The 40,725-nt window shown below is 50.1% G+C and carries 37 protein-coding genes; 15 read left to right on the forward strand and 22 right to left on the reverse strand.

The window, feature by feature from the left end:
* Positions 1–271: 271 nt before the first annotated feature.
* From Q0E49_RS02680 to Q0E49_RS02690, 3 genes are all read right to left on the reverse strand, one after another.
* Positions 272–847, reverse strand: coding sequence for a TMEM175 family protein (locus tag Q0E49_RS02680; protein WP_295746415.1), 576 nt, complete (start codon positions 845–847; stop codon positions 272–274).
* An 85-nt stretch (positions 848–932) separates the two neighbouring features.
* Positions 933–1,412, reverse strand: a complete 480-nt coding sequence (locus Q0E49_RS02685; RefSeq protein WP_295746416.1) for a flavodoxin — start codon at positions 1,410–1,412, stop codon at positions 933–935.
* Between the two features lie 136 nt (positions 1,413–1,548).
* Positions 1,549–2,289: an SDR family oxidoreductase gene (locus Q0E49_RS02690; protein WP_295746417.1), complete on the reverse strand. Its 741-nt coding sequence runs from the start codon at positions 2,287–2,289 to the stop codon at positions 1,549–1,551.
* A 162-nt stretch (positions 2,290–2,451) separates the two neighbouring features.
* Between Q0E49_RS02690 and Q0E49_RS02695 the strand changes: the two genes are divergently transcribed.
* Entirely contained in the window at positions 2,452–3,327 is an 876-nt protein-coding gene (locus Q0E49_RS02695; protein WP_295746418.1) for a LysR family transcriptional regulator, read from the forward strand.
* Positions 3,328–3,583: 256 nt separating this feature from the next.
* On the opposite strand, the gene sdaAA is transcribed toward Q0E49_RS02695, so the two are convergent.
* On the reverse strand, positions 3,584–4,462 hold the full coding sequence (gene sdaAA, locus Q0E49_RS02700; RefSeq protein ID WP_295746419.1) for an L-serine ammonia-lyase, iron-sulfur-dependent, subunit alpha: 879 nt from the start codon (positions 4,460–4,462) through the stop codon (positions 3,584–3,586).
* A gap of 3 nt (positions 4,463–4,465) precedes the next feature.
* Entirely contained in the window at positions 4,466–5,146 is a 681-nt protein-coding gene (locus tag Q0E49_RS02705; RefSeq protein ID WP_295746420.1) for a serine dehydratase beta chain, read from the reverse strand.
* Positions 5,147–5,309: 163 nt separating this feature from the next.
* On the opposite strand from Q0E49_RS02705, the gene Q0E49_RS02710 reads away from it, so the two are divergent.
* Positions 5,310–5,726 (forward strand): cupin domain-containing protein, encoded by a 417-nt coding sequence (locus Q0E49_RS02710; RefSeq protein ID WP_295746421.1) that lies wholly within the window; start codon positions 5,310–5,312, stop codon positions 5,724–5,726.
* Positions 5,727–5,744: 18 nt separating this feature from the next.
* Positions 5,745–6,065: a carboxymuconolactone decarboxylase family protein gene (locus tag Q0E49_RS02715; RefSeq protein WP_295746422.1), complete on the forward strand. Its 321-nt coding sequence runs from the start codon at positions 5,745–5,747 to the stop codon at positions 6,063–6,065.
* Positions 6,066–6,126: 61 nt separating this feature from the next.
* Here the strand turns inward: Q0E49_RS02715 and Q0E49_RS02720 are convergent, their stop codons facing one another.
* Complete coding sequence (locus tag Q0E49_RS02720; protein ID WP_295746423.1) at positions 6,127–7,008, reverse strand: aldo/keto reductase; 882 nt, start codon at positions 7,006–7,008, stop codon at positions 6,127–6,129.
* 332 nt (positions 7,009–7,340) lie between these two features.
* Here Q0E49_RS02720 and Q0E49_RS02725 point away from each other — a divergent pair, with 332 nt between their 5' ends.
* A complete protein-coding gene (locus Q0E49_RS02725; protein ID WP_295746449.1) occupies positions 7,341–8,735 on the forward strand; it encodes an SLC45 family MFS transporter in 1,395 nt (464 codons plus the stop codon).
* Positions 8,736–8,801: 66 nt separating this feature from the next.
* On the opposite strand, the gene Q0E49_RS02730 is transcribed toward Q0E49_RS02725, so the two are convergent.
* Entirely contained in the window at positions 8,802–9,659 is an 858-nt protein-coding gene (locus Q0E49_RS02730; RefSeq protein WP_295746424.1) for an NAD(P)H-binding protein, read from the reverse strand.
* Entirely contained in the window at positions 9,659–10,096 is a 438-nt protein-coding gene (locus Q0E49_RS02735) for an Rrf2 family transcriptional regulator (protein ID WP_295746425.1), read from the reverse strand. Before Q0E49_RS02735 ends, Q0E49_RS02730 begins: the two co-directional genes overlap by 1 nt.
* 151 nt (positions 10,097–10,247) lie before the next feature.
* Here Q0E49_RS02735 and Q0E49_RS02740 point away from each other — a divergent pair, with 151 nt between their 5' ends.
* Positions 10,248–11,195, forward strand: coding sequence for an ABC transporter ATP-binding protein (locus Q0E49_RS02740; protein WP_295746426.1), 948 nt, complete (start codon positions 10,248–10,250; stop codon positions 11,193–11,195).
* A 4-nt stretch (positions 11,196–11,199) separates the two neighbouring features.
* Complete coding sequence (locus tag Q0E49_RS02745) at positions 11,200–12,720, forward strand: ABC transporter permease/substrate-binding protein (protein WP_295746450.1); 1,521 nt, start codon at positions 11,200–11,202, stop codon at positions 12,718–12,720.
* Between the two features lie 55 nt (positions 12,721–12,775).
* Here the strand turns inward: Q0E49_RS02745 and Q0E49_RS02750 are convergent, their stop codons facing one another.
* Together Q0E49_RS02750 and Q0E49_RS02755 are read right to left on the reverse strand one after the other, a co-directional pair.
* Entirely contained in the window at positions 12,776–13,303 is a 528-nt protein-coding gene (locus Q0E49_RS02750) for a L,D-transpeptidase (RefSeq protein ID WP_295746427.1), read from the reverse strand.
* Positions 13,304–13,375: 72 nt separating this feature from the next.
* Positions 13,376–14,356 carry a LacI family DNA-binding transcriptional regulator gene (locus tag Q0E49_RS02755; RefSeq protein WP_295746428.1) on the reverse strand — a complete coding sequence of 327 codons (981 nt, stop codon included), beginning with the start codon at positions 14,354–14,356 and terminating at the stop codon, positions 13,376–13,378.
* 181 nt (positions 14,357–14,537) lie between these two features.
* Between Q0E49_RS02755 and Q0E49_RS02760 the strand changes: the two genes are divergently transcribed.
* Positions 14,538–16,865 (forward strand): glycoside hydrolase family 31 protein, encoded by a 2,328-nt coding sequence (locus tag Q0E49_RS02760; RefSeq protein WP_295746429.1) that lies wholly within the window; start codon positions 14,538–14,540, stop codon positions 16,863–16,865.
* Positions 16,866–16,965: 100 nt separating this feature from the next.
* On the opposite strand, the gene rbsK is transcribed toward Q0E49_RS02760, so the two are convergent.
* The 4 genes from rbsK to Q0E49_RS02780 all read right to left on the reverse strand — a co-directional run bounded on the left by rbsK (position 16,966) and on the right by Q0E49_RS02780 (position 20,060).
* Positions 16,966–17,889 (reverse strand): ribokinase, encoded by a 924-nt coding sequence (gene rbsK / locus Q0E49_RS02765; protein ID WP_295746430.1) that lies wholly within the window; start codon positions 17,887–17,889, stop codon positions 16,966–16,968.
* 143 nt (positions 17,890–18,032) lie between these two features.
* Complete coding sequence (gene trxA, locus Q0E49_RS02770) at positions 18,033–18,350, reverse strand: thioredoxin (protein ID WP_295746431.1); 318 nt, start codon at positions 18,348–18,350, stop codon at positions 18,033–18,035.
* Positions 18,331–19,116 carry a TerC family protein gene (locus tag Q0E49_RS02775; RefSeq protein WP_295746432.1) on the reverse strand — a complete coding sequence of 262 codons (786 nt, stop codon included), beginning with the start codon at positions 19,114–19,116 and terminating at the stop codon, positions 18,331–18,333. The genes trxA and Q0E49_RS02775 overlap by 20 nt, the downstream gene beginning before the upstream one ends.
* Positions 19,117–19,145: 29 nt before the next feature.
* On the reverse strand, positions 19,146–20,060 hold the full coding sequence (locus Q0E49_RS02780; RefSeq protein ID WP_295746451.1) for an RluA family pseudouridine synthase: 915 nt from the start codon (positions 20,058–20,060) through the stop codon (positions 19,146–19,148).
* 127 nt (positions 20,061–20,187) lie between these two features.
* Between Q0E49_RS02780 and Q0E49_RS02785 the strand changes: the two genes are divergently transcribed.
* The 3 genes from Q0E49_RS02785 to Q0E49_RS02795 all read left to right on the forward strand — a co-directional run bounded on the left by Q0E49_RS02785 (position 20,188) and on the right by Q0E49_RS02795 (position 24,125).
* Positions 20,188–21,102 carry a magnesium transporter CorA family protein gene (locus Q0E49_RS02785; RefSeq protein WP_295746433.1) on the forward strand — a complete coding sequence of 305 codons (915 nt, stop codon included), beginning with the start codon at positions 20,188–20,190 and terminating at the stop codon, positions 21,100–21,102.
* 116 nt (positions 21,103–21,218) lie between these two features.
* Positions 21,219–22,649, forward strand: a complete 1,431-nt coding sequence (locus Q0E49_RS02790) for a C69 family dipeptidase (RefSeq protein WP_295746434.1) — start codon at positions 21,219–21,221, stop codon at positions 22,647–22,649.
* Between the two features lie 141 nt (positions 22,650–22,790).
* Positions 22,791–24,125: an NAD(P)/FAD-dependent oxidoreductase gene (locus Q0E49_RS02795; RefSeq protein ID WP_295746435.1), complete on the forward strand. Its 1,335-nt coding sequence runs from the start codon at positions 22,791–22,793 to the stop codon at positions 24,123–24,125.
* A gap of 132 nt (positions 24,126–24,257) precedes the next feature.
* Here the strand turns inward: Q0E49_RS02795 and Q0E49_RS02800 are convergent, their stop codons facing one another.
* The 6 genes from Q0E49_RS02800 to Q0E49_RS02825 form a co-directional block, all read right to left on the reverse strand.
* Complete coding sequence (locus tag Q0E49_RS02800; RefSeq protein WP_295746436.1) at positions 24,258–25,568, reverse strand: MFS transporter; 1,311 nt, start codon at positions 25,566–25,568, stop codon at positions 24,258–24,260.
* A 190-nt stretch (positions 25,569–25,758) separates the two neighbouring features.
* On the reverse strand, positions 25,759–27,723 hold the full coding sequence (locus Q0E49_RS02805; protein ID WP_295746437.1) for an LPXTG cell wall anchor domain-containing protein: 1,965 nt from the start codon (positions 27,721–27,723) through the stop codon (positions 25,759–25,761).
* Positions 27,692–28,591: a GbpC/Spa domain-containing protein gene (locus tag Q0E49_RS02810; RefSeq protein ID WP_295746438.1), complete on the reverse strand. Its 900-nt coding sequence runs from the start codon at positions 28,589–28,591 to the stop codon at positions 27,692–27,694. Before Q0E49_RS02810 ends, Q0E49_RS02805 begins: the two co-directional genes overlap by 32 nt.
* A gap of 451 nt (positions 28,592–29,042) precedes the next feature.
* Positions 29,043–31,580 carry a M1 family metallopeptidase gene (locus tag Q0E49_RS02815; RefSeq protein WP_295746439.1) on the reverse strand — a complete coding sequence of 846 codons (2,538 nt, stop codon included), beginning with the start codon at positions 31,578–31,580 and terminating at the stop codon, positions 29,043–29,045.
* 161 nt (positions 31,581–31,741) lie between these two features.
* Positions 31,742–33,280, reverse strand: a complete 1,539-nt coding sequence (locus Q0E49_RS02820) for a gluconokinase (RefSeq protein ID WP_295746440.1) — start codon at positions 33,278–33,280, stop codon at positions 31,742–31,744.
* A 58-nt stretch (positions 33,281–33,338) separates the two neighbouring features.
* Entirely contained in the window at positions 33,339–34,010 is a 672-nt protein-coding gene (locus tag Q0E49_RS02825) for a phosphoglycerate mutase family protein (RefSeq protein WP_295746441.1), read from the reverse strand.
* A gap of 114 nt (positions 34,011–34,124) precedes the next feature.
* On the opposite strand from Q0E49_RS02825, the gene Q0E49_RS02830 reads away from it, so the two are divergent.
* The 3 genes from Q0E49_RS02830 (at position 34,125) to Q0E49_RS02840 (ending at position 37,286) form a co-directional block, all read left to right on the forward strand.
* On the forward strand, positions 34,125–34,376 hold the full coding sequence (locus tag Q0E49_RS02830; RefSeq protein ID WP_295746442.1) for a hypothetical protein: 252 nt from the start codon (positions 34,125–34,127) through the stop codon (positions 34,374–34,376).
* Positions 34,377–34,605: 229 nt separating this feature from the next.
* The gene (locus tag Q0E49_RS02835) at positions 34,606–36,738 is read left to right on the forward strand and encodes an LTA synthase family protein (RefSeq protein WP_295746443.1); all 2,133 of its coding nucleotides are present in this window, start codon (positions 34,606–34,608) and stop codon (positions 36,736–36,738) included.
* Positions 36,739–36,818: 80 nt separating this feature from the next.
* A complete protein-coding gene (locus Q0E49_RS02840; protein ID WP_295746444.1) occupies positions 36,819–37,286 on the forward strand; it encodes a GNAT family N-acetyltransferase in 468 nt (155 codons plus the stop codon).
* A gap of 52 nt (positions 37,287–37,338) precedes the next feature.
* Here the strand turns inward: Q0E49_RS02840 and Q0E49_RS02845 are convergent, their stop codons facing one another.
* Positions 37,339–37,965, reverse strand: a complete 627-nt coding sequence (locus tag Q0E49_RS02845; RefSeq protein WP_295746445.1) for an NUDIX hydrolase — start codon at positions 37,963–37,965, stop codon at positions 37,339–37,341.
* A 12-nt stretch (positions 37,966–37,977) separates the two neighbouring features.
* Positions 37,978–38,973, reverse strand: coding sequence for an NAD(P)/FAD-dependent oxidoreductase (locus tag Q0E49_RS02850; protein ID WP_295746446.1), 996 nt, complete (start codon positions 38,971–38,973; stop codon positions 37,978–37,980).
* 198 nt (positions 38,974–39,171) lie between these two features.
* On the opposite strand from Q0E49_RS02850, the gene Q0E49_RS02855 reads away from it, so the two are divergent.
* Together Q0E49_RS02855 and Q0E49_RS02860 are read left to right on the forward strand one after the other, a co-directional pair.
* The gene (locus Q0E49_RS02855) at positions 39,172–40,131 is read left to right on the forward strand and encodes a nucleoside hydrolase (protein ID WP_295746447.1); all 960 of its coding nucleotides are present in this window, start codon (positions 39,172–39,174) and stop codon (positions 40,129–40,131) included.
* Between the two features lie 122 nt (positions 40,132–40,253).
* On the forward strand, positions 40,254–40,725 hold a 472-nt coding region (locus Q0E49_RS02860), incomplete at its 3' end, for a cation:proton antiporter (protein WP_295746448.1).

Raw genomic sequence — 40,725 nt, forward strand, 5'->3', positions numbered from 1 at the left:
CTAAAAAAGAAGAACCGTTCGGAATTTTGAGCATTCCGAACGGTTCACTCATTATAAAGGGCTTATGTCACAGCCCCGTATTTGTTGTTTAGTCATGAAAATATTTCTTTTTTTGGTGGGGATTCGAAACGTGCTTGTTTAGGTACCATCAAAACTATTAATCGAAGTGCAAAAAGGTCAGTTGGTTATTTACTCCGAGCAGGCGCAGATATCTGTGAGGGTACTCCTTGTTTATACGATCTGAAAAGAACTCCGCCATCCTGAAAGCACCTTACCCCTTAAAACGATCCGAACCCTTTGGTGTGCGAATCGACCAGATAATGCCATCAAACAGCGTTAATAACAAGCCGGCTAGCGGCAAAAAGTTGACCGCGACAAAAGCAATCACAATAATCAATAGTTCTACCACCCCAAAAGATCCCTTTAACATTTTTTTGATTTTCTGGGCATTATGAGGATTATCCTTCACCAAACTCATAGTTAAAAAGTAAAAAGTCATTCCCCAGCAAGCATAGACAAGAATATAAAAATATTCTGGTGCCGTGGCAGTGGGAAAATTTCCGACCCAGTTTGTTGCCACTGGGAAAAATGACATCATAAATAGCCACAAACAGTTTAGCCAAAAAGACCGCTTTGAGATCCAACTAGCGTTATTAATTAAATAGTGATGGTTGTACCAGGTGGTGCAAATCAAAAAGAATGTTACCGCATAGGCAAAAACTGTGTGCCATTCCGTCAATAAGCTGCTAAAGCTGCCGCCGTCCGGTGCTTTAATTTCTAAGACCATAATTGTGATAATAATGGCAATGATGGCATCTGTAAATGCTTCTAAACGTGACTTTTTCACTTACGTTCACCTTCTTTACCTCTTCTTTTTATTTTATCATCCAGAAAAAGTGCCAAGGAGAATCTCCCCAGCACTTCTCTTGCCATCACTGAATCTGTGTTAACCAATCATCGAGTGTTTTGTTAAGGGTCTGATCATTGCCCAAAATCCCCATAGTGAGTTCAAGTAAGTCGTGAACTTGCCCATTATGGAGCTGTTCTTTAAGGTCTGCTAAGTACTTTTCATCATGGTCATAAAAGGTCACCCAGGGATAGACCGGCTTCCCAGCAAAATCGGCATTCTTTAAGAAAGTCTGCAGCGGGTTAGCAAGGGTATACCCCCAAGCAGGGCCACCGAAAATAATCCGTTGGTATTGACTCATCTCTGGGTATCCCGTTTTAAGCTCAGGCAGACTATCTTCGTCACGCTCCTTCTTGGCGACATCCCATGCCGCCCACATATCTTTACTGTAAGGTTTGACAGGCTCTACTTGAAATACATCAGCGTCTATCTTATCGGCAACTAATTGAGCAACTTTTTTATTATAACCAGTACTGGAATAATAAATGATTAATGTATCAGCCATTCGTTTACCCTCCTCGTCAATTACAAACTATTCTGAAAGAGTTCCTTTACTACTAATTTTCCGTATTCAGTATAAGACGGGCCTTTGATGAAACCACTTGCTATTTAGTCATTGTGCAACACTTTCCTATTAAGAATTACATTGTTTGCAATGTTGGTCGAACGATCATTTCCGAAACGGACATGTTATCCTTCGCTGCAATGACAAATTCAACGGCTTGGGCAATTTGGTCGGCGCTTAACCCGTCTACTTGGTCCCAGTAATCAGTGTTGGCCTTGCGTGTTGTCGGGTCACTAATGTGACTAGTTAACTCACTTTGTGTTGCACCGGGAGTGATAATCGTGGTCTTAATATGGTTTGGCGCTTCTTCCATCCGTAAACCATCCATAATAATCCGCGTTGCATACTTTGTGCCGGAGTAAACCGCCATTCCAGGGGCCACGACGTGACCAGCAACAGAATCAGTAGTGATAATGTGACCCTGCCCTTGTTTTTTCATAATCGGCAAGGCAGCAGCAATCCCGTTCAATGGACCCATGATATTAATGTTAACCATGTTCTGCCATTCATCACGGTGCCCTTCACTTAAATTCGATAATGGCATGATCCCGGCATTATTGTAGAGTACGTCAATCCGGCCAAACTTATTGACCGCAGTTGCCATCGCTGCCTTCACCTCTTTGAAGTTAGTAACATCAGCTTGCACTGGGATCACTTGACCGTCAGCAAACTCACTCGCAATTTCCTTTAAGCGGTCACCCCGTCGAGCAGCAATTACTAACTTTGCACCGTCCTTAGCTAAACGGCGAGCAGTCGCAGCCCCAATCCCAGATGAAGCCCCCATAATGACAACAACCTTGTTTGATAAATCAGCCATAATTAATCACCTTTCGTCCTTCAAAACTTTTTTACTTCTTTCAACAGTTTTAATTGTAACGAGGGCACCATTGGATGTAAAATAGTTATATAAGATGTCTTATCATGACTAAAAGTAATGGTTAGAATAGTTGCCACTTTGTAACGTCTGGAAGTGAATCTGATGGAATTACGTGTATTAAATTACTTTGTTGAAATTGTTAACCAGCACGGGATTACCAGGGCGGCTAACCACTTGCACATCTCACAATCAACATTGTCGCGGCAAATCAAAGATCTCGAAGAAGAGTTGGGGACGCAGTTGTTTATTCGTGGGCCACGACGGATCTTTTTGACCGAAGATGGTTATTTCTTATATCACCGCGCACAAGAAATTCTCGAGCTGTCTAATAATACAGAAAAGTATTTGGTCCAAGGAAAAACACTCGCTGGTGAACTAAATATTGGTGCCGGTGAGAACCAAGCAAATCAATTCTTGCTACCTAGTTTCAGAAAATTAATTGATACTGGTAACGGTGTTCAAATTAATTACCGCAGTCTCGACGGTGACCAGATTATTGAGGGTATTGATCGTGGTAGCCTTGACTTCGGTGTCATTTCAACTAATGACAGTTCTAGTGAATATAATAAAATTACGTTACCAATCGAAGATCACTGGGGTGTCGCCTTCCCTGCCGGTCATCCACTAGACGACCATACTGAAGTCAACGCCGCTGACCTTCGTGGTCAAAACCTGATCATCCCCCGGCAACTAGATTCCAGCTCACAGCTAGTGTCCTATCTTGACGAATACGTTGATGACTATCATCTTGTTGGCACCTACGACATGCACTACAATATGCGAGCAATGGTCAATGCAGGAATCGGCTTAGCCTTGACCTTCGATAAGCCAGACTACCGGGAAGGGAGCATTCATTTTCGCCGGCTCCAGTACCTCCAACCCATTCGCTCGATCTTAGTCTGGCGAAAAGACCGCCAAACAACAAGACTAGAAAATGCCTTTATTGATGAAATTCAAAAAGTTGTTGGAAAGAACTAAATGACGAACACCTATCTTCAAGTGAAATAACCTGCAATGGTTAGAAAGATTTTTCTAATCATTGCGGGTCTTTTTGGTACCCAGCAACATCCTCAGCTACTATGAATACCAACGTAAGACAGAATAAATTATCCCTAAATAAAAAAGCATGACACCGGTAGAATACCGACATCATGTCATGACAAGCATCACATTTCGTCTCACTTTTTCCTTGAGAAATAATGTTGTTGCCATCTTTTTTATAATTCACTGTGACTTATTCTTCATGAAATAACTTTCGCCGCAGACGCTGCCCCGTTGGGGTTCCAGCAATGCCACCCAGGCCGGTCTCCCGCAGTGACGCCGGCATCGAGCGACCAACCCGGTTCATCGCCGCTACTACTTCATCGACCGGGATCTTGCTGGTACACCCCGCCAGTGCCATGTCAGCGGAGATCAGCGCATTACCGGCACCGATCGCGTTGCGTTTGACACACGGTACTTCAACAAGTCCGGCAACCGGGTCGCACACTAGTCCCAGTAAGTTGGCGAGGGCAATTGCCAGGGCGTGCCCGGATTGAACGGGGGTCCCGCCAGCAATTTCGACGGCAGCCGCAGCAGCCATCCCCGAAGCACTCCCTACTTCAGCCTGGCAACCACCACTAGCGCCGGCAATACAGGCGTTGTTGGCAATAATCAATCCGTAAGCACCCCCGGCAAAAAGAAACCGCACCTTTTGCTCGTGGGTCAACTTTAAGCGGTGGTCGAGCATCATCAGGACCCCCGGCATCGTCCCTGAGGAACCAGCAGTTGGTGTGGCACAGATAATCCCCATCGCAGCGTTGACTTCATTAGTCGCAATTGCGTCTGCCACCGCGCCCATCATCGCCTTGCCACTTAATGGCTGATGGTTTTCCGCGTAGCGCTGGATCTTAACGGCCTCACCGCCCGTTAATCCCGTCGGTGAATGCACCCCTTCACCACTCTTTCCACGGGCAACAGCGTCTTCCATTACCCGGAGATTACGCTCCATCTTCTGCCAAATGACGTCCCGGCTGGCCCCGGAAGTAGCAATTTCTTGCTCAATCATCAACTCCGACACTGGTTTGTTAGTGGCAGTGGCTGTGTCAATTAATTCCTTGATTGACTGGTACATTTCTTAGTCCTCCGGTTGCATAAAAATCAGGTCAGGAACCACTAGTTTCAAGCGCTCCATCACTTTCGGTGTTAGCCGGTTTTTCAACGTAAAGGCATAGACAGTCGCCCGCTGCCCCCGGGCAGTCTGCTGGCTAGTAAATGGCGCTAGCTTATCAATTAGCCGCATGAGACTGGTATGGAGGCGGCTATTCCGCCGGGTATCCCGAAAAATAATCACCGGCAGTTGCCCCGGCAGGTCAAATTCAACATCGTTGAAGCGCAGGTGGCGAATTTCAATTGTCCCCCCGCCGATCGAACACCCGGTCACCTCAACGTTCAGGCTGTGGTCCTGGTTGGACAAGAGAAGACGGGCCGTGTTCGGGTGCCCAACGGGGCTGGGAATATTTTCTTCAATAAAGGAGACCTTCATCCCGCTGGTTCGCGCCATCCGGGTTGCCATTGGTACCCGTCGGTCATCAGTGGCCATACCCATCACGCCCGCCACGATTGCGTAGTCGGTCCCGTGCCCCGCATGGGTATGGGCAAATGATTCGTAATAATGAACCGTCAGTTCTGCCGGCGTTCCCCCAAAAACTGCCCGGGCCATCCGACCAATTTGGACGGTTCCGGCAGTATGGGAACTAGACGGGCCAATCATGATCGGTCCGATAATGTCAAAGACACTTTTATAGCGTTCGTTCATAGCAATCTCCTCCGCTTAGTTAATTATATGGTTTTCCTTCCGGAGGGCAAGGGAGAGCACCTATTCATTTTTTGCATAGCAGTGACCTAAAAGAAGGTATTTTACATTTATCCCCGGGTAATCGACAATAATGATAACAAAAGAATTCAGGGAGGAACGAACAATGGCAAAAAACGAAACAGCAGTTAAGAACGACATCTTCGGCTTTGGTGAGCAAAATATCGCCTACGCCAAGTACTTCCTTGGTACCAGCTACCTTAATGGACTGGTCAGTCCCGACGACAATATCGACGTCAACATTTCTAACGTTAGCTTTGAGCCTGGGTGCCGCAACAACTGGCACATCCACCACGATGGCTTCCAGATCCTGTTAGTGACCGCCGGCGAAGGTTGGTACCAGGAAGAAGGCAAGCCAGCACAAAAGCTCCACCCCGGTGATGTGGTGGTCATTCACGAAGGAGTCAAACACTGGCATGGTGCCAGCAAGGACTCCTGGTTCTCCCACATCGCCATTACCAAGGGGACTAGCGAGTGGTGTGAAGAGGTCAGCGACGCAGAGTATGAACAACTGCCGGAATAAGGATAAGGAGGAAGCACGATGGTAAAGAAACAAACTGCCGGTCGCGATCAATTGGGTGATTTTGCACCCAAGTTCGCGGAGTTAAACGATGATGTCCTTTTCGGTCAAGTATGGTCACGGGAAAAAGAACTCAGTCCGCGGGACCGCAGTTTTCTGACCGTTACTGCCCTGATTACCAAGGGCGCCTTCGAGCAGCTGCCGTACCACATGGCAACCGCCAAGAAGAACGGCATTACCAAGGACGAAATCGCCGAAATAATTACCCAGCTCGCCTTCTATGTTGGCTGGCCCAACGCCTGGTCAGCGTTCAACGTTGCCAAAAAGGTTTGGGCTGATTAGCAAGGACGCAAAAAACAGCTCCGCAACAATGCGGGGCTGTTTTCTTGTTTCAAATGAGTGATTAGTAGTTACCCGGGGTGGCGATGTAGTCATCGACACCATCTTGGTTACCAGACCACTTAAACTTGTCGTACCAAATCGCGTGCTTTTCTTCATCCAGCTCCGCGATGGCTTCCATTTCATCGGCATCCAGTTCGAAGTCAAAGACATCCATATTTTCCTTCATCCGGGCAACGTGAGTGGTCTTCGGGATGACCACCAACCCCTGCTGAAGTTCCCAGCGGAGCTCTACCTGGGCAACCGTCTTGTTGTGCTTCTCGGCAATTTGTTTAATGACGGGGTTGTCCAGTAACTTCCCGTTACCCAGCGGCGACCAGGCTTCTAGCTGAATCTGGTGGTTCTGGCAAAAGGCCACTGTCTCCGGCTGGTGGATCTTCGGGTTAAATTCTAGCTGGTTGACCATCGGAGTGGTGATCGCGTGGTCCATCAAGTTGGTCATGTGTTCCACGTTGAAGTTGCAGACACCAATTGCCCGTGCCTGTCCTTCCTCGTAAATTGCCTGCAGGGCCCGCCAGCTTTCGTTGTACTTGTTGTAGACTGGCCAGTGCAGTAAAAGGAGGTCAACATAGTCCGTTTGCAACCGTTCCAGTTGTTCGTTAAAGGCCATCCGGACGCGGTTGTAGTCACCCTGGTCGCCATTAAAAATTTTAGTAGTTAAAAAGACATCCTGACGCTTGAGACCGTTCTTCTTCAGCCCCCGGGTAAGTCCCTCACCGACGCCGGCTTCGTTACCATACTGCTTGGCCGTATCAATCAAGCGATAGCCATTACTCAGGGCATCTTCAACCATTTGCCGAGCTTCGTCGTTAGTTGACTTCCAAACACCCAACCCAACTTTCGGCATTTTCACGCCGTTACTCAATGTTACTGTTTGTTTATCCATTCCAAACACCTCTTATGTTATTAAGTATACCATTTCACCGCTTTCTTCCGTTGTTCAAGGACTTGCGGATTGTTTCACAAGAGTTCTCCACCTGCAAATAGTGAAGATAGTCCGTAACTAAAACAATTATTGTGAAATAATGAACGACGGTTTAGCATCGTAAACGTTTACAAAAAATACTTGAAAAATTAACAAAAGGTGCTAATATTTGAAGTGTATTAAATGTAAACGTTTACTGTAAGTGACGTTCTTTGTGATCTTTTTTGGTCAGCAAGCTCTCTTCGCTGGTCAACGAGAAAGCTGCAATTATTTGAGGGAGTGTAAATATGGATATGTCACATCAGGGACAGCAAAAGCCTCATGTTGAGTCTCACCAGACAAAACGTGTTGACCTGGACGCCGGGTTGCCGGATCTGTCCAAGCGGGTGATCTTTGCCATTACCTTTGGTTTCTTGGGAATTAACATGGGGTTCTCGCTACAGAGTTCCCAAATGAGTCGAATCTTTCAGTCCATCGGTGCTAACCCCAACACCCTCGGCTTCTTCTTCATCTTCCCCCCGTTAATGGGGATGATTGTTCAGCCACTAATTGGGAAGTACTCCGACCGCACCTGGAACCGCTTTGGTCGGCGAATGCCATACCTGCTGTTCGGGGCGCCGATTGCGGCCCTCGTTCTGTTAATGCTGCCGTTCTCCGGTTCGCTGGGCTTCGGTTACGGTTCCATGGCCGCAATGGTCTTTGCTGCCTTTGCCGTTTGCTTCATGGACCTGTTCAACAACATCTGTATGCAGCCCTTCCGGATGATCGTCGGTGACATGGTCAACAACAAGCAGAAGAACTTTGCCTGGTCATGGCAACAAATCTTCTTCAACACTGGTGGTATTTTAGCCTCACTGATGCCGTTTATCTTCACGGCCTTTGGGATGCACAACACCGCCAAGAAGGGTGTTGTTCCTAATACCGTTATCTGGGCCTACATCGTTGCCGCTGCTGTTTTGTTCTTAACTAGTATGTGGACCGTCTTCAACGTTAAGGAATACGATCCCGCAACGTACGCTAAGTACCACGGCATTGACCCGGCCGCCAACAAGAAGTCAGTCTCACTGTGGCACCTGTTGAAGACCGCGCCAAAGGCCTTCTACGAAATTTGTCTCGTTCAGTTCTTCAGCTGGGTCGGTGTCATGTACGTCTGGACCTACTCCACTGGGACGCTGGCCAAGAATGTTTGGCACACTACTAACCCCACGAGCGCTGGTTTCCAGGCCGCTGGTAACTGGTACGGGGTCTTAACTGCCATCCTTAGTGTGGCCGGTATTTGTTGGGGATTCCTTTACTCCAAGTCCAAGTCCAACGCGCGGAAACAGTGGTATGCACTGGGCTTAACCCTTGGTGGTGTCGGCCTGATCTTGGTTTCACTGGCTCACAACCAGATGCTCACCATCCTCGCCTTTATCCTCTTCGGGATTTCTTACTTCACTATCCACACTATCCCGTTCACCCTGCTGACGTCTTCACTGAATGGTGAAAACGAAGGGGCCTACATGGGACTGTTCAACATCGGGATTTGCCTGCCGCAAATTGTCGCTTCACTGCTCAGTTTCGTCATCTTCCCGATGACTGGCAAGAACCAACCAACAATGATGCTGATCGCCGGCATTTCCATGTTGATCGGTGCAGTTGCAGTTCACCAGATCCACGAAGGGGTCGCTGCGCACGAGGTTAAATAATCATTTCTAAGAACTCACAAAGGGCTGGAACCGCTAATGGTTCCAGCCCTTTTTCTCTACGTTTGTTTAAGCGTGATAATGAGCACGGAGATATTCTTCTATTCCCACCGGTTCTTCCCCCGTCAATCGGTGGTAGTCATCACTCGTTTCAGCTAAAAGACCCATGCCGCCGGCAGCGTACATGGAAGCCAGTTCGGCCCCACCATCATCATGGTAAAGCTTCCCAAATTCTTCGACTGTCACTGGTTGATAGCCGATATGCCTACCGGTAACTTTCGACATTAGTTTTCCTAGCTCCACCATGTTGTAATTTCTTACCATTGAAAGCAGGTAACTTTGACCATGATCGCGCATCGTCGGCTGAGTCGCTAAACTAGCAATCGCCCTGGCACTGTCATCCCGACTGATAAAGCTCATTGTCTGGTCACCAACTGGGTAAATTAAGTGCCCGCGCTCGATTAATTCCGGCAGGTACGGAATCAACGGGTCGGCATACAGTGAATTACGGACATAAGCATAGTTCAAACCACTACCGGCTAATCGTCGCGGTACGTAGGCGTAAAACGGGGACATTTGGAAGGGATTATTAACCTGGTCAGCAAAGAAACTGACAAAAATGAAGCTGTCGACGTGGTTGCGTTTTGCACCCGCCAAGACATTTTCAAATTCTTGAATTCGCCGAACCAGGTTATACGTGATACTAGGAATGTAAATAAGGACGTCAACGTCAGCAAAGCTGTGATCAATTGACTCCTGGTCAAAGTAGTCAAGGTGCGCCACCTCAACCTGATTGCTATCAAATAATCCTGCCTTTTTCATGTTGTGGACGCCAACCCGTAGTTGACCGCCACTGACTAAGAATGCCAATTGCTGAACCACCCGTTGTCCTAGGTGGCCACTAGCACCAGTCAACAAGTATCTCATTACTCTGCCTCCTTCTTTTTCTGTGCAACTAAAATGTCGTCAATTACATCACCCAACGTAATCCGTGCTAAGCGCCCCAAGGCGGCATTTTGAACCTCTTGATAATAATTGCCAAGGACTTTTTGAATGTTGCCACCGACAATACACTGAGGGTTTGTCTTTTCATCGACGGCAAATAATTGCCTATCACCCTCGACGGCATAGTAAACATCTAATAAGTTAATTTCATCTGGATCCTTAGCTAAACCCGGCTTAGGAGAACCCTGCACTGTTGTGATAATCCCTGCTTTCTGGAGGGCAGCCATAATTCGACGAACGACCACTGGCGATGTCATCACACTAGCCGCAATATTTTCACTAGAGAGTTTCGTCTGGTGATAGATGTTCAAGTAGGCGAGAATATGGATCGCATCACTATATCGCGTGGAAATTTTCAATCAGTCAACCTCCCTTGACTTTATCTTGCTAACTAACAATATACTCCGCTGATTGTAACTTATCAAGTTTCAACTATGCTTTTATATTGACTTGGATTAGGCTATGATGTACTCTTATCGTAACTTTCGAAGTTACACCAAGGAGGTAACAATGATTCGATACGATCACGTGGCGAAGACATACACCGATCAATCCGTTATCAAAGATGTCTCATTCACGGTTAATCAGGGAGGACTCTTTGTGCTCGTTGGCCCCAGCGGCAGCGGGAAGACCACCCTCCTCAAAATGTTTAATCGCCTCACCGTCCCGACTGACGGCAACGTTTATTATCAAGGAAAAAAGATTAAGGACTATGATCTGCAGAAATTGCGGCTGGCGACCGGATACGTTCTCCAGGACAGCAGTCTCTTTCCCAACTTGAATATCCAAGACAACATTGCTATTCAACTAGAACAGCAGGGAATTAATAAGGAAAAGCGTCATCAGCGAGCCCGTGAACTACTGAGAGCCGTTGATCTTGATCCCATAACTTATGCTACTAGGATGCCTGATGAGTTGTCCGGCGGTGAGCAACAACGGATTGGGATTATCCGGGCACTAGCCGCGAAACCATCAGTAATCCTGATGGACGAACCATTTAGTGCCCTCGATCCGGTTGTCCGCAAACAACTTCAGGACCTTGTTTTGAAGTTACAGCAGCAGACGAAAACGACCATCATGTTTGTTACTCACGACATGCACGAAGCATTACGCTTAGGTAGTAAAATTGCGGTGTTAAAAGATGGTGTCCTCCAACAAGTGGGCACCCCGCAAGCAATCATCAACCATCCGGCCACCAATTTTGTCCGGCAGTTTTTCCATGGTCACGGGTTTCACTTTAGCTTGTCTGACCTCCTGGCAGATGGTCTAGGACAAGCAATGACGGGGGAACCACCCGTCCAAAAAGTCGTCACATGCCAAAAAGTCGAGGACCTCCTCGCTTTTTGCCGCGACAATGATGACCGTCAGTTCGTTGTCCGCTGTAACCACCAAGCCTACTTGGTTGACCGCCAAGCTGTCTGGGACTACTTGATCCGAAGGGAGGAAGAACGTGCTTAATTCCATTCTGAACACCCTCCACAGCCAATCGGGAGCGATTCTCAAGGCGACTCAGCAGCACATTACAATTTCGCTGATTTCGCTGTTCATTGCGATGGTCATTGCTATCCCCCTGGCAATTATCTTGAAGGACCACCGCAAAACCGCTGAGGCCGTCCTCCAGGCTGCCGGGATCATCCAAACGATCCCCAGCTTAGCCATCCTCGGCTTGTTGATCCCGCTAGTGGGGATCGGGACGGTGCCGGCAATTATTGCCCTAGTCCTCTACGCCATCATGCCAATCTTTCAAAACACCTATGCCGGATTGACCGACATCGCACCAAACCTTGAAGAAGCGGCCACCGCCTTTGGGCTCACCAAGTGGAAGAAGCTGCAACGGTTAGAACTGCCGTTGGCAATGCCGATGATCCTCTCTGGCATCCGGATCTCGCTGGTGATGATTATCGGCACCGCCACGCTGGCGGCCCTCATCGGCGGCGGTGGTTTGGGGACCTTTATCCTGACCGGGATCCAGTCCAATAACAACACCTACGTCGTCATTGGTGCGCTGCTCTCAGCCCTTTTGGCCTTCTTTTTCAGCTGGTTGCTAAAGTTCATCAGTAAGAATAGCAAACGGTTGAAAGCTGGACTAGTGGTGATCTTGGTCCTGCTAGCGGGATTTGGTGGCACCAAAATCGTCCAGACATTCCGCCCTACACCAACCAAAATTGTTATTGCTGGTAAGATGGGTAGCGAACCCGACATCCTCATCCATATGTACAAGGACCTGATTGAACAGGAAGACCCACGGGCGACGGTCATTCTCAAGCCTAACTTTGGCGGAACCAACTTCCTTTTTAAGGCCCTGCAGAGTAACCAAGTTGATATCTACCCTGAATTCACCGGAACCGTCAACCAGCAAATTATCAAAACAAAAAATAAGACCGGCAACAACCCGCAGCAAACTTACCAGCTAGCCAAGCGCCAGTTGGCCCGTCGCTACCAAATGCGCTACCTCAAACCGATGGCCTACCAAAACGGTTACGCACTGGCGGTTAGTCCGCAATTTGCCCGGGAACACCAATTAACAACAATGAGTCAGCTAGCCGCCTATAATAACCAGGTCAAAGCCGGTTTTGACCGTGACTTCTACCAGCTCCACGACGGCTACCCGGGGTTAAAGGGGCCTTACCACTACGACTTTGGCAGCATTAAAACCCTGGAACCAGCAATGCGTTACAAGGCGATTGCCAGTGGCAAGGTCAACGTGGTCGACGGTTACACCACTGATCCGCAGATTCCCCAGTACAACCTAGTGATGCTCAAAGATGATCAGCACTTCTTCCCGCCTTACCAGGGCGCACCGCTGATGAAGGAGTCCTTTGCCAAGAAGAACCCAGCGGTGGTCCGAGCGTTAAACAAGTTAGTGGGGAAGATTACCACCCGGGAAATGCAGGAGATGAACTACCAGGTTGTCGTTAAGAAAAAGAGCGCCGCGAAGGTTGCCCGCCACTACCTTCAAACTCACAACCTCCTCAGAAAATAAGAAAGCTCCCAGGAAAGAGGCCGCAACCTTTTCCTGGGAGTTTAGTCTGAAGAGCTTATTTCGTAATCACAACCGTAGTGCCAGTGGGGATATTTTGGTAAAACCACTTAGCATCCGGGACCGTTAAGCGCACACACCCATGTGAGGCTGGCTTCCTGCCAAGGTAGCTGGCCTCTTTTTTAATGTAGTGGTTATGGGCATCAACTGGCGTAGAATGAAACAGGTAATCATTCCCCTTCCAGGCAACATAGTAATTACCACCACACTTTTCCGCGGAAGAATAGAAGTGTTCACCGCGGATATCTTCAATGTGATAAGTTCCCGTCGGCGTGGCGTTGTGCTTCCCGGTGGAACAATACATGGTATACAGCTTCTTGTTCTGGTGGCTCATGAGGTAAACTCGTTGCCGCTTAATATCAACATGAACCCACATTTGCGGGTACTGTTGAACATTCGGGTAGGGCTTATTTTCCGATGGTTTAAGGTAGTCGACGTGAACTGGCTTGGCATTAACTGCCGTTGTGAAACAACAGGTCGTAACTACGGCAATCGCGAAAGCCAGCAGTCTCTTAATGAAACGCATTTGATGACAGCTCCTTTATCTTTGTCAACATTCGTTCATAGGTTACCACAATACGTCACTAATTGCTGCGAATTACCGCGAAACGACACTTTCTCGTTCAACAATCTTCACTGGAACGAAGGAGCTGGCGGCATTGTTCAGTAAGTCCGCCACACTTTGTTGACCCATTAGCCGGAAATTCTGGGAAACGCTGGTTAGCTGGGGAGCAGTAATGTCGCAGACAAAAGTCCCGTCAATGCTGATCACCGACAGGTCCGTTGGCAAGTTCATTCCCGCCTGGCGAGCGGCCTTAATAATCCCCGCTGCCGTCATATCACTGGCGGTAATCACCGCCGTTAATTGGAGGCGGCGAATTGCCGGAAAGAGTTGCTGCCCATTCAGAAAACTATAGTCGCCGTATTGGACCCAGTCGGGTTCGACTACCAGGTTGGCAGCCGACATCACCTTCTGGTAGCCCAGCAGACGCTGCTGGCCGGTGGTTGACTTGTCGATACCCACCAAGCCAATCCGCTGGTGACCATGGTCGACGAGGTAACGGGTTGCCAGTTGGCCAATTTCAATGTTGTTAGAACTGGTAAACCGCCCCGGCTGATTTTCTTCCCCGTAAATTGAAACAAAGCGGTACGGCAACCCGCACTGATCAAGCAGTGTCAGCTGCTCATCATTGACCTTGGCTGCCACCAGCAGGATGCCAGCCACCTGACGGGCCAAGGCGGCGTTGATTGCTGCCGTCAGCTTAGCTGGATCGTTATTACCCGCGTACAGAATTATTGAATCACGCTGGTAATCATCCATGGCGTCTTGAATGCCGTCTAGTACTTCCTGCCAAAAATTAGTTTTGGTGTCATTGATAATCACGGCAATGGTGGTGGTCTCCTGGGCTGCCAGCTGGGCGGCCGAAATGTTCCGCCGGTAGCCTAATCGCTCTGCTGCCTGTCGGACCGCCCTGGCCGTTTTTTCGCGGTAAGTTCCCTTCTTGTTAGCGAGAACGCGGGAAACGGTCGCCGTCGAAACGTTTGCCGCCTTCGCTACGTCCTTAATTGTTGCCTTCATTCTTCACACTCCTTCCCCCATCAAACTGGTTACGTACCCCTTTATTATACGTTTTTTCGCCCTTTAGGCAAGCGTTTACAGCCTATGTGAGTCGCTATTGTAAACGTTTACGGAAAGTGGTACAGTAAATGGTGTAACAAGATTACGTAACTTCATGTTTACCGAAAGGAAGTTTCTCACCATGAGTAATCAGCTAACCGGCTACCAGGATAATGACCAGCAAGTCACCTTGAACTTCGCAGAGGGCAAGGACCTGGTATTAAAGATTTTGACTAGCGAAATCGTCGAAGTATTTCAGGACCACGGCTGTCCAACCAACTCCTATGCGGTTGAGGGCGACAAGAAACGGACAACTAAGTACACCGTCAGTGACAAGGGCGATCACATTGAAATCACGACGAGTGCGCTGCTTATTAAGGCCTACGATGACGCCAAGATTGACGTCTACGATGGCGATGGCAACCCGCTGGTCATGGACTACCGCGGTCAGCGCAAGCCACTGCCAACCGACATGGACGACGAACACCGCAAGACGGTGATGTCAGAAGGTCACGCCGTGCACGCTAAGGCCAACCCGGACAACGTTAACTTTGAAATCATTAAGTCACTCAGCCCCGACGAAGTTTTCTATGGTCTGGGTGGTAAGACTGGTTTCCTGAACAAGCGCGGCTACGAGTACGATAACTGGAACAGTGACGTCCCCGTCCTCCACAACGAAACCGAAACCCACCTCTACAAGTCCATTCCGGTGATGTACGGTCTGAAGAACGGCCACCCTTACGGCCTCTTTTTCGACGACACTTACAAGAGTCACTTTGACCTGGGCAAGGAAAGTGACAACTACTACTTCTACTCCGCGGTTGGCGGCAATGTTGACTACTACATCATCGGCGGTCACACCCTCAAGGACGTGGTTGCTAACTACACCTACCTGACCGGGGCCACGCCACTACCGCAAAAGTGGATGCTGGGTTACCAACAGTCACGGTGGGGCTACAGTACAAGCGACAAGCGGGTCGAGAGCATTGCTGACGGCTTTGCCGAACACAACCTGCCAATCGACGTCATCCACCTGGACATTGACTACATGTACGGCTACCGCGACTTCACCTGGGACACCACTAAGTACAAGGACCCGAAAGCCTTCGTTGCCAAGATGAAGAAACGCGGTATCCGCTTGATGCCAATCCTCGATGCCGGGGTCAAGGTTGACGACCAATACGACATCTACAAGGAAGGGATGGAAAAGGGCTACTTTGTTACCAACCCTGACGGCAGTGTCTACGTCGGTTCCGTTTGGCCAGGCGACTCCGTCTTCCCTGACTTCGGGAACGAGGACGTCCGCAAGTGGTGGGCTAAGCACGTCAAGTTCTTTGCCGACATGGGAACCTGCGGTGTCTGGAACGACATGGACGAACCAGCCAACTTCCGTGCTAAAGGTCAATTGCCGGACGACATCGTCTTCCATGACGGGACGAACATCAGCACCCACGCCAAGATGCACAATGTCTTCGGCCACCTGCAGGCCCAGGCAGCCTATGAAGGAATGAAGAACGCCACTGGCAAGCGGCCATACATCATTACCCGGGCCGCATACGCCGGCACGCAGAAGTACTCGACCGTTTGGACTGGTGACAACACCGCCGTTTGGTCACACCTGCAATTGGCCATTCCGCAACTGAATGGTCTGGGAATGAGCGGTTTTGCCTTTGCCGGCACCGACATTGGTGGGTTCCAGGAAGACACCACGCCAGAATTGCTGACCCGGTGGATTGAAGCTTCCCTCTTTGTGCCACTCTTCCGGAACCACTCCATTTTAGGGTCACGTTACCAAGAGCCATGGGCCTTTGACAAGCAGACGCTGGACCTCTACCGGAAGTATCTGAACCTGCGTTACCGCTTCATCCCGTACCTTTACGACCAGTTCCGCCACGAAACGCAGTCTGGCCTGCCGGTAATGCGGCCGCTGGTTCTGAACTACCCGGACGATGAGCAGACCCGCAACCTCAACGATGAATACATGGTTGGCACTAACATTCTCGTTGCCCCAATTGTCAACCAGGGTGCTACTAAGCGGCTCGTTTACCTGCCGGCTGGTGACTGGGTTGACTTTTGGAACAACGCTGAGTACGCTGGCCAGCAGTACATCATGGTCGACGCGCCACTGAGCAAGTTACCGCTCTTCGTCAAGAAGAACACAATCCTGCCGTGGGGCAACAAGGTCATGCACGTTAGCGACGAACCAGAAAAGGTAATGACCTTCCGGCTCTTCGGCGAATGCGGTTCAACAACCCACTACCAGGACAACGGCTTAGACTTTAACTACCAGCAGGGTGAATACAACGACTACTACGTTGAAGTTGCCGAAAATGGTCCAGTGACGGTTGAATTGACCAAGCACGGCTTCAAGCCGGTTTACCACAAGATTTACGTGGAAACCGACCAGCGCCGGTGCGAATTCCACTTCAACGCCGCCACTGACGAATACGAACTGGTTGCTGAAGACTAATCCATTTTAATCAAAGAAGGGCGCGTGACGATTATCGCCACACGCCCTTTTGCTGTTGAAAAATCCTGACCACCAACAACGGCAGTCAGGACCTTTGTAATTAATTTTCGTTCAATGCTTCTTCAACCTGGTCGCCAAAGGGGATGGATGGCATTGCCCCCATCTTCTGAACGGTTAAGCTAGAAGCCCGTTGACCGTAAACCAGGGCTTCTTCAATGTTGTCGAGGTTAGTGTGGAGCTGAGAAGCCATGGCACCGACAAAGGTATCACCGGCAGCAGTGGTGTCAACTGCCTTAACCTTGAAGGCCGGAACTAGGCCATGCCCATTCGGTGTGGAGTAGAAGACCCCGCGTGAGCCAAGGGTAATCAACAGGTTGTCCACGCCCTTGTCAGCAAAGTATTCCGCCGTCTTCAGCATCGAATCTTCACCATCCAGCTTAATCCCGGTCAGGATGGCACTTTCGGTTTCGTTGGGGGCGATGATGTCCGTGTACTTGAGTACTTCCGGATCAATCTCGTGGGCCGGTGCCGGGTTCAAGAAAGTAATCACCCCGTGTTTCTTCGCTTCTTTGAAAGCTGCTGCCGTCACGTCTTGTGGCGTTTCAAACTGGCTAATTAAGAAGTCAACGGAGTCCAGGACATCCCCAGTTTCCTTCAGATCTTCCTTGAGCAGGGCTTGGTTGGCACCACCGTAAACCATGATGTGGTTTTGACCATTGACATCAAGGGTGACCAGCGCCGTCCCCGTCCCGTGAACCTTGTCGACCACGATGCAGTCGGTGTCGACGTGTTCCTCCTTTAATGCTTCCAGCATGAACTTCCCTTCGTTGTCGTCCCCAACTTTCCCGATAAAATAGGTCTTAGCTCCGGAACGAGCTGCGGCAACCGCCTGGTTAGCGCCCTTACCACCAGGTGCAGAACTCTTGCTGATCGCAGAGATCGTTTCGCCCGGTTGTGGGAAACGTCCAACGTGGTAAGTTGTGTCAACGTTAATACTGCCGAGAACCGCAATCTTGTTACTCATTAAAAATTCCTCCTTTAAGTCCACTGCAAAGCTTTGTAAATCGTTTTACGTACTAATTCTAGTTTAACATAACATGTTTTGAAATCGATTGCAAGCCACAGCTAATAAAAAACGCGCGCTGCATTCTGCCGCACGCGAACTAATTACCGGGCCAGCTGCCGTTGCAGGTAGTGGTCGAGTTTTTCAAACGGGTAAACACCCGTCACTTTTTCTTTACCGACACCGTCCCGGAAAACGACCAGTGAAGGAATGCTAAACACCTTATACCGCTGGGGAATTTCCGTCTGGTGGTCAATATTGTACTTGACGAACTTAATCTGGTCGCCATATTTTTCCTCTAACTTGGCCATCGTCGGCGCCATCATCTTGCACGGCCCACACCACGGCGCCCAAAAGTCAACCACCGTCAGTGGCCCCGCAACAGCTTGCTGAAAGTTATCATTATTGGCGATCGTTGCCACTATTAGTCTCCTCCTTGGTTGTCGGCTTAACCTTCTTCCGAACAACGTGAATGATAAAGGTAACGGCAAAGACTGCCAGGATAAAAATCCCAAACCAGTTCGCCGGAATTTCAATATCGATGGCCGGAATCGTCAAAAACAGCTTGACGGCAATGACTGCAATCAGCACATAGGCCATTGGCTCCAACTCGGGGACCTTCCGCATCAGTTTCATAATGATCTCGGCAATTCCCCGCATACACAAGATCCCGATCATCCCCCCGATCAGGACGATCACCGGGTTACTTGAGATGGCTAGCGAGGCTAAGACCGAGTCAACGGAAAAGATGATATCCATAAACTCGATTTGTATGACGACAAACCAGAATAGTCGGCGTCCCGTCAGCTTAGTCTTTTTTTGATGAGACTTGCGCAGCGGCTGCTTGCCCACAAACTTAAAGCGAAAGAAACGGTAAACCAGGTACAGCAAGTAGGCTGCACCGATGACCTTAATTTCCCAGAAATGGATTAAAAACGTTCCGACCCCGATAATCAGGAAACGGAAAATATAGGCACCCCACAAGCCGTAAAACAGTGATTCTTCCTGTTCCTTTAAGGACGGGAGAACCCGCGTCTGGGCGGCTAAGACAATCGCATTGTCGACTGACAAGAGACATTCGATCATGACCAGCGAGAAAATAATTAACCAGTCCTGCCCCGACGTAATAACATTTTGCCAGTTTTCTAAACTGAAAAACGGCCCGTAAAGCTTAACTAAAAGTGACAATCAATGCCCTTCCTTCATTTTTGGTTTTCCTAAACTTTTCCTATGTGGTATTTTAGCAAACTTTGTTGAAAATAGTTAGCGATTGGCGCTTGAACAATTTCTTCTTCCTGCGAAAAAGGTATCACTAGTCGCAGCCAGGCACCATGAAGGAGCAACGGCGGTTGACCATAGCGCGGGTTGTACAGCGGATCACCGATAATCGGGTGCCTGTCATAGGCCAGGTGGACCCGCAGCTGGTGGGTGCGACCAGTATGCAGGCTTAATTTGAGTAACGTCGCCTGCTCATTTGCTGCTAACGTCTGGTAATCAGTCCAGGCCGACTGGGCCCCCACGCCACCAACCTGGCGTTTCCGTTTATCATCCCGGTCCCGGCCAATCGACCACCGCCAGCTGCCGTTTGCCGGTGAAACCCGTCCCTCCGCCAGTGCCAAATAGGTCCGGTGAATCCGATTAGCACTAATCAACCGGTCAAGGATGGGGACGACCACCGGGTTCTTGGCGATAATCAAGGCCCCGCTCGTCTGCTGGTCAATCCGGTGGACCATAAAGGCCTCACTACCTGATCCCGCTAAATAACCAGCCGCATCGTTCATCACTGTCCCGGTCTCTCCGTGATAATTAGGATGGCACTTCTGCCCCGCTGGTTTATTGACCACCAGCAAGTCCCGGGTTTCGAAGAGGACCGTCAGCTGAGGATGAGTCGCGGGAATGTAGGACGACTGGCCAGTCCGAAATTCATCACCAATAAAACGGAGCGTCACCTGGTCACCCGGGCCCACCACGGTATTAACCGGTCGGTACTGACCATTGACCAGCACGTTACGCCTGGTGCGGAGGTAGTGCACAAACCGCCGTGGCAGCAACCACTGTTTTGCTAACAACTCGTGCAGCGGTCGTGGCTGCTGACTAGCTGCCAGCTGGTTAACGATTTCCCAGCGCTTCATCTCCATCCCCTTCTTTCTGGCAGTCATTATACCTTATTCCAATCGGTTAGCGACCATGAAGTCACTTTACTTTTCGGCAATTAAATAGTTCAATAGTGAGTGAGAATAAAGAAAGGATGGGGCCGCCATGCTCAGTGCCGAAAAAATCAACCACCGCAGCCAGTGGATCAGCGTCTTCGAGCCGCTGCCCAACGAACGTGAAGACCTGGTTAACAAATACGAGGTCACGACAGAACTGCTGGGTTACGCCATTGACCCCTACGAAAAGGCACGGGTGGAAGTCGACCCCAATGCCGGGATTATTTTGCTGATCTTTGACGTCTACGTACCAACACATACCGTTTCATCAGCCCAAACCGCCCCGGTCGGGTTCATGCTAACCGCCAACAATATCATCACCTTTACTAACGCGCAAACCAACTTTGTCAACGGGATGATGGTCGAGCAGCTCAACACCCTCAAAGAACGGGGGCCCATCAACGACCGAATCGACCTGGTATTACCGGTGCTCTACCGCCTGTCGACGGCCTACTTTGGTCCAATTCGCCGGGCCGACCAGCAACGCCAGCAAATCCAGGAAAACCTGGAAAGTCACACCGAGCGGAAAGCTATTACCGAGTTCATGGAAATCGAAACCGGACTGGTCTACATCCTGACCTCGCTGAAGGGTAACGTTTCGTTACTCCAAGAAATGAAACGCCGCCTGAAGAACCTGTCGCAAAAACAGCAAAATGACCTCGACGACGTGATTATCGAAGCCCAGCAGGGGCTAGAGATGGCCCAGATGACGTCCGACGTTTCCGAGCGGGTGTCTAACGCCTACAGCAAGGTCCTCGATAGCAACCTGAACCAAACAATGAAACTACTGACGATTATTTCCGTCGTCCTGACCATTCCGACAATTGTCTCTGGATTTTACGGTGAAAACGTCAAGCTGCCGTTAGCCAACTTTGCCTACTCCTGGCAGATTACCCTGTTGATCATGCTAATCCTCAGTCTGATCACGCTAGTCCTCATCACTAACCATCATTTTTGGAAATAACAAAATTGTGATTTTAGCGGGAGCCCGTTGCCAAACGTTGCCCCCGTTTTCTAATTGGTATAAGATGATTAACAACAGTAATTAGCAAAAGATTGATTGAAAGAAGCGATTATTTAATGGCCAACAAAAAACTTTCCTCATGTACTGCTATTCTCGTCGGGAAAGGCGCAACGATGGACGGTTCCACCATCATTGCCCGTGACGAAGACGGTTATGATGGTGTCAACCCGAAGACCTTCACTGTCGTCCCAGCCAAGCACTACGACGAACACTTTGTTTCCAAGTACAACGGCTTTGAAATGGACTTGCAGGGCGACGGCTGCCGCTACACTGCAACCCCTAACGGTGACCCGAGCGAAGGGATCTGGGGCGAACAGGGAATTAACGAATACAACGTGGCAATGAGTTCCACCGAAACCGAAGGAACCAACGCCCGCTGCCTTGGCCACGACCCGCTGGTCAAGAACGGGCTGAACGAAGATGCCATGCTGTCCGTTGTCCTGCCCTTTATCAAGAGTGCCAGTGAAGGCGTTGCCCGTCTCGGTAAGTTAATTGAAAAGTACGGGACCGGCGAATGCAACGGGATCGCCTTTTCTGACCACGACGAAATCTGGTACCTGGAAACGGGTGCTGGTCACCACTGGGCAGCCCAACGGATTCCGGACAACTCTTATGCCATCTGCCCGAACATCATGTGCATTGAAGAGATTGATTTCAACGACCCGGACAATTTTATGTTTGATCCAAACCTCCAAAGCTTCGTTGAAAAGTACCACCTGAACCCAACGCCAGAAAGCTTTAACTACCGCAACATTTTTGGAACCCAGAGCGAAGCGGATGCTTACTATAACACCCCACGGACTTGGTATGGTCAAAAGCTGTTCAACCCAAGCATTGAACAGGACCCAACCAGCCAGGATATGCCATGGCTTCGTCAACCAGAAAAGAAGATTGCAGTCGAAGACGTCGAAAAGTTCCTGTCGTCGCACTACAACGGCACCGAATACGACCCATTTGACACCTTTGCTTCTGGCGATAAAAAGCAGCAAAAGAAGTTCCGTTCAATTGCCCTCGACCGGAACCAATCATCCTGCATTCTCCAGTTGCGTAACGACGTTCCAGCCGAATTCTCCGCTATTCAGTGGGTCAACTTCGGCTTCTACGCTTACAGCCCGTATGTGCCATTCTACACGAACATCACTGACACACCGGCTAACTACAAGGTTGCTAGCCAGGAAGTGACTGCCGACTCCGCTTACTGGATGCACAAGTTGCTTGAGGTCGTTGTTGAGCCACGCTACCACCAGTTCATCAACGAAGTGAACGCCTTCCGCGACGGCTGCCAAAGCTATGGCCTGTCCCGGATTGATGAGATTGATGCCAAGGCCAAGGGTCTCGCTGGCGACGAACTAACTGCCTACCTGACGAAGGAAAGCATCGCCACGGGGAACGAAATTAGTCACCGCACCCACCTGCTGCTCAGCTCACTGATCCGTCAGACCCTGCTGAGTTCCAAGTACCAGTACGAGATGGGCGACAACCTATAAAAAGGATGCCTAACGTCAATAACTCCTGCTACTGTGAAGTGGCGGGAGTTTTTATGTTCCCAACAGGCATTTTATTTTTCTTCGTCACCGCTTTCAATTATGATGAGAGCAGCAAACGTGCACGCAAACGGAGGTCGTCACATGAAAAAATATGATTACATTATCCTTGGTACCGGTCCCGCTGGTTACAAACTGGCCCGCCTATTAGCTAAAACCGGCAAGTCCCTGCTGGCGGTAGAAGGCGGACTCTTTGGTGGTACCTGTCCCAACGTCGGCTGTGAACCAAAAATCTTCCTGTCGGGTGCCATCCACGTGGCTCAAGCTAGTCGGCAGTTAGTTGGCCGCGGCATCAGTCAGCCCGCAGTTGTCGACTGGGACCAATTAATGGCCACCAAGAAGGCCCGTTTTGATTCCTGGCCCAATGAAACCAAGGCGATTTATGAAAAAATGTGTGACGTGGCGGAAGGCTACGGCCGCTTCACCGGTCCGCACACGATTGAGGTTGCTGGCCGGCAGTACGAAGGTAACCACATTATTATTGCCACCGGTCACCGGCCACACCGCTTGACCATCCCCGGTGCTGACTTGATGCACGACAGTAGCGACGTTCTCTCCCTTGAACACCGTCCCAACCGCGCCGTCTTTATTGGTGGCGGCTATGTCGCCATTGAACTAGCCTCCTTCCTCGCCGCTGCCGGGACGAAGGTAGAGATGTTAATCCGCTCCGACCGGATCCTCCGCGGTTTTTACAGCAAGTACGCCGCCGCAATGGTGACGGCGTTGGCCAAGCAGGGGGTAGCATTCCACTTCCACACAAATGCGACCCGGGTTGACCAGGATGGTCAGTCCTTCCGCGTGACTACCAACCGGGGAAGAACGATCGACACTGACTACGTTGTTGACGCTAGTGGCCGGGTCCCCAACATTGAAAAGCTCAACTTGCCAGCCGCCGGGATTGCCGCCTCTGCTAAGGGGATCGACGTCAATGACCACCTTCAAACCACTGTCCCCGGTGTCTACGCAATCGGTGACATTACTAGCCAGAACGTTCCCAAACTAACAACAGTGGCTGAACTAGAGGCCGACTACCTCTACCAGCTGCTGGAAGGCAAGCAGACCGCTGCTCTCCACTACCCAACTATCGGCACAGCCGCCTTTGCCTTTCCGGAAATTGCCCAGGTGGGAGTCAGTCCGGATGACGCGGCTGACAACTCTTCCTACCAGGTCGAAGAACGCTCGCTGGGTGGTGGCAGTTTTTATGCCGGACTCAACGAACAGGATGCCCAATTAACCCTCGTTTACGACCAGGACAATCAGCTCGTTGGTGCGAGTGAAATTGGTGCCACCGCCGCTGACGATATCAATAACCTGGTGCCCGTGATTGGCTTGCAAATTACGCGGCAAGAATGGCAACGACACGTGTTACCACTCTACCCCGCCCTGGCGGATAAGGTTAGCGGACTACTGAAAAAGTAATAGCAGTAACTATTCCAGTATTGATAGCAACTAAAACTGAACTCCACCCCACTGAAAAACCCTGTTGTCCGAGCAAACGAACAACAGGGTTGCTTTATTTTACTGCTAAAAACAGGGACTACAATTAACGAGTTACTTCTGCCGAAACCGGGGTGAAGTTTCTGGTGCCCAGACAAGACAAACCAAGCCACCGACTAGCAGTACGATAATACAGACAATCATGGCTAACCGTGAACCACCAAGGTTAGTTAAGACCGGCAGTAAAAAGGTCCCACTGGCGGCACCAAACCGGCTGATGGTAATACAAGCACCAACCCCACTGGCCCGCACTTTAATGTCAAACAGTTCCGTCGGGTAGGGGTAATCCAGAACCAGTCCGGCTGACAGTAAAATGGCAAAGCAGGCAAAAAGACCAATCTGGACGAGTGGTGACCATGCTTGCCCAATAATCAGCAAGATCATGGCGAGAGCTGACAAGAAGAAGGTTCCCATCAAAAACGCCCGGCGGCTAATCCGGCGAAAGAGCCAGCTGCCGAGCATGACGCCGGCAAAAACACAGATATTGTAGATAATCCCGGACAGTAAATCATTGCCCAGGTGCATATTTGCCAGCAAAATCGGCAGGAAAATAGACACACCAAAGAAGGCAAAGGCCTGGCAAGCGTAAAAGGTGCCACCAACAATTGTCCGCCGCCGGTAGGCCGGGCTAAAGAGCGTCTTTAACCCGATATCGTCAGGCGTTTGGTTGCGCAACTGCTTGAGTGACAGTCCCCAGCGTTTGCCCAGGTGCTTTTGAATAACTTTTTGCGCCTTATGGTTTTTCCCCTGGCTTGCCAGCCAACTGGGTGATGATGGCAGCCGAAACATTGAACGGTAAGCAGCGGTTATTAACCCCGGAACAGCGCCAGTCGCCAGAATAACCTGCCAGGTATGACTACCAAATCCCCCGACAAAAGTTCCTACGAGGTAAGACGCAATAAACCCCAGCGTCCAGTAGACAATTAACTGGCTCTGGAGCTTACCACTCTGTTTGGCGGGCAGCCATTCCACCAGCCAGGCATTACCAACCGTATAATCAATAGCGATCATCAAACCAATCAAAACCCGGAGCACAAAGAGAATCGCCATATTTTGCGTCAATAATTGCCCCAACGAAAAAATACTAAAAAGGTACATATCAATCATCAGCATCTGCCGGCGACCAACCTGGTCAGCAATCTTGCCAACCAGGGCACTCCCAGCTAATCCCAACAGGCTGCCGGCTCCAACCAGACCGACCCAGAAATCACTGATTGTCATGGTCTGCTGAGCACGCGCAATCCCGGTCCCAATGATGCCGAGCGCGTATCCACAGGCAATTTGTCCTAGAATCAGTGTCAGGTAAATTTTTAGGTGAATTGTTGATAAAGGTGCTTTTTTATAGTCTTTTTTCGTATAATTCATTGTGTTTTGGCACTAATCAGCCAAAAATTGATACCTCCTCAAAAAAGTACAGTATGAAGAGGTTAACATAATTCATTACCAAAAAACAAATCAGGACCGTTTTACTCTCTTGCTAAAATAAAAAGTCTTAGAGAAAAAACACTAGTTTAATCCCTAAAACTTTTAAAAATGGGGCTGTGACATAAGCCCCCTACTTACTGCGTTTGCGGAAAAGAAACCCCAGGGCAGAGAACACCTCTAGCAACCCCACCACTAGCTGACTATGATTGCTTTCATTACCCGTTTGCGGCAATTGGGTATGACTTGAGTGACGTTCCTGAATCGGCCAAACAGCTTTATTTGTCAGCTTGGCCGGTTCACTAGGCTTATTTGGTGTCGTTATACCTGGTTGGTGATTGTCCCTCACTGGAACATCAGTGGTTGGTGCGTTCTTGGTGTAAACAACCGTCTTTTCAACGTTCTTCCCGTTATGGTCAACGGTAATCTTACCAATTTGTACTTGATCCGGCGCGTAACCGTGAATCTCCGGACTCTTCACACTGCTGAAATCCTGTGCTGGTGTCCAGTTACCCCAAGTAATTTGGCCAGTAACGGCATCCTGCTCGCCCGTCCGCGTAAAGGTCTTTGGTACGGCGACGTAGTCATCGTGTGCCTGGCGTCCATCTTCAAACTGGTAGTGGATGATTTCCTTCACAGTTTTACTTTGACTAACTGCTGTTGGTGCCTTCTTGGTGTAAACAACTGTCTTCTCAATGTTTTGACTGTTGTAGTTCACGGACACCCCACCAATGACTTCCTTGGCTGGCGTGTAACCGTGAATTTCGGGGCTTTTAACCTGAGCAAATTGTTGGGTTGGTGTCCAGCTACCCCAGGTAATCTGGCCAGTAACCGCATCTTTTTCACCGGTCCGCGTGAAGGTATTTGGTGTTGCAATATAGTCATCATGTGCCTGACTGCCGTTTTCAAACCGGTAGTGAACAATTTCCGTAACAGTTTTGCTTTGCTTTACTACTGTCGGGGCGTTTTTGGTGTAGACAACTGTCTTCTCAATATTCTGACTATTGTGGTCCACAGACACCCCACCAATGACTTCCCTGTCTGGCGTGTAACCATGAATTTCAGGACTTTTGACACTAGCGAATTCTTGGGCTGGCGACCAAGCACCCCAGGTAATCTGGCCAGTGACCGGATCCTGTGTTCCATCAACGGTAAAACTAAGCGTCTTTTCATAATCTGGTGCCGCCTGACGACCATCAGCATAGACGTAATGAATCCGTTCCGTAACTGTGGCTGGATCATGTACCACAATCGCCGGTTTTTTCGTGTAGGTTACCGTCTTCTCAACGTTCTGACTATTGTGGTCAACGGTAATCTTGTCAATTTGTGCATGGTCCGGGGTATAGCCGTGAATCTCCGGACTCTTGGCCTGAGCAAATTGTTGGGCTGGTGTCCAAGCACCCCAGGTAACCTTGCCGGTAATGACATCCTGCTCACCCGTCCGCGTAAAGGTCTTCGGTACTGCAACATAGTCATCGTGTGCCTGACGACCATCTTTGTACTGGTAGTGGATAACTTCCGTCACCGTCTTGCTTTGACGGACCGGCTTAGTCGGATTCTTGGTATAGATAACTGTCTTCTCAATGTTTTGACTGTTGTGGTCAACCGTTACCTCACCAATGTTTTCCTGATCCGGAGTGTAGCCAGCAACCGTCGGACTGGAAACCTTATCAAAGGACTTAGTCTCCCAATGATCCCACGTTACTTCGCCAGTTACTGGGTCTTTAATGACTTGATGGCCTAACGTTACGTGTTTTACAACATCTGGCTTAGCCATTTGACCGTCTTGGTACTTGTAATGAATTGTCTCAGTCACCGTCTTCCCCTTAACCTCCACCGGTTTCGGGGTATAGGGAATCGCAGTTGTTGCCCGGAACCAAACACCCGTGTAGTCAATATCACCACCAGCCGGATCCAGTCCCACCTCAAAAGTCGGTGTTGACTGAGTCAACTCAAGGAGTGCTGAACCCACATAAGTTCCACTGGCATGGGTGTCCCAATCATAATAAGGGGTTCCGGTTTGACGTTCGTCCCTGTGAACCGTTTTGGTAGCCGGATCGTACCAGTCAATATAGGTAATATCGTCGTTTGCTCGCAAATAACCATCTTTTTTGAAGGTTGACCTTACTACCAACGATGGTCAGTGGCTTCCCTTCATCGACCTTCACCTGTTCAATATGCTGGCCGTTCCCATCTTTGTAGTTGTTAAGTGAACTAAAGACAAGGTAGCCTTTGGACTGGTCATTAAATTTCACTGGCTGTTGCTGTTGGTCATCATAAAAAAGCTGAATGGCCACTTTCACATTTTTGACGTAGAAAATATCAAAGCCGGCATTCACATTATTGAAAACTGCCAGCGACATTGGGCGATCACTGCCAGGCCACGCTTCAAAATTACTAAAGGTGTAAACCACACTCTTGATCGGACGGTTGTCATAGGAGCTATGTTTCAAGCCGGTATAAGTGACTTTAATCACGCTACCCGGCTGAACATTGGTCCAACACTCCGATTTGGTGGGAACACCATAATGATTACCGTCATCGACTGGCGCCTGGCCAACCCGACTCCCTGATATTTTGACCGTTGCATCTGGTTCATCGTGGATCACGAGTGTTTGGTGAATGTCATGTGAGGTGACCCGCGTGCCTTCACCAACCTTACTACCATCCTGTGACGTCGTTGAACTGTCATTATTTGCCGCTACCGGATCACTAGTTGAATCCTGGGCCGATGAATGAGCAGCTAACTGGCCGGTGGGAGCTGCCGGCGTTTGATCACTGGGTTGGTGCTCGCCACTAGTCGCCAACTGACTATTAGCACTTACACTGTCCGTATGAACCGCTGTCAACAATATTATCCCCAACATGACCGAGACAACCCCAATCCCAAGTTTACGGATTCCCCACCGTTGAACCCGTTGACTCTGCTTGAATAAACTTATCCGAGCATTACTTTTTGAAACCATTCTCTTTCTCCGTCTACTAAAATATTTTTATTTGTCAAAACGGTTTACTATTTTACCTGCCCCGTTTCAGCCCGTAAAGATAAAAATCTAAGAAAACGATTTCTTTTACGGATTTTCCAAATGATCGACGAACTGCTGCCTGGATATGCTTATATCTTTATTAGATTGTTAATTATCTTCTCGATTGTCAACTGGCAAATAATTAGGAATAAATAGCAAAGAACCAACTCTCTTTATCGTTTTTTATATTACGCTTACTAATTAATTAATCGATCATTTACCATCAGTCGTGTCTTTTAAGTCAGCACGTTACTGGTGGCTTTGCCTAACCACCCCCAAGCATTGAGATACCAACCATGCGGGCAACTCCATTACTAATCTCACGACAAAAAAGTCCCTCGTTATCACATTAACGAGAGACTTAAATATTGAAAATCTTTGTCTTTACAGACTATTTATTAGAGCAGATATTAGCAACTGCTCGGTTAACAGCGGCGCCTTCCTTAGCAACCAAGTCGGCCTTCCCGCTGATGATCTTGGTGTCCATCTCAATTTCACGAGTCAGTCCTGGCGTTTGCAGCTTCGGCTCAAAGAAGTCCTTGAACTCGTTCAACCGTTGGGCAGTGTGGAAGACTCCGGCCGTGACGGTGATGTAGGTAGCAAATTCCATGTCGCCACCGACCGTGGCGTCCAACCAGCCCCAGTTGTCACGCAGCCAATCCCAGGCAAGCTGCTGACCATCGTTATTTGCGAGGACTCCACGGTACCATGCCCGCAGGTCCTGCGGCTTGATCGTTGCCGCGTCCTTGAAGTACTGGTTAACCAACTGAGCAAGCAGGTCCTTGTCTGGCAAGTTAGTCAAGGCAAAGCAAATGTCTTCCTTCAGTCCCCCATCAGCAGTTTCCCGGTAAAGGTCAAGGAGTTGGTCAAACAGTTCCTGACTCGGGTGTTGCTGCACCTCGTTCTTCAGGATGTACGGCCGGGTGTCAGCTGGCAGGTCAGCTAGCTGGTCCTGGTGGCTAGCAAAAAGCTGGTGAGCCTGTGATTGGGCATCCTGGTTACCGGCATAAAGGCTGGCACTGAAGATGTACGGCCGCACGAGTTGGTCGTCGTTGGACTCGCCTTCGACTGGCGTCCAACCGAGCCGGGCTTCCTGCTTGTTACTCAGCAGAGCGAAGAAACGCTTTAACTGCTTTTCCTCTGCCGACCCAGGGGTAACAAAGTTCTTCAGGTAGTTAGCAATCCGGTACAGGGCGTTGGCCACCACGGCTGACTTGCTGTCCTTAAAGCGAGCAATCAATGCTACCAGGTCAGCATATGACCGTAGTCCACCTTCGGCCAGCAGCCGGGCATCCTGGAGGAGTGCCAGTTCATCGATTGGTGACAGCTGGTCACGGTGGTCGAGGAGGTCTTGTTCTAGCTGGTCGTCATAATCAACAATAAAGTGTGAATTATTACCAACGTTCAGCTGCAACGGCTGCCCATTTTGCTGGCGCAACTGCTGGTAGTCACCAAGAACCAAGTCACGGTCCGTCATTAGTTGCGGTGCCTGGTCGTAGTTGCAGTTCAACGGAATCTGCCACAACCGTCCCTGGTCATGGTGTTCACCGATGAAGAACTGCTGTTGATGAAGAACTACCTGTCCCTGGTCGTTAACCTTGACACTCACAACCGGGTAGCCTGGTTGTTCCAGCCAGGAGTGCATGATCTTGCCGATGTCCAAACCAGAGGCATCGCCCAGTGCCTTCCAGAGGTCATCCCCAGAGGCGTTGCCATACTGGTGGTCGGCGAAGTACTGCTTCAACCCCTTCCGCAGGTTGTCATCGCCCAGTAAGGAGCGAACCATCACTAACATCCGAGAACCCTTGGCATAGACAATGGCAGCATCAAAGAGTGAGTCAATTTCTGCCGGGTCGTTAACGTCCTGGTGAACCGCCTGAACACCGTCCGTGGCGTCCCGTTGCAGGGCCATTGGCGATTCCGTAGTCTGGAAGAGTTCCCAAATATGCCAATCCGGCTGGAGCGCATCGACAGAAACGTATTCCATCATGTTGGCGAAACTCTCGTTCAACCACAGGTCGTCCCACCACTTCATCGTTACCAGGTCACCAAACCATTGGTGAGCCAGTTCGTGGGTAATCACCGTCGCCACAACCTGCTTGTTTTCGAGGGTGGTGTTGTCAGGGTCAACCATCAAGTAAACTTCCCGGTAAGTGACCAACCCCCAGTTTTCCATTGCCCCGGCCGAGAAGTCAGGCAGCGCTAGCTGGTAGGAGTGCGGTAATGGGTACGGTGTCTGGTAGTAATCTTCGTAAAATTCAATACACCGCTTGGCAATGTCCAAAGCAAAGTCCAGTTCCTTGCTCTGGTGCGCCTTGGTCGCAAAGACACCAACCTCGACGCCGCTCTTGGTCTTGGTCAGATTCGACTGCATTTCACCAAAGGCAAAGGCCACCAGGTAAGATGACATTCGGACGGTCTGTTGGAAGTAGTGGTAACCGTCTTCGACGTGGTCTTCTGGCATGTTGGCGATGATTGTTTCCCCAGCATGTTCGTCAAACTTGATGGCGAGGGTGAACTTCGCCTTAGCCGCCGGTTCATCGACGCACGGGAACGCCTGCCGGGCCGCAGTGGTTTCAAACTGGGTCCCGATCAATTCCTTCTTCTCGCCATTAACCTGGTAGTAGGACGGATAAATCCCCATCATTGTATCGGTTAACTTAGCGTGGTAGTCAACCACCGCTGTTAGCTGACCCTGGTGGGCATTCACCGTGAATAACTCCTCGTCATCATTGACTTGAAAGTCAGCTGGCTGGCCATCAACCGTTACCTGGTCAATCGTCAAAAACTTCTGGTTGAGGGCAAACCGATCGGCCAGGCTCTTCCCCCTGACCGTTACCTGTCCCTTAATCGTCTTGGCTGCCCGGTTGATGTTTACCTTTACCAGGTAGTCTTCCGGAACAAATGTGTCTAATAAGCGCTTTGCCATTGAACTGTCATCTCCATCATGTATTTAAGAACCATTATACGCGTTTTGCGACAGCCTTCCTAAAAGAAGGTATTAAAAAAGGCTGTCATTGCTGACAACCTTATTTAATTTGCCCCGGTTTTTAAGTTTACCCGGCCCTGATACAGGTGCACCGTTGCTGCCTATTCCTGGTAGTGGCTTAACCGTTCCTGCAGTGCCGCCAGTGACTGGTAGGACGGCGTTAAAAAGCCTTCTAACCGGGTAAAAATTGGTAGGACCTGCTGGTAAATATCCACTGCTTGAGCTTGTGGCTGGTAGTCGGCCATCACAATATCATGGTTAGTAGTCGCCGCAACTGTTGTCGTTTGGCCAACACTTTTCATCGCCATCGTCGCCGCACCAAGGGCTGCCGCCGCAAAGTGCTGGGGCACTTTCACCTCGGTATTCAAGACGTCAGCAAGCATTTGCCGCCAGACTAGTGACCGGGAAAAGCCACCAGTAGCCGTGACACTCTTGGGGCGCCCCACCAGTTCGCAGAGGACCTGGAAGACGGTTGCAATGTTCATCGTGATTCCCTCCATGACCGCCCGCAGCATATCAGCACGGGTGTGGAGCGGTGTTAAGCCGGAGAAGCTACCACGAGCATTAGCGTCCCACAGTGGAGCTCGTTCACCACCTAAAAAGGGGTGGAAGATCAGGCCATGGGCGCCGACGGGGGTTTCCGCAATCACACTATTAGCCACGTCAAACTGGTCACCACCGCTATTGCGGACCGCGTTGGTATCTACCATGTGGCGAACGGCCCAGTCAAAGACCGCCCCACCGTTGTTGAGGGGACCACCAACAACCCATTTTCCCTCATCTAGGCAGTAGCAAAAGAGCCGCTGTTCCGGGTCAATTACCGGGTGATCGGTCACCACGCGCACCCCGGCCGAAGACCCGATCGTAATAGCGACGGTATCCTCCGCTGTTGCCCCGACACCGACGTTGGTCATTGCGCCGTCGTAAGCGCCAAAGATAAAGGGAACATCTTTCGGTAAGTTTAACCGGTCGGCCATCGTTTCAACCAGCCCCCGTTGCTGAGTCGTCCCGTTTACCACCTGGGGAAGCTGGTCGGAACTGATACCGGCCATTTTCAAGGCTTCACTATCCCACTCCGACTTCGTGATGTTAAACATCCCTGTCGAACTAGCAATTGAGATGTCGACCTTGAAGCAGCCGAACAACTGGTTAAACAAGAACGATTTCACGTCGCCAACGTAGGCCGCCTTCGCCATTAAATCAGGGTGAGCTTCCTGCAGCCACATCAGCTTAATCAGCGGTGACATCGGGTGGATTGGCGTCCCAGTCCGCGAATAAAGGGGTTGAGCGGTCAGAGACTGCTGAACCCGCTTAGCAACCCGGGCGGCACGGGTATCGGCCCAGGTAATCACGCGAGTCAGTGGCTGGTAGTGGTCATCCAGCAAGATCACACTCTGGTTGGAACTGGAAAAGCCAACCGCTTTAATCTCGTTTGGTGTTAAGTCCGCAGCAGCCACTACCTCGTTAATAACGTCCACCACCGCGTTGACTAATTGCCGGGGTTCTTGTTCAGCCATCCCGTCAGCTTGCCGGTACAGTGGGTAGGTTTGACTGGCCTCCTGAATTTTGCGGGCAGTCTGATCATAGACCACGGCCCGGGTGGTTGTCGTCCCAACATCAACACCAAGATAGTAACTCATGAGCGATTTCCTTTCTGCCTTAGTTGTCACCATTATACCGGATTATCAACCGCCAACACTAGTCAGCCGGCAACTTCGTCTGATTATAAGCCTTAATGCGAACGTCACTGCCATCCATTGTGAGGATGGTAAGGCTCCCGTTGGCTGGCCGTTTCGTCACGTCATACTGTCCCTGCCCAAAACGTTCTGCCAAACTAAGCAAGGTGTTGCCGTGAGTTACCCACAACACATTATCACCGTCGCGCAGATCAGCATGCCGGATTAATCCCAGACCCTGGTTAACTCGTTGCCAGTACATCTCATTATTTTCGGCCTGGTGGAAGGGGTCAGCTTCGTGCAGGTAGTCCTTGGCAACCCCGATGGAGTGGGCCTGAACAATCTCCTTAAAGGAAGAGTAACCGTGAGGCAGCCCGGCCATATTCCACGCCAAGTCCATGTTAGTCCCCTCAAACACTCCGTAAAATTCTTCCCGGAAAAAGGGTGAATAAACCGCCTGTTTCACTGAGTTTGCCCGGTTTAGTTCCAAGATCTTGCCAATTGTTTCCTGGGCCCGCGTTGTGTCACTACAAAATGCCGCTGCAAAGTGGACGTCCTTGAGCATTTCACCAGCGTGGACGGCGTTGGCCCGCCCCTTTTTGGTCAGCGGTGAATTACTCCACCCCTGTAGTTTGTTGTAAATATTAAAATAAGTTTGCCCATGACGCACCAGGTATAGGTTCAATTTTGCCATTTTGTTTCCCTCCTCCCCCTTATTTTAACTGGCAAGTAATGATTTGCGCACAACTTCTTCACAAAATTCCCGTAAGATAAACCACAGTGGTCAAAAAGAAAGGGGCACGACAACATGACACTCCGTCGGGAGACTAAACACGTCACCGCAGCCAAAATCATTGGGATGACGGGTACCAGGGTGACCATCATTACTGCCCGCGGTCGGCTGATGATCATCCCCCTGACCAAGAAAAACCGGCATGACCGGCTGATGATGGCCTCATTAAAGGATATCTGGCGAGAAGGAATTTGGATCCCGGTCAACACCAAGTTGAAACGCTTTTTCCGCTCTGACTGGTTAACCCAGCCCGCCACCGTCAAATAGTGATGGCTCACCAATTAAAAGCAGCAAATTTCACACGGTACTGCACCTCCTCGCAGCACCGTGTTTTCTTTTCTGCCCTCCCGGAAGCTCATCGGAAAATTTAATATCCGCATTGATTGTGATAAAATGGGACGAAATGTCATGGGAAATGTGACCCATTTCCACCCATTTCCTACAACGATGCTATTTAAAACAAGAGAATTGAGTTAAACGAGGTTCATTGTTTCTAATGAAAAAAATCAGTAAGTTTGTAAACACAAGGATTGGCTTCTTTGCCCTCCTAGTGGTCTTTTTTTGGTTAAAAACACTCCTAGCATACTTTACCGACTTTAAGCTGGGAGCAACGACTCTCTGGCAGTACATCATTTTGCTCTTCAACCCCCTGGGGACGACGATGCTGCTATTTGGGATCGCCTTTTACTTTAAAAAGTCGCGGTTCTTTTACCCGGTCATCCTGCTAATTGACGGGCTCAACACCCTGCTGTTGTACCTCAACGTCATTTATTTTCGGGAATTCACCGACTTCATGACCATTGCCACCATGACGGGGTATTCCAAGGTCAACCAGGGTCTTTCCGGGTCTTCGCTGGCCCTGACCAACGTCCACGACCTTCTTTACTGGACGGACATCGTCGTCATCCTCCTGCTGATGCTGTTCAAGAAGATCAAAATTGACCCGCGGGCCATCGGTTCCCGGCTGGCCTTTGCCTTTACGTCGGTCTCGCTCGTCATTTGCGGGCTCAACCTGACTTTTGCCGAAATGAGCCGGCCACAGTTACTGGACCGGACGTTTGACCGGACCTACATCGTCAAGTACATGGGGATTGACTTCTTTACCGGCTACGACCTGGTTAAGTCACAACACATCCACAACATGAGAAAGAGCGCCACGCGGTCAGAACTGGACACCGTCCACCGCTTTACCGAGAAGCACTACGCCGCCCCTAATCCGAAGATGTACGGGATTGCTAAGGGCCGTAACGTGATCATCATTCATCTGGAAAGTTTCCAGCAGTTTATCATCGATAAGAAGATCAATGGTCAAGAAGTGACACCGTTCTTAAACTCGCTGTACCACAGCAACGAAACGTACGCCTTTGATAACTTCTTCCACCAAGTTGGCCAGGGGAAGACTTCTGACGCCGAAAATATGTTGGAAACCAGTACCTTTGGTCTCCCCCAGGGATCACTCTTTGCGACCCTTGGTGCCGATAATACCTTCCAGGGGGCACCAGCGATCCTCAAACAACGGGCCGGCTACATCAGTGCCGTTTTCCACGGGAACGTGGCTAGTTTCTGGAACCGGAATAACGTCTACAAGAACCTGGGTTACCAGTACTTCTTTGACGCCTCCTACTTTGACACCTCCGGCGACAAGGCGATGGGTTACGGGCTCAAGGACAAGTTGCTCTTTGACAACTCGATCAACTACCTGCAGAACCTCCAGCAGCCGTTCTACGTTAAGTACTTAACAGTGACGAACCACTTCCCGTTTGACCTTGACGATGAAGATAAGGACCCGAACTTCCAAACCACCAGCACTGGTGATTCCACCGTCGATAATTACTTTGTCACCGCTCACTACCTTGACCAGTCGCTACAGGAATTCTTTAACTACTTAAAGAAGACCGGGGTTTACAACAACTCGCTGATCATGATCTACGGGGACCACTACGGGATTTCCAATACGGAAAACAAGTACCTGGCACCGGTAATGGGTAAGTCCGCGGACGACTGGACCGACTTTGACAATGCCCAGCTGCAGCGCGTCCCAATGATGTTCGTCATCCCCAACGCCGGTAACCACGGTTATATTTCCCACGTCTACGGTGGAGAAATCGACGTTTTGCCAACCCTGCTCCACCTGCTGGGAATCAGTTCAAAACGCTACATCCAGTTTGGGACTGACCTCTTCTCCAAGCAGCATGACCAGGTAGTTGCCTTCCGTAACGAAGACTTTGTTACGCCAAAGTACACCAGCGTTAACGGGACAATTTATGACAATGCTACTGGCAAGGAGGCCAAGTTGACCAAGAAGCAGAAGAAGCGGGTCGCCGCTGATGCTCACCTCGTCAACAAGGAATTACGCCTCTCTGACTCGCTAAACCAGAAAAACCTGCTACGGTTCTACCACCCGAAGGGCTTCAAAGCCGTCAATCCGGCCGACTACAACTACGCCAACGGGTTAAAACGGGAAAAGCAGATTGAGCGCAAGCTGGGGAAGAAGTCGACCAGCATCTTCAGTCGCAATAATAACCAGAGCACGGTCAATGACTACTCAACCGATGCTCCAGAAAAGAACCACAAGTCGACGGATTCTAACCGGATTAAAATTACCAACCCGGATAATTCAAAGAACTAACGACAAAGGACGTGCCGATAGCTGGCACGCCCTTTTATGTAGTAGAATGAAAAAAGCAAGAAGTCCCCGGGAGGTGCCCCATGAACAACGATATTATGATTATCCCTACTAGCCAGATGACGAAAGAGCACCGCCAACTCTACCTGAATGCTGACCCGGACGAACAGCTCGTCAAGCAGTACCTACCGCGGTGTTCCCCATTTGAGTTGCGCGTCGACGATGAGCTGATCGGAGTCATCCTTCTTGAGCCCCTGGACAAGCAGACGGTTGAAATTAAGAACTTGGCCATCGACCCGCAGTGGCAACACCACGGGTACGGCAAGGCCCTCGTCCAGTTTGCCAAACGCTACGCCCGCTTGCATGGCGCTAGCACCCTCGTCGTTGGTACCGGCTCTACCAGTATGGCATCCCTCCTCCTCTACCAAAAATGCGGCTTTCGCATCACCAACGTTGACCGCGATTTCTTTACCCGCCACTACCAGCAGCCGATTTACGAGAACGGCATCCGCCTCCGCGACATGGTGAGGCTGGCAATGACCGTCAAATAAGAAAACAAATCCCCCGGTATTTTCTCCGTGAAGAATGCTGGGGGATTTCAGTTTACTCAAACCGGGTTTGCCAGTGCGGATCGTGTGCGGCAGCAAAGCACAGGCGAATCTGGTCCTCGTTGCTCTTGCGGGTAATGAGCGGCGGCAATTCATCGAGGGCGAAGTAATCGTACCCCTGAGTTTCAATGTTTTTCTCGAATTGACCGCCAGTCACCCGGCTGAGAAAGAAGATTTTACAAATGCCATAAGGGCTCAGCGGCGGGCAATTATGCCGGTTATATTCCTGCAGGGCAATCACCCGTTGGACCACTGTGTGCAAACCTGTTTCTTCCCTGGTTTCTTTCACACAATTCTCAGCCACCGAAATATTGACTTCGGCCCATCCACCCGGTAAGGACCACTGACCATCCTGCTTCACCAACAGAATTTTACCCTCCCGGAAAATGGCGGCGCGGGTATCAATCTTCGGGGTTTGGTAACCACGTTCGTTGCAGAATAATTCTTGGACTTGGGAAAGGGACTGCCCCGACTTGGCAGCCATCATTTCTGCCGCCACCGTCCGTAGTTCCTGGTAGCGCTGACGGTCATACTTATCATTGCAGTACGCCAGGCCATCCTGGGCAAGACTTTGTAGTTTGATTGCCCAATCAATTAGCTGGTCATAGAACTTTGTTGACATTTGCTTGCCACCTTACTTAATTTTCATTGAACTGCTGTGGACAGCCAGCGACTTTTCAGGATACAACCGTTTTGCCAGGGCCGCCACCGCAACTGGGGCCTCGCCAAAGCCAGTGGCAATCAATGCCGTCCGTCCTGGATAAGTAACTGCATCACCAATTGCGTAAACTCCGGGGAAACTGGTTTCCATCTGCTGGTTAACCTTAATCTGGTGGCGTTCACTATCCAGTGGCAGCGACCACTGTGATAAAGCGGCGTTGTTGGCGGTGAAACCATAATTGACAACCAGTTGATCGACCGTCAGCCGTTGTTCTTCATCGCTGCGCATTTTCTTTAACGTCAACGTCAGCGATTGGTCATCATTAACCGCCAGGTCACGCGGCAAAAACGGCGTCATCATCTCAACCCCGTCCATGGCCCGTAACTGGTCCGCTACCAGCTCGTGCCCGCGGAACTGGTCACGACGGTGGATCAGGGTCACCTGTTCGGCAACGCCCGCCAGCATTTTGGCGTTATCTAACGCCGAATTACCACCACCGAGCACCGCGACCCGCTGACCGGTAAAATCAGCCTTATGACGGACAAAGTAGTGGACTTGCTGGCTAGTTAAGTCATCAGCTCCCGCTAGTCGTAGCTGTCGGGGGTGGAAGGCTCCATTGCCAAGAGCAATCAGCACACTCTTGCTCTGCGAGGTCCGGTTAGCCGATGAAATGGTAAAAGTCCCATCATTATTGGCAACCACGTCATTGACCTTTTCACCGGTAAACTGGTCAACGTCGACAATTGCCAGCTGCTGTTTAAGCTGGTCCACTAACTTGGCAGCCGTGATTCCCGGCAAGCCAGCAACGTCCCAGATTTGCTTTTCCGGGTACAGCGCCGTCAATTGCCCACCCAGCTGGGGCAGGCTTTCCACCAACTGGGCAGATAATTGGTGTAGTCCACAATAAAAGGCGACAAACATCCCCACTGGTCCCCCGCCGATGATCGTCACGTCGTAATTCTTCTGCATCTCAGCTGTTCCTCACTTTCTGTCTTTTTCAATAATGGTTAATTATATCATCGCGATCGCGACAATCTGTAACTAAAAGCTTCTTAACCACCAAATTAAATATTTTAAAAGGTTTTACGTAAAACGGTTGTGTTTGCGCTTTCAATTGGTTATCATGGATATTGTAACAATGACATTGCGAATTGGAGGCAATTACATATGGCAAAGAAAAAAATGATTCTTGACCTTGACACTGGTGTGGACGACGCCCTGGCGATCGCCTACGCTACTGCCGCTCCAGATGTCGACTTAATCGGGATTGTTTCATCATACGGTAACAACACCCTTGACGTCTGTGCCAAGAACGCCCTAAAGCTGTTGGAACTGCTGGGTCAAACCCAGGTGCCAGTTTACAAGGGGCTTCCGCATTCAAGCACTAGCGACCACTTCGATGTGATGCAGGTTTCAAAGGACATCCACGGTAACAACGGGATCGGGGAAGTTGACCTGCCAGAACCAAAGCGCCAGCTAGAAACTGAATCAGGGGTCGACTTCTTCATCGAAGCGGCCCACAAGTACGGCAAGGACCTGATCATCGTACCAACTGGTCCAATGACCAACCTGGCCGCTGCCATTGAAAAGGACCCTGAGATCACCCACCTGATTGGCAATGTCACCTTCATGGGTGGTGCGCTGACGGTTGAAGGAAACGTTACCGACGTTGCCGAAGCCAACATCAACCAGGATGCGAAGGCGGCCAACACCGTTTTATCCAGTGACCTGCCACAGACGATGGTCGGCCTGGACGTTACCCTGCGGACGCTGCTGACGAAGAAGGAAACGCAAAAGTGGCGTGACCTCGGCACCAAGGCCGGCAAGGCTTACGCCGACATCACCGACTTCTACATCGATGCCTACTACAACCTCGACATCGACAAAAATGGTTGTGCCCTGCACGACCCACTGGCAGTTGGTGTCGCCCTCGACCCATCATTTGTTTCCACCATTGCCCTTCACATGAAGGTTAACTACGGTGATAAGAATTACGGGCGGACGATCGGTGACAACAGCCGCTTGAACGACCCGAACCCGAACGTCAACGTGGCAGTTAACGTTGATAAAGACCGTTACCTCAAGCAGTTCATGGAATACCTGACTGGACTGTTTGAAAAGCATTAGTCCACAACACAGTCAACCACGCGGAATGCAGCAACTGCATTCCGCTTTTTTATACCAGGCGGGCAACAATTGCCGCAGCTTTGCAAAATAAGTTATAATGTGACGCGAACACGGAGGAGATCATGGAAAACCTAACAACCATTTTATATTTACTGGTGGCCGTCTTATGCGCCAACATTATTCATGCACTGTACCCCAAGATTCCCCTGGCACTTTACCAGATTGCCGCCGGGGCACTACTGATTTTGTCACCAGTCCACCCCAGCAACATTGAACTGGACCCCGAGATCTTTATGATGCTGATCATCGGGCCCCTGCTGTTCAATGACGGGCAAAAACAGTCGATTCAAAAGCTTACTTCCCACTTACGGTCAATCTGGTCGATGGCCATTCTCTTAGCAATTGTTACCGTCGGCGTCATTGGCGTCGGCCTGCGTTTCGGGATGCCGCATAAGTTTTCCCTCCCGGCAGCCTTCATGCTGGCAGCGATCGTGACCCCGACCGACGCCGTTGCCGTTAAGTCGCTGACCACCACCGTCTCCATGCCGGAAAATGTCAACGAGGTGCTGGAATACGAATCACTTTTTAATGACG

The organism is uncultured Limosilactobacillus sp., from assembly GCF_934202235.1.
GTDB lineage: Bacteria > Bacillota > Bacilli > Lactobacillales > Lactobacillaceae > Limosilactobacillus.

What these genes read in the sequence shown, in the direction of transcription:
- Q0E49_RS02685 (WP_295746416.1), bottom strand. Translation starts at nt 1,412, where the DNA reads ATGGCTGATACATTAATCATTTATTATTCCAGTACTGGTTATAATAAA.
- Q0E49_RS02690 (WP_295746417.1), bottom strand. Translation starts at nt 2,289, where the DNA reads ATGGCTGATTTATCAAACAAGGTTGTTGTCATTATGGGGGCTTCATCT.
- Q0E49_RS02695 (WP_295746418.1), top strand. Translation starts at nt 2,452, where the DNA reads ATGGAATTACGTGTATTAAATTACTTTGTTGAAATTGTTAACCAGCAC.
- sdaAA (WP_295746419.1), bottom strand. Translation starts at nt 4,462, where the DNA reads ATGTACCAGTCAATCAAGGAATTAATTGACACAGCCACTGCCACTAAC.
- Q0E49_RS02705 (WP_295746420.1), bottom strand. Translation starts at nt 5,146, where the DNA reads ATGAACGAACGCTATAAAAGTGTCTTTGACATTATCGGACCGATCATG.
- Q0E49_RS02710 (WP_295746421.1), top strand. Translation starts at nt 5,310, where the DNA reads ATGGCAAAAAACGAAACAGCAGTTAAGAACGACATCTTCGGCTTTGGT.
- Q0E49_RS02715 (WP_295746422.1), top strand. Translation starts at nt 5,745, where the DNA reads ATGGTAAAGAAACAAACTGCCGGTCGCGATCAATTGGGTGATTTTGCA.
- Q0E49_RS02720 (WP_295746423.1), bottom strand. Translation starts at nt 7,008, where the DNA reads ATGGATAAACAAACAGTAACATTGAGTAACGGCGTGAAAATGCCGAAA.
- Q0E49_RS02725 (WP_295746449.1), top strand. Translation starts at nt 7,341, where the DNA reads ATGTCACATCAGGGACAGCAAAAGCCTCATGTTGAGTCTCACCAGACA.
- Q0E49_RS02730 (WP_295746424.1), bottom strand. Translation starts at nt 9,659, where the DNA reads ATGAGATACTTGTTGACTGGTGCTAGTGGCCACCTAGGACAACGGGTG.
- Q0E49_RS02740 (WP_295746426.1), top strand. Translation starts at nt 10,248, where the DNA reads ATGATTCGATACGATCACGTGGCGAAGACATACACCGATCAATCCGTT.
- Q0E49_RS02750 (WP_295746427.1), bottom strand. Translation starts at nt 13,303, where the DNA reads ATGCGTTTCATTAAGAGACTGCTGGCTTTCGCGATTGCCGTAGTTACG.
- Q0E49_RS02755 (WP_295746428.1), bottom strand. Translation starts at nt 14,356, where the DNA reads ATGAAGGCAACAATTAAGGACGTAGCGAAGGCGGCAAACGTTTCGACG.
- Q0E49_RS02760 (WP_295746429.1), top strand. Translation starts at nt 14,538, where the DNA reads ATGAGTAATCAGCTAACCGGCTACCAGGATAATGACCAGCAAGTCACC.
- rbsK (WP_295746430.1), bottom strand. Translation starts at nt 17,889, where the DNA reads ATGAGTAACAAGATTGCGGTTCTCGGCAGTATTAACGTTGACACAACT.
- Q0E49_RS02780 (WP_295746451.1), bottom strand. Translation starts at nt 20,060, where the DNA reads ATGAAGCGCTGGGAAATCGTTAACCAGCTGGCAGCTAGTCAGCAGCCA.
- Q0E49_RS02785 (WP_295746433.1), top strand. Translation starts at nt 20,188, where the DNA reads ATGCTCAGTGCCGAAAAAATCAACCACCGCAGCCAGTGGATCAGCGTC.
- Q0E49_RS02790 (WP_295746434.1), top strand. Translation starts at nt 21,219, where the DNA reads ATGGCCAACAAAAAACTTTCCTCATGTACTGCTATTCTCGTCGGGAAA.
- Q0E49_RS02795 (WP_295746435.1), top strand. Translation starts at nt 22,791, where the DNA reads ATGAAAAAATATGATTACATTATCCTTGGTACCGGTCCCGCTGGTTAC.
- Q0E49_RS02800 (WP_295746436.1), bottom strand. Translation starts at nt 25,568, where the DNA reads ATGAATTATACGAAAAAAGACTATAAAAAAGCACCTTTATCAACAATT.
- Q0E49_RS02810 (WP_295746438.1), bottom strand. Translation starts at nt 28,591, where the DNA reads ATGGTTTCAAAAAGTAATGCTCGGATAAGTTTATTCAAGCAGAGTCAA.
- Q0E49_RS02815 (WP_295746439.1), bottom strand. Translation starts at nt 31,580, where the DNA reads ATGGCAAAGCGCTTATTAGACACATTTGTTCCGGAAGACTACCTGGTA.
- Q0E49_RS02820 (WP_295746440.1), bottom strand. Translation starts at nt 33,280, where the DNA reads ATGAGTTACTATCTTGGTGTTGATGTTGGGACGACAACCACCCGGGCC.
- Q0E49_RS02825 (WP_295746441.1), bottom strand. Translation starts at nt 34,010, where the DNA reads ATGGCAAAATTGAACCTATACCTGGTGCGTCATGGGCAAACTTATTTT.
- Q0E49_RS02830 (WP_295746442.1), top strand. Translation starts at nt 34,125, where the DNA reads ATGACACTCCGTCGGGAGACTAAACACGTCACCGCAGCCAAAATCATT.
- Q0E49_RS02835 (WP_295746443.1), top strand. Translation starts at nt 34,606, where the DNA reads ATGAAAAAAATCAGTAAGTTTGTAAACACAAGGATTGGCTTCTTTGCC.
- Q0E49_RS02840 (WP_295746444.1), top strand. Translation starts at nt 36,819, where the DNA reads ATGAACAACGATATTATGATTATCCCTACTAGCCAGATGACGAAAGAG.
- Q0E49_RS02845 (WP_295746445.1), bottom strand. Translation starts at nt 37,965, where the DNA reads ATGTCAACAAAGTTCTATGACCAGCTAATTGATTGGGCAATCAAACTA.
- Q0E49_RS02850 (WP_295746446.1), bottom strand. Translation starts at nt 38,973, where the DNA reads ATGCAGAAGAATTACGACGTGACGATCATCGGCGGGGGACCAGTGGGG.
- Q0E49_RS02855 (WP_295746447.1), top strand. Translation starts at nt 39,172, where the DNA reads ATGGCAAAGAAAAAAATGATTCTTGACCTTGACACTGGTGTGGACGAC.